This window comes from Variovorax sp. 278MFTsu5.1 (assembly GCF_048305045.1).
GTDB classification, from domain to species: domain Bacteria; phylum Pseudomonadota; class Gammaproteobacteria; order Burkholderiales; family Burkholderiaceae_C; genus Variovorax; species Variovorax guangxiensis.
On the sequence record NZ_CP157623.1, the window covers coordinates 279,737 to 335,002 of the forward strand.

The 55,266-nt window shown below is 65.4% G+C and carries 54 protein-coding genes and 2 pseudogenes (2 of these 56 only partly in view); 15 read left to right on the top strand and 41 right to left on the bottom strand.

Annotated elements, in window-relative coordinates:
* Positions 1–392, top strand: partial view of a transcriptional regulator CynR gene (cynR, locus tag ABL844_RS33460; protein ID WP_418132005.1) — the end only. It extends 490 nt beyond the left edge of the window; only the last 392 of its 882 coding nucleotides appear in the window; its start codon lies off the left edge, out of view; the stop codon is at positions 390–392.
* A gap of 152 nt (positions 393–544) precedes the next feature.
* On the opposite strand, the gene ABL844_RS33465 is transcribed toward cynR, so the two are convergent.
* Complete coding sequence (locus tag ABL844_RS33465; protein ID WP_418132006.1) at positions 545–1,132, bottom strand: TetR/AcrR family transcriptional regulator; 588 nt, start codon at positions 1,130–1,132, stop codon at positions 545–547.
* A gap of 117 nt (positions 1,133–1,249) precedes the next feature.
* Between ABL844_RS33465 and ABL844_RS33470 the strand changes: the two genes are divergently transcribed.
* The gene (locus ABL844_RS33470) at positions 1,250–1,717 is read left to right on the top strand and encodes a DUF1348 family protein (RefSeq protein WP_418125943.1); all 468 of its coding nucleotides are present in this window, start codon (positions 1,250–1,252) and stop codon (positions 1,715–1,717) included.
* A gap of 443 nt (positions 1,718–2,160) precedes the next feature.
* Here the strand turns inward: ABL844_RS33470 and ABL844_RS33475 are convergent, their stop codons facing one another.
* Both ABL844_RS33475 and ABL844_RS33480 read right to left on the bottom strand, forming a co-directional pair.
* The gene (locus ABL844_RS33475; protein WP_418132007.1) at positions 2,161–2,736 is read right to left on the bottom strand and encodes an OmpH family outer membrane protein; all 576 of its coding nucleotides are present in this window, start codon (positions 2,734–2,736) and stop codon (positions 2,161–2,163) included.
* A gap of 222 nt (positions 2,737–2,958) precedes the next feature.
* On the bottom strand, positions 2,959–3,339 hold the full coding sequence (locus ABL844_RS33480) for a winged helix-turn-helix transcriptional regulator (RefSeq protein WP_418126545.1): 381 nt from the start codon (positions 3,337–3,339) through the stop codon (positions 2,959–2,961).
* A gap of 325 nt (positions 3,340–3,664) precedes the next feature.
* Here ABL844_RS33480 and ABL844_RS33485 point away from each other — a divergent pair, with 325 nt between their 5' ends.
* The gene (locus ABL844_RS33485; RefSeq protein ID WP_418126547.1) at positions 3,665–4,489 is read left to right on the top strand and encodes an SDR family oxidoreductase; all 825 of its coding nucleotides are present in this window, start codon (positions 3,665–3,667) and stop codon (positions 4,487–4,489) included.
* Positions 4,490–4,934: 445 nt separating this feature from the next.
* Here ABL844_RS33485 and ABL844_RS33490 read toward each other — a convergent pair whose 3' ends face one another.
* The 14 genes from ABL844_RS33490 to ABL844_RS33555 form a co-directional block, all read right to left on the bottom strand.
* Positions 4,935–5,534, bottom strand: coding sequence for a TraX family protein (locus ABL844_RS33490; RefSeq protein WP_418132008.1), 600 nt, complete (start codon positions 5,532–5,534; stop codon positions 4,935–4,937).
* A gap of 142 nt (positions 5,535–5,676) precedes the next feature.
* Entirely contained in the window at positions 5,677–6,258 is a 582-nt protein-coding gene (locus ABL844_RS33495; protein WP_418132009.1) for a phospholipase D family protein, read from the bottom strand.
* Positions 6,245–7,357 (bottom strand): LPD7 domain-containing protein, encoded by a 1,113-nt coding sequence (locus ABL844_RS33500; RefSeq protein ID WP_418132010.1) that lies wholly within the window; start codon positions 7,355–7,357, stop codon positions 6,245–6,247. Before ABL844_RS33500 ends, ABL844_RS33495 begins: the two co-directional genes overlap by 14 nt.
* 47 nt (positions 7,358–7,404) lie before the next feature.
* Positions 7,405–9,309, bottom strand: a complete 1,905-nt coding sequence (locus ABL844_RS33505) for a type IV secretory system conjugative DNA transfer family protein (RefSeq protein ID WP_418132011.1) — start codon at positions 9,307–9,309, stop codon at positions 7,405–7,407.
* Positions 9,275–10,423: a P-type DNA transfer ATPase VirB11 gene (virB11, locus tag ABL844_RS33510; RefSeq protein WP_418132012.1), complete on the bottom strand. Its 1,149-nt coding sequence runs from the start codon at positions 10,421–10,423 to the stop codon at positions 9,275–9,277. Before virB11 ends, ABL844_RS33505 begins: the two co-directional genes overlap by 35 nt.
* Entirely contained in the window at positions 10,392–11,723 is a 1,332-nt protein-coding gene (gene virB10 / locus ABL844_RS33515) for a type IV secretion system protein VirB10 (protein WP_418132013.1), read from the bottom strand. The genes virB11 and virB10 overlap by 32 nt, the downstream gene beginning before the upstream one ends.
* Positions 11,720–12,550 carry a TrbG/VirB9 family P-type conjugative transfer protein gene (locus ABL844_RS33520; protein WP_418132014.1) on the bottom strand — a complete coding sequence of 277 codons (831 nt, stop codon included), beginning with the start codon at positions 12,548–12,550 and terminating at the stop codon, positions 11,720–11,722. The genes virB10 and ABL844_RS33520 overlap by 4 nt, the downstream gene beginning before the upstream one ends.
* On the bottom strand, positions 12,547–13,269 hold the full coding sequence (locus ABL844_RS33525; RefSeq protein WP_418125957.1) for a virB8 family protein: 723 nt from the start codon (positions 13,267–13,269) through the stop codon (positions 12,547–12,549). The genes ABL844_RS33520 and ABL844_RS33525 overlap by 4 nt, the downstream gene beginning before the upstream one ends.
* 153 nt (positions 13,270–13,422) lie before the next feature.
* On the bottom strand, positions 13,423–14,475 hold the full coding sequence (locus ABL844_RS33530) for a type IV secretion system protein (RefSeq protein WP_418132015.1): 1,053 nt from the start codon (positions 14,473–14,475) through the stop codon (positions 13,423–13,425).
* A gap of 271 nt (positions 14,476–14,746) precedes the next feature.
* The gene (gene virB5, locus ABL844_RS33535; RefSeq protein WP_418132016.1) at positions 14,747–15,484 is read right to left on the bottom strand and encodes a P-type DNA transfer protein VirB5; all 738 of its coding nucleotides are present in this window, start codon (positions 15,482–15,484) and stop codon (positions 14,747–14,749) included.
* The gene (locus tag ABL844_RS33540; RefSeq protein WP_418132017.1) at positions 15,477–17,984 is read right to left on the bottom strand and encodes a VirB4 family type IV secretion/conjugal transfer ATPase; all 2,508 of its coding nucleotides are present in this window, start codon (positions 17,982–17,984) and stop codon (positions 15,477–15,479) included. The genes virB5 and ABL844_RS33540 overlap by 8 nt, the downstream gene beginning before the upstream one ends.
* Positions 17,985–18,007: 23 nt before the next feature.
* A complete protein-coding gene (locus ABL844_RS33545; protein WP_418132018.1) occupies positions 18,008–18,373 on the bottom strand; it encodes a type IV secretion system protein VirB3 in 366 nt (121 codons plus the stop codon).
* Positions 18,374–18,384: 11 nt separating this feature from the next.
* A complete protein-coding gene (locus ABL844_RS33550; protein WP_418132019.1) occupies positions 18,385–18,762 on the bottom strand; it encodes a TrbC/VirB2 family protein in 378 nt (125 codons plus the stop codon).
* Entirely contained in the window at positions 18,759–19,304 is a 546-nt protein-coding gene (locus ABL844_RS33555; protein WP_418132020.1) for a hypothetical protein, read from the bottom strand. Before ABL844_RS33555 ends, ABL844_RS33550 begins: the two co-directional genes overlap by 4 nt.
* A 157-nt stretch (positions 19,305–19,461) precedes the next feature.
* Between ABL844_RS33555 and ABL844_RS33560 the strand changes: the two genes are divergently transcribed.
* Positions 19,462–20,262, top strand: a complete 801-nt coding sequence (locus ABL844_RS33560) for a ParA family protein (protein WP_418132021.1) — start codon at positions 19,462–19,464, stop codon at positions 20,260–20,262.
* Positions 20,252–21,166 carry a ParB/RepB/Spo0J family partition protein gene (locus ABL844_RS33565; RefSeq protein ID WP_418132022.1) on the top strand — a complete coding sequence of 305 codons (915 nt, stop codon included), beginning with the start codon at positions 20,252–20,254 and terminating at the stop codon, positions 21,164–21,166. Before ABL844_RS33560 ends, ABL844_RS33565 begins: the two co-directional genes overlap by 11 nt.
* Before the next feature lie 31 nt (positions 21,167–21,197).
* On the opposite strand, the gene ABL844_RS33570 is transcribed toward ABL844_RS33565, so the two are convergent.
* Entirely contained in the window at positions 21,198–22,190 is a 993-nt protein-coding gene (locus ABL844_RS33570) for a GlxA family transcriptional regulator (protein ID WP_418132023.1), read from the bottom strand.
* A 246-nt stretch (positions 22,191–22,436) separates the two neighbouring features.
* On the opposite strand from ABL844_RS33570, the gene ABL844_RS33575 reads away from it, so the two are divergent.
* Entirely contained in the window at positions 22,437–23,147 is a 711-nt protein-coding gene (locus ABL844_RS33575; RefSeq protein WP_184642318.1) for an autoinducer binding domain-containing protein, read from the top strand.
* 51 nt (positions 23,148–23,198) lie between these two features.
* Here ABL844_RS33575 and ABL844_RS33580 read toward each other — a convergent pair whose 3' ends face one another.
* Positions 23,199–23,783 (bottom strand): acyl-homoserine-lactone synthase, encoded by a 585-nt coding sequence (locus ABL844_RS33580; RefSeq protein ID WP_418132024.1) that lies wholly within the window; start codon positions 23,781–23,783, stop codon positions 23,199–23,201.
* 471 nt (positions 23,784–24,254) lie between these two features.
* Here ABL844_RS33580 and ABL844_RS33585 point away from each other — a divergent pair, with 471 nt between their 5' ends.
* Positions 24,255–24,827: a helix-turn-helix domain-containing protein gene (locus ABL844_RS33585; protein WP_418132301.1), complete on the top strand. Its 573-nt coding sequence runs from the start codon at positions 24,255–24,257 to the stop codon at positions 24,825–24,827.
* A 78-nt stretch (positions 24,828–24,905) separates the two neighbouring features.
* Here the strand turns inward: ABL844_RS33585 and ABL844_RS33590 are convergent, their stop codons facing one another.
* The 3 genes from ABL844_RS33590 to ABL844_RS33600 form a co-directional block, all read right to left on the bottom strand.
* A complete protein-coding gene (locus ABL844_RS33590) occupies positions 24,906–25,730 on the bottom strand; it encodes a DMT family transporter (RefSeq protein ID WP_418132025.1) in 825 nt (274 codons plus the stop codon).
* Positions 25,731–25,761: 31 nt separating this feature from the next.
* Entirely contained in the window at positions 25,762–27,903 is a 2,142-nt protein-coding gene (pabB, locus tag ABL844_RS33595; RefSeq protein WP_418132026.1) for an aminodeoxychorismate synthase component I, read from the bottom strand.
* 382 nt (positions 27,904–28,285) lie between these two features.
* Positions 28,286–29,995, bottom strand: a complete 1,710-nt coding sequence (locus tag ABL844_RS33600) for a tannase/feruloyl esterase family alpha/beta hydrolase (RefSeq protein ID WP_418132027.1) — start codon at positions 29,993–29,995, stop codon at positions 28,286–28,288.
* Positions 29,996–30,231: 236 nt separating this feature from the next.
* On the opposite strand from ABL844_RS33600, the gene ABL844_RS33605 reads away from it, so the two are divergent.
* A complete protein-coding gene (locus ABL844_RS33605) occupies positions 30,232–31,935 on the top strand; it encodes a phage integrase family protein (protein ID WP_418132028.1) in 1,704 nt (567 codons plus the stop codon).
* Positions 31,936–32,086: 151 nt separating this feature from the next.
* A pseudogene (locus tag ABL844_RS33610) lies at positions 32,087–32,522 on the top strand (helix-turn-helix domain-containing protein); the annotation flags it as partial.
* Here the strand turns inward: ABL844_RS33610 and ABL844_RS33615 are convergent.
* Positions 32,514–32,630: pseudogene (locus tag ABL844_RS33615) on the bottom strand (IS3 family transposase); the annotation flags it as partial. The pseudogenes ABL844_RS33610 and ABL844_RS33615 sit on opposite strands and share 9 nt — an antisense overlap.
* Before the next feature lie 74 nt (positions 32,631–32,704).
* Complete coding sequence (locus ABL844_RS33620) at positions 32,705–33,589, bottom strand: LysR substrate-binding domain-containing protein (RefSeq protein WP_418132029.1); 885 nt, start codon at positions 33,587–33,589, stop codon at positions 32,705–32,707.
* Between the two features lie 119 nt (positions 33,590–33,708).
* Here ABL844_RS33620 and ABL844_RS33625 point away from each other — a divergent pair, with 119 nt between their 5' ends.
* The 5 genes from ABL844_RS33625 to ABL844_RS33645 all read left to right on the top strand — a co-directional run bounded on the left by ABL844_RS33625 (position 33,709) and on the right by ABL844_RS33645 (position 38,123).
* Positions 33,709–34,677, top strand: coding sequence for a Bug family tripartite tricarboxylate transporter substrate binding protein (locus ABL844_RS33625; RefSeq protein ID WP_418125975.1), 969 nt, complete (start codon positions 33,709–33,711; stop codon positions 34,675–34,677).
* A gap of 22 nt (positions 34,678–34,699) precedes the next feature.
* A complete protein-coding gene (locus ABL844_RS33630) occupies positions 34,700–35,620 on the top strand; it encodes an SMP-30/gluconolactonase/LRE family protein (protein WP_418125976.1) in 921 nt (306 codons plus the stop codon).
* A gap of 71 nt (positions 35,621–35,691) precedes the next feature.
* Positions 35,692–36,117 (top strand): carboxymuconolactone decarboxylase family protein, encoded by a 426-nt coding sequence (locus ABL844_RS33635; protein ID WP_418125977.1) that lies wholly within the window; start codon positions 35,692–35,694, stop codon positions 36,115–36,117.
* 14 nt (positions 36,118–36,131) lie between these two features.
* Positions 36,132–37,121: a tripartite tricarboxylate transporter substrate binding protein gene (locus tag ABL844_RS33640; RefSeq protein ID WP_418125978.1), complete on the top strand. Its 990-nt coding sequence runs from the start codon at positions 36,132–36,134 to the stop codon at positions 37,119–37,121.
* A 57-nt stretch (positions 37,122–37,178) separates the two neighbouring features.
* Positions 37,179–38,123 carry a LysR family transcriptional regulator gene (locus ABL844_RS33645; RefSeq protein ID WP_418125979.1) on the top strand — a complete coding sequence of 315 codons (945 nt, stop codon included), beginning with the start codon at positions 37,179–37,181 and terminating at the stop codon, positions 38,121–38,123.
* Between the two features lie 16 nt (positions 38,124–38,139).
* Here the strand turns inward: ABL844_RS33645 and ABL844_RS33650 are convergent, their stop codons facing one another.
* The 15 genes from ABL844_RS33650 to ABL844_RS33720 all read right to left on the bottom strand — a co-directional run bounded on the left by ABL844_RS33650 (position 38,140) and on the right by ABL844_RS33720 (position 53,180).
* Positions 38,140–38,847 carry a substrate-binding domain-containing protein gene (locus ABL844_RS33650; protein WP_418132030.1) on the bottom strand — a complete coding sequence of 236 codons (708 nt, stop codon included), beginning with the start codon at positions 38,845–38,847 and terminating at the stop codon, positions 38,140–38,142.
* Positions 38,848–38,936: 89 nt separating this feature from the next.
* Positions 38,937–39,944 (bottom strand): Bug family tripartite tricarboxylate transporter substrate binding protein, encoded by a 1,008-nt coding sequence (locus ABL844_RS33655; protein WP_418132031.1) that lies wholly within the window; start codon positions 39,942–39,944, stop codon positions 38,937–38,939.
* Between the two features lie 156 nt (positions 39,945–40,100).
* Positions 40,101–40,829 (bottom strand): alpha/beta fold hydrolase, encoded by a 729-nt coding sequence (locus ABL844_RS33660; protein ID WP_418125982.1) that lies wholly within the window; start codon positions 40,827–40,829, stop codon positions 40,101–40,103.
* Positions 40,830–40,881: 52 nt separating this feature from the next.
* Positions 40,882–42,765, bottom strand: a complete 1,884-nt coding sequence (locus tag ABL844_RS33665; protein WP_418132032.1) for a glycoside hydrolase family 3 protein — start codon at positions 42,763–42,765, stop codon at positions 40,882–40,884.
* A gap of 79 nt (positions 42,766–42,844) precedes the next feature.
* Positions 42,845–43,888 (bottom strand): porin, encoded by a 1,044-nt coding sequence (locus ABL844_RS33670; protein WP_418132033.1) that lies wholly within the window; start codon positions 43,886–43,888, stop codon positions 42,845–42,847.
* A 180-nt stretch (positions 43,889–44,068) separates the two neighbouring features.
* The gene (locus ABL844_RS33675) at positions 44,069–45,163 is read right to left on the bottom strand and encodes an ABC transporter ATP-binding protein (protein WP_418132034.1); all 1,095 of its coding nucleotides are present in this window, start codon (positions 45,161–45,163) and stop codon (positions 44,069–44,071) included.
* A gap of 34 nt (positions 45,164–45,197) precedes the next feature.
* Positions 45,198–46,103 carry a carbohydrate ABC transporter permease gene (locus tag ABL844_RS33680; RefSeq protein WP_418132036.1) on the bottom strand — a complete coding sequence of 302 codons (906 nt, stop codon included), beginning with the start codon at positions 46,101–46,103 and terminating at the stop codon, positions 45,198–45,200.
* Between the two features lie 2 nt (positions 46,104–46,105).
* Positions 46,106–46,990, bottom strand: a complete 885-nt coding sequence (locus ABL844_RS33685) for a carbohydrate ABC transporter permease (RefSeq protein WP_418132302.1) — start codon at positions 46,988–46,990, stop codon at positions 46,106–46,108.
* A gap of 63 nt (positions 46,991–47,053) precedes the next feature.
* Complete coding sequence (locus tag ABL844_RS33690) at positions 47,054–48,289, bottom strand: ABC transporter substrate-binding protein (protein WP_418132037.1); 1,236 nt, start codon at positions 48,287–48,289, stop codon at positions 47,054–47,056.
* A 63-nt stretch (positions 48,290–48,352) separates the two neighbouring features.
* Positions 48,353–48,775, bottom strand: a complete 423-nt coding sequence (locus ABL844_RS33695; RefSeq protein WP_418132038.1) for a cupin domain-containing protein — start codon at positions 48,773–48,775, stop codon at positions 48,353–48,355.
* A 499-nt stretch (positions 48,776–49,274) separates the two neighbouring features.
* The gene (locus ABL844_RS33700) at positions 49,275–49,805 is read right to left on the bottom strand and encodes a hypothetical protein (RefSeq protein ID WP_418132039.1); all 531 of its coding nucleotides are present in this window, start codon (positions 49,803–49,805) and stop codon (positions 49,275–49,277) included.
* 136 nt (positions 49,806–49,941) lie between these two features.
* Positions 49,942–50,841, bottom strand: a complete 900-nt coding sequence (locus tag ABL844_RS33705) for an amidohydrolase family protein (protein ID WP_369659031.1) — start codon at positions 50,839–50,841, stop codon at positions 49,942–49,944.
* Positions 50,842–50,849: 8 nt separating this feature from the next.
* A complete protein-coding gene (locus ABL844_RS33710) occupies positions 50,850–51,389 on the bottom strand; it encodes a carboxymuconolactone decarboxylase family protein (RefSeq protein ID WP_184635819.1) in 540 nt (179 codons plus the stop codon).
* Positions 51,389–52,351 carry a Bug family tripartite tricarboxylate transporter substrate binding protein gene (locus tag ABL844_RS33715; RefSeq protein ID WP_126024499.1) on the bottom strand — a complete coding sequence of 321 codons (963 nt, stop codon included), beginning with the start codon at positions 52,349–52,351 and terminating at the stop codon, positions 51,389–51,391. Before ABL844_RS33715 ends, ABL844_RS33710 begins: the two co-directional genes overlap by 1 nt.
* 31 nt (positions 52,352–52,382) lie before the next feature.
* A complete protein-coding gene (locus ABL844_RS33720) occupies positions 52,383–53,180 on the bottom strand; it encodes an SDR family NAD(P)-dependent oxidoreductase (protein WP_418131049.1) in 798 nt (265 codons plus the stop codon).
* Between the two features lie 102 nt (positions 53,181–53,282).
* Here ABL844_RS33720 and ABL844_RS33725 point away from each other — a divergent pair, with 102 nt between their 5' ends.
* A complete protein-coding gene (locus ABL844_RS33725) occupies positions 53,283–54,203 on the top strand; it encodes a LysR substrate-binding domain-containing protein (RefSeq protein ID WP_418132040.1) in 921 nt (306 codons plus the stop codon).
* A 20-nt stretch (positions 54,204–54,223) separates the two neighbouring features.
* Here ABL844_RS33725 and ABL844_RS33730 read toward each other — a convergent pair whose 3' ends face one another.
* Together ABL844_RS33730 and ABL844_RS33735 are read right to left on the bottom strand one after the other, a co-directional pair.
* Complete coding sequence (locus tag ABL844_RS33730) at positions 54,224–55,033, bottom strand: SDR family NAD(P)-dependent oxidoreductase (protein WP_418132041.1); 810 nt, start codon at positions 55,031–55,033, stop codon at positions 54,224–54,226.
* A 12-nt stretch (positions 55,034–55,045) separates the two neighbouring features.
* A protein-coding gene (locus ABL844_RS33735; RefSeq protein ID WP_418132303.1) for a tripartite tricarboxylate transporter substrate binding protein crosses the window boundary here: on the bottom strand, positions 55,046–55,266 show its 3' end. The gene runs 772 nt beyond the window's last position; 221 of the gene's 993 nt are visible here — the last part of the coding sequence; its start codon lies off the right edge, out of view; the stop codon is at positions 55,046–55,048.

The window sequence follows — 55,266 nt, forward strand, 5'->3', positions numbered from 1 at the left end:
AGCGCCTGAGCGTTGTTGTTGGCCGCGGCCACCGCTTCGCCGCTCTGGGAGAGGCCGTCACGCCTCAGATGTTGTCGGTTGAACGGCTTGGGGTGCTGAGTCCTGATTTCGCAACGCGCGCCCACGTGGACGAGTATTTGAGGTCTCAGGCCATATCGCCATCCATCGCCATAGAGGCCAACACCATCAGCGCCCTGCTTGAGGTCGTCAGGCGTAGCCATGTGGTCACGATTCTTCCCGAAGCCATTGGCGAGCAGCATCCGGATCTTTGCAACATCGCGATCTCCCCGGCGCCCAACCCGCGCACAGCCGCCCTGTTACGTCGAAGGGATGCTTACCAGTCTGCAGCCGCCTTGGCGTTTGTACAGCTGTCCAGGATTGTTTGCGGGTGAGCAAGATTGATCTTGCTCCCACTCCTTGCGGGTCTTCTTGGACAGCGGCTCAAGGCCAAGCGTGATCTGTCCATGCCCAGCATCGTCCTCTTCGCTTACGCCTCTCGCCGCCGGACTGACGCGAGGCTTTGCAGACCTTTCCTCAACGGCACTCAGGCTTTGTTGGTCACCTTGTCAGCAATGAATTGGAGGGCTCGCAGAGCGGGTGCCGGATCACCGCTGTACTGGGCCTGCACGATGGCGCCATCCACGGCGCTGGCCAGGGCCTCGGCCGTCCGCTTTCGCTGACTCGACTGCGGCAGCAACGCTTCGATGACGTCGGTCATCTGCTGCTTGTGCTGGCGGGTGGCTTGGACGACAGCAGGCATCGTGGGTCCCATCTCGCTGACGCCATTGAGGAAGGCGCAACCTCGGAAATCGCCGAGCGCCCTGCCACGGAACCATTCCTTCATCACTGGCGGGAGCGCCTGAGCGCCTTTTGACGCGCCGCCGTGGCGCTCCAATGCCTCAGTGAACCACTTCATCCACCGTTCGTGGCGAAGGTTCAGGTACGTCAGGATGAGGTCGTTCTTGCTCGGAAAGTGCCTGTAGAAGGTCACCTTGGTCACGCCCGCCTCGGCGATGACGCGGTCGATCCCGGTGGCTCGAAGGCCTTCGGCGTAGAAGAGGTCGTGCGCGGTGCGCAGGATGCGTTCTCTAGCCGGTAGGTCACTGTTGCTGATGCTGACAACTTTATTCATGGGTCGACTATAGACAGACTTGTCTACTTGCGCCAGAATGCGCCCGTGTAGACAGAGTTGTCTACCTGCCGCAGGTCTGCGGCTCACGACAGACCCTTGATTGATAAAGGAATTGCCATGGAAACCCGTCCCCCCCTGCCCCCTTTCACCCTCGAAACTGCGATCCAGAAGGTTCGCCTAGCGGAAGACGGCTGGAACAGCCGTGATCCGGCCAAGATCGTGTTGGCCTACAGTCCTGACACTAACTGGCGCAACCGGGCCGAGTTCCCGCAGGGCCGTGCCGAGGCCAAGGCGCTGCTGGAGCGCAAGTGGGCACGAGAGCTTGACTACCGCCTGATCAAGGAGCTCTGGGCCTATACCGGCAACCGCATCGCGGTGCGCTTTGTTTATGAATGGCACGACGACGCCGGCAACTGGTTCCGCAGCCACGGCAACGAGAACTGGGAGTTCGACGAGAACGGCCTGATGACCGACCGCCATGCCAGCATCAACGACAAGCCCATCAAGGCCGAGGAACGCAAGTTCCACTGGCCGCTCGGCCGCCGTCCGGACGACCACCCGGGTCTGACCGAACTGGGTCTTTGACGGCGACGCACTGTGCCATCTTTTCGCAAGCTATGCGGAGCACACTTGCGAACGAGGTCGGCATTGGGGCCCATGGGCTAACGCCATCTGCGCGGCAGGCGCTGCACGTTGCGGGCATGTTGCCTGCACGTGCCGCTTTAGATCGGGCACGTGGCGCCGCGGGCTCACGCGCTTGAAGTGGGTCACCGCGTGCTTAGCTTCGTCATCGATGGCCTGACGTTCTACCACCGCGGGCAGCGGCAGCTCAAGACGAACGCTGCATCCAGCTTTGACCGCATTCGAGCGGGGCGCGATGACCACTAAGAAGCAGCCCGATGACCGATGGGGGCCCTAAGCAGCCACTCATCGAGCTGTCGGCACCAGCCCGCTGATAAAGAGCCTGTTATCAATCGTCAAGCTCACAAAGTTCTCTCAAAATGGGTGATGTTCGTCGTGAGTGCCTGTCACTGCGTCGCAGGGGCAGCAGTCGCGAGCGCTTTGATCACCTCGTTAGTGATGTCCACCGTTGGCGCAGCCATAACGGCATCCTGCAGTATCAGGTCGTACTTTTCCTGCTTGAAGATCTGCCGGATCGCACGGTGTGTCAGGTCCCATAGCTCGGACTTCTGCTCGTTGCGGCGCTGAGCCACCTCTTCATTGAATTCAAGGAGCTTTCGCCTGAGGTCGCGTTCCTGATCGAACAGTTCGCGCCGTCTGCGACCGATATCGTGTTCGGACAGCGTGGGTCCATCCTTATCCAGTTGGTCGGCCACGGCCTTGAGGTGAGCTTCCAACTCATCCAGTTGCTTCTGTCGAGGGCGGATTTCGGCAGCCAGCTTGTCCTGCATAGCCCTGGCGGGGAGCGACAGGAGCATCGCGCGCTCGAAGTCCACGTAGCCGATCTTAAGTTGCTGAGCCAGCGCGGATGAAGGAGCCAGAGAGAGCATGCACGCCGCCGCCGCACCGGTGGCAAAGACAACCGCTGCACGGCGGGCCACCGCGCAGGCAGCCACCGCAATGGTCTGAATAAGACTGTTCATTAGACTGCCCCTCCGACGTGGATGTGAAAGCACTGGATGTTATGCGGCGCCCCAATAAACAGCCGTTCCTACACGCAAGGCTCAGACGTTATTGGGCAGCTCTGCAGGTTTCAAAAGCCTCTGTGTCGATTCTCTGTGAAGACGGTCACCGACCGCCCGCTTTTGGCCGAATGCCGAGCTTGGAGTTCCAAACGGCTCCCGCTTCGGCGGCCGCTTGACATCCTATTCAACGCTGTACTGCTCCCGTAGTTCAGCCCATTTCAGCATGCTGTCCAATGCCGGGCACAGCTGTTGCCCCCAGGCCGTCATCCGATAGTCGACCCGGGGTGGCACTTGCGAGTGGACGGTGCGTTCAACGATGCCGTCCGCCTCAAGCTGTCGCAATTGCTGGGAGAGCATTTTCTGGGAGATACCGGTGATGCATTTCTCCAGGTCCGAGAACCGCAGCACCTTCCCACCAAAGAGGTGGAACAAGATGACGAGCTTCCAGCGCCCCTCCAGAAGGCTGAAGCAAGCCTCGACGTCGATGGCGGCAGTGAGCGGCGTGTAGGCCTTGCGCTCCGCGGCGGGCCGAGCACTAACTTTTTGGTGCGTACTTGTCATGAGGTGAGCGTAAGCCGAGCATCCGTGCATTGCAACTTGCTCACCGATTTCCATGAAAGTCCAAGCTCCTTCCGCTATCGCCCGCTACCTTGAATCTTGTGGAGTAGACGACGGGGTCTCGCTCAACGAATATTTCCACGCGGATGCCATTGTTCGAGACGAGGGCGAGACCCTCCGCGGCCTGGACGCAATCAAGGGCTGGAAGACGGCAGCTGAAGCCAGGTACCAGTATCGGCTGACGCCACTCGGCCTCTCGCGGGTAGGCGACACGTTCAAACTGCTGGCGCATCTCGAAGGCAACTTCCCCGGCAACCGAGTCGAATTGATGCACGTCTTTGGCCTCAAGGACGGCCTCATCGACTTTCTTGAAATCCGTACACCTGTCGACCTCGAGGGCCGCAGGGTGCTCGTTACGGGCGGTACCAAAGGAATTGGAGCCGCCGTGGTCGCGCAACTGAGCCAGGCTGGAGCCACGGTGTTGACCGCAGCCCGCTCCGCGCCTGCAAACCTTGGGAAAGCGGCCTTTGTGGGCGCAGACCTGTCCACTGCAACTGGCTGCGACGACGTTGTGCGCGCCGTCGAGGAACAGCTCGGCGGCGTGGACGTCGTGGTCCATGTGGCGGGCGGCTCTTCGGCACCGGCCGGCGGCTTTGCCGCGCTCGATGACGACGAATGGCAAAAGGCCCTCGCCATGAACCTCTATGCTGCCGTGCGCATTGACCGAGCCCTGCTGCCAGGCATGCTTGCCCGCGGTGTTGGCGTCATCGTTCATATCACCTCCATCCAGCGGCAGATGCCATTGCCGGAGGCGACCACCGCCTACGCGGCCGCGAAGGCCGGCCTGTCGACGTACAGCAAGAGCCTGTCCAAGGAGGTCAGTCCAAAGGGGGTGCGCGTGGTGCGCGTGGCACCCGGTTGGGTGGAGACCGAAGCTGCGGTGAGTCTTGTCGAGAGGATCGCCTCGGAGAACGGGACAGACTACGAGGGTGCACGCCGCTCCCTCATGAACTCCCTTGGCGGCATACCGCTTGGGCGTCCTGCCAAACCTCAGGAAGTCGCAGACCTGGTCGGATTCCTAGTGTCACAGCGTGCCGCCTCCATCACGGGGGTCGAGTACGTTATCGACGGGGGAACAGTCCCTGTTGTGTGAGGCATGGTGCAGCGCAGGGCCGGTCTACGCGGAGTGCGACCGGCAAGGGCCAGGAAGCCAAATGAAGCACTCGAGCTCGAATCAGAAGGTCGGGCCGAACGTCAACTTCTGCCCGGCTACGGTAGTTCGCGAGCATAACCCAAGGGCTACTCTCGCTGCGAAGCGGGCATCGCTCTCGTTGAGTGACCGATAGATAAACGCAACGCAGACGCGGCTGGAAAGATATCCGGTCGTAGCCTGCGCCCATTTCCCCGCCGCCGAATCGTGCGATGAACTTAAGAAGTTCTGTGGAAATGTGCGACTCGAGATTTGCATTTCACGGGGCCTTGGGCGGTCTGGCGTATCCCAAGGCGTACCTGGAGAAAAGGAATAGAGAGCGAAAGCGCTCGCTCGAGCGGGCCGCGCGAGCTTTTCGATCCAGACCCAGCCCCGTCCCCAGGAAATTTCACGCCCGTCGTTGCACGATCGCGATCAGCAGGAGGTGCAGTGGATAGAGAACATAGAAGATCCATCGGCTGCGTGGGACCGAAATGTCGATCTGACCCGCCCCCCAGATCAGAGGTAACGCGGCCAAGGCCGCGAAGTTGCCATTGATGATGACGAGCGAGGCCGTCGCCAGAATCCACAGCAGAAGCCGAAGACGTCCCGGGCTGCGCACGAAGGCCCAGGCGCCTAGACAGTAAAGCAGTGCTGGCCACCAGAACTCGACGATCGAGCCGCCGAAGAGAAAGACGATCGCTGCGGTGCATCGGCGGAGCCGTCCGCCACGTTCGAGCAGCCAGACGATCAGCACGGCCAGCAGGAGTGTGGCCAAGATATTCAAGGGCCACCAGCCCACCAGTTGAACGAAGGGCGGTGTGGCCAGCAACGCGAAGACCGCCAGTCGTTTCATGGTACGCACATGCACGCCGATCGCCAGAGAGGCGGGGTGCGCCAGATGGGCCATGAGCACGAAGCCGAAGAGCGGCATCGCCATGCGTCCGAGTGCATAGAGCGCCGGGATCGCTCCATGCAGCAGGTACTTGTTGATGTGGTCGCCTGTCATGAGCGCAAGGCCTATCCACTTGAGTGCTTCGAGAGAGCCGGCCGAGACCGACCAAGGGGATATTGCCGCCGGAAGGGTCGTTCGGGCGCGCGCTGCTGGGTTTCGTGCCATGGAGAGAGCGGGCTGGGGACGCTGGCACGTGTCAGTACCCAGGGCGCAGGTCGATGCCTTCGTCCCACAGCTTTTGCCATTCGGCGCCGTACTGTGCGGCGAGTGCCGGTGCGTTGCGCACCACCAGCACATTTTCGGCGTTGCGTTGTGCAGCCGAGGAGGTGTAGTTGAAGCTGCCGGTCTGCACGATGGTTCCATCCGCAACGATGAACTTGTTGTGCTGTTGCGCGTAGCGCGCATTCGTGCGGATCGGTACCCGTCCATTGGTCAGGAAGCGGGCAGCGGAGTAGGCCTTGGCAGCCTCGTCGGCATCGATCACCACGAACACCCGGACACCTCGGCGTTGTGCGTCGCGCAGGGCGATGGCCACGGGGCGGCTGGTGAAGCCGTAGGCCGCAACCAGGAGTGTCGAGCGGGCGTTTCGTATGGTGTCCAGCACGAGTGGCAAGGCCGAGCCGGGAGTGAAGGCTGCCGTGTAGGGCACGGTCTGCGTGAGGGGCGGGGCAGGTGTTGCGAGTTGCGCAAGCCCCGTTGAGGGCGCGACACAGGTGAAGCTTGCGACGATGGCCGCGAATTTCAGTGGCGCGCTCGCGCAGAGCCTAGACACGCTCATGGTTCGGCTCCCCGTGATCGCGCGTCGGATGCAGACGGACATGTTGCGCCGCATGACGAGGACGTCGCTTCGGAAGGTGAATGGAGCGACCCTGTGCCAATGCATCGGACAGCCGCTCGCGGATCAGCTGCATCAGTCGCTGCTGTCCAGCCTGATCTGTGGTCAGGCGGTCGGCGTACTGCTCGGCCAGCCTGAGGCATTGGGTCGCCGTGCGCAGTTCCGGTCGTTCGGGCGCCGCCGCGTCGGGCTGAAGCGCTCCGGTGCGCACTTGGTGGATGAACCGTTCCATCGCCTGGATGTGATCCGGCGTTTCAATACGCCACCGGATACGTTGCACGACGATCTTCTGCTCGCCGATCGTTTCGCCTTCCGTGTTGCGGGTCGCCACGCGAACGTTGACCGGATGGGTGCCTTGCTGCGTGAGCACAATCTGGTCGCCCATGTGCGGTTGCGAAACCGATTCAGCAAGGGCGCGTTCGAGGTCGGATCCCCAGATGGTGCGGTCGCCGTCCTCCGTACGAAGCTGCACGTAGAAGGACATCCGCTCGCTCGGATCGAACCGGTACGGCGCCGGCGCGGCTGCCAGCAGGATGCCCTGGATCTGTTGCCTTGAAGAGGCGCCATTTTCGTGCGTCGTCGCTGCCGGCGGGGTTGGCTTTCGTTCGGTCTCCTGCGGGGGCTGTGGGCTCTTCAGAGCACGTTGGACCTGAAGTACTTCGGCCGCGGTTGGCGTGTAGCCCTGGACCTCGATGCCGCGCAGGGTGGCTTCGCGCCACATGCCTTGCCGAAAGGACTCCGTGCCCTTGATCCTGAGCACCTGCCAGCCGCGCGCTTGGGCAATCGCCACGACCCCCTGCAGCACGGCGCGGTTCTCGGTCCGCACGCGGATGCGATCGCCGTCGTCGATGAAGGCCAGGGTGCGGTCGGGGAAGAAGTAGCGATCGCCGATATGCAGGTAGAGACGCTCGATGGCATCGGGCAGTCTGGGACGGCCGTGGCTCGCAGCAGGCTTGTCACCCTGGGCTTCACCGGCAAAGCCTTGTGAGACGGTGTCCTCGATGTCCGTCGGGGACTTTTCGGGGGAGGGATCTCTGGGCATAGAAGTTGTTCCCGGCGGGCGCAGCCATGCGAGCGTGAGGTTGTCCGTCAGTCCAGGATTCGCGCCATGAACTCGTCGGCGTGGCGCCGGAGTTCCCCGTCGCTGAGCTGCTCGGCGGGGATCACCACATCTCCGAAGTCGAAGGAGAAGTCGTCCAGATTCAGCTCGCCACCTGATGTGTGGCTGGTAAAGGGTTGGCCACGCCTGTCGGTTGTTCCCTGTTCGGCATCGGCCGTGGCTGTGCAGGAGGGTGTGGCGAGCTGGCCGTGTCGGCCCACGTCCAGCTTCGGGACCGATGGCGGTGGCAGTTCGCGCGCGGCAAAGAACCTGTCGCGGAAATAGAAGATGCGGCGCGCGAGCACCGGGCGCAGGCCTTCGTAGAACAGGATCATCCGATCCGGTCCCAGCTCCTTGACCTCCTGGGGCAGGAGCAGGCGACGTGCCTGTTCGCTGATGCTGACCGTCGACGCCCTGCCTGGACCGTGCGTGCCGCCCCACATCGGCCTGCTCACGGTCTTCTGGCGAACGGTACATGTCCCCAGTTCGCGCGAGATCGCTTCCGCATCCTCGTATTCCTTGGGCGGGAACACGATGCGCGCGGCCAGCATCTTGCGGATCGACTTCGCGCCCTCGCTGCCGTATTTCTCGATCAGCTGCGAGCCGGACTGCACGATGACGACGGTGCGCACGTTGTAGCCGGGCAGGAAAGCCGTGGATTCGGCGATGACGGGAATGCGACCGAGGGCGGGGAACTCATCGAGCATCAGCAAGAGCTGCAGACGAAGCTCTGGGTTGGCCTCGGGGAGTTCCCGTGTCTGCAAGCCGATGGCCTGCTGGAAGAAGAGATTGAGCAGAGGCTGCAGCCGGGCCATGTTGTCGGGATTGATCTGCACGTAGATCGAGATCGCTCGCTTGCGCAGATCCCGCAGATCGAAGTCGTTGGCCGAGGTCGCGGCATCGATCATCGGGTTGAGCCACAGGTCCAGACGGCTGGTGAAGGTCTTGCGGATGCTGGATGCTGTGGTCGGTGCCAGGTCGATGACGTCGTAGAGGCTTCGCACCGCCTCCTGCGACAAGGGGTAGCCGGCACGCTCGCATACCTCGATCACGCGCTTCCAGTGCTTCTGGAAGCCCTCGGCATCGCTGGCCATCCCTTGGCGCAGCACCTCGCCCAGGGTCCGAGTCGCGCCCTCGGTCTCGAAGAGATAGAGGGCGATGCCCAGGAACAAGGAGCGGGCCGACGAGGTCCAGAACGGATCGCCGGCCAACGGGTCGGGAAAAAGCATCGTCCCGATGCGCTGCAAGTCATCGATGCAGCGGTAGGGCGATTCGGACACATAGCCGAGTGGATTCCAGCGCGCCGAGCACTCGCGTTCCGACAGGGGGTCGAACAGATGCACCTGCTGGCCGTGCGCGGCTCGAAAACCCGCCGTGCGCATGAAATTCTCGCCCTTGATGTCGCTCACGATGGCGGAGCCTGGCCAGTTCAACAGGTTGGGAATGACGACGCCGACGCCTTTGCCGCTGCGCGGTGGCGCCTCGAGTTCGACGCCCTGCTGGCCGGGCAGGACCAGGTAGCGATGCCCCAGACGCCCGAGAATGATGCCGTTCTCCTTGAGAAGGCCCGCCTGTCCGATCTCGCGCCGGGTGGCGAAGCGCGCATTCCCGTGCAAGGGCCGGCGCTTGGGGCACATCGCCACGCCCACCAGGCCCAGCGCCAGTGCCTGAGAGCCAGCCAGCGCCATGATCAGCGTACGCCGCACATCGGGCCGCTCGCCGTGGGCTCTCCAGTAGCGGTGAAGCGTGAGCAACGAGGCTTCCTGTGTCGGCAGTCCCAAAGCCATCAGAAAGACATGGGCCGAGACATACAGGCCGACCGCTGCCGCAACCAGCAGCGCGACCGCAATCCTGAACGGACTAGGCCAACGCTCGGAGCTTGGTGCCAGGGTCATACCAGATCTCCCGCACGATGCGCCGCTGGCGGCCGTCCTGCCGGTCTCTCGCGCATTGCACGACGATGTCCACGCTCATCTGCGCCAGCTCTACACCTTCGCGGGTGCTCATGCCATGGCCCGCCTGGCTGCGCTTCATGAGCTGCGCCAGCGCCACGAAGGCCAGTTCGGCGCTGTCCGCGTGCACGCTGGTGATGGAACCCGGGTGGCCGGTGTTCACTGACACCAGGTAGTCGTAGACCTCCTCGCCCGTACGCAACTCGGACACGAACACCCGGTCGGGGCGCTGCCGCTTTGCGCTGGCCAGCAACTGGCCGGGCGTGACTTCGGCCTGCCCCTGGGCGCCCTGCGAATAGAAGAGCCTCACATGGTTCGGCTGGTTGCGCAGCGAAAGCTCCTTGACATCCTCGATGGTGATGAGGCGGTCCTCGGCAGGCACCTCGAGAATCAGAGCCTTGCTGACGGTCGTCTTGCCCGAGCCGGTTGCGCCGGACAGGAGGATGTTCTTGCGCAGCTGGACGGCGCGGCGCAGGAACGATGCGAACTGCATGCGCACGAGAAGGGCCGCCAGCTCCCTGTCTTCGACAGATCGGGCTGTGACGTCCGATTGCCTCTCCAGCGTCGCGGGAATGCAGCGTGTCGGCGCGAAGATCTGCATGCCCTCCAGGTCTTCGAGCGTCCAGAGGGCGTTGGACGGACGGCGCACAGTGATCGAAACGGTCCGCTCCAGCGTTGCGGGCGGCAGCACGACCTGGATTCGCTCACCACCTGGCAGGGTTGCAGACAACAGGGGCTCGTTCGCCGAGACACGCTGCCGGGTGAAGTTGGCCACAAGCTTGGCGATGGCCATGCACCAGTCGAAGCTGGCGAACGGCAGTGCCTCGCGGGTCCAGCCCGACTGTCGTTCCACGAAGGCCACACCGGGCTCGTTGATGCAGATCTCGGTGACTTGGGGATCGCCAAGGAGCCGGTCGAGCGGGCCCAGGAAGAGGGCGAGGGATGAGGGCGTCTCCGCGGATGCCGCGGTCGGCGCGGAATCACGCGTCGCGTGCCCGTTTTGTGCGGCGTCGCCGCACTCCCGGTCAAGGTGTGGTGGGGGCCGCTCGAAGCGCATAGACGCTCCTGAAGTCCACGTCGCGGGCGACCAGGATCTGGATCCGCTCGCCCTGGTTCTTGATAACCGTGGGCGGGATTGCGATGGTGTTGCGCAGCACCTCCGTGATGACGTCCCGGTTGCCCTGAGGCGCCAGCACCACGCCGCTGCCACTGCCGAGACGGGGACCGCGCTGCTGGTGGGCGGTGATGGCCTGCATCGTGCCGTCGATCACCGAGATCAGGATCGCAGCACCGAAACGATCCCAGAAATGGGTGTCGACGAATCCCGGGAGGCCGTTGCGTCCCAGCTCATCCGTGCCAGGTGAGGCCAACTGAACCACCACGCCAGCAGGCGTGCGGGCTTCGTTCCACACGACGAAGACGCGGCCCTGTCCCTGGCGCGGAACGCCACGCTGCTCGCCGACGTACTTCGTGCCGCGCTCCAGCAGGACGACCGTCCCGTCCGCACCGTAGATGTCGCTGCTGCCGATGCAGGTCGTCATGCCTTCGTAGGTCGAGTCGATGGCTGTTTCCAGGGTGCAATCGATGAAAGCCCCCCTGGGCAGCAGCATTCGCCGCGTGGGAAGCATCTGGGCTGCAACCGCCGGGGTGGAGGTGGAGCGAAGGCTGGTGGCGAGACCGCCGCTCCCGGGCGCTGCCGAGACGGCCTGGGACGCCTGCAACGCCCCGATCAACTGCGCCATCCCCGGAACGCCGCTGGACGCCATCGCCGGCTCTGCCGATGCCTGAGGTGGCAGGGCTGCTGCTTGCGATAGCGACTGGGCGCGTCGCAGCACAGGGAGGCTCAATTGGCGCTCCAGAGCGATCTGCTCGGGCGTCTTTGGTGGTGGTCCCGCGTTGGGAGGTGTTGCCGAGGGTGGTGCGGGCGGGTTGACGGCCACCGGTGCCGGGCCTGGCGGCGACGCGGGAAGGGCCAAGCGGCCCAGCGGCGGAACTTTCATCTCTCCGTCAGCGCGGGCCGCGCTCGCCTTTTGCGCGGTCTCTTCGGCATCCTTTGTTCTGGCGTACTGCGTGCTGTAGTACCAGAAAAGGAATCCAGCACCCAGAAGGATGATTGTGGCCAGCGCCAGGGATCCGCTGACCCGGGATTGGATGGAGCGCTCGCGATTGACCGAGGGGATGGTGCGCTCGCCTGGGATCGCCGCATTTCCTTCGGTTGAAGAAGAAGGCTCGCGCTGTGAACTCGAGGCACGTCGCGATGACAGGATCTCCCCGGTGTCCGGGTCGACATCAGGCACTGTGGATTCCTTCGAAGGCTCGATCCGGGCGTTGTGGGGGAAGCGTTCTGGATCGGTCATGGACCGTCTCCCGTGATGACACGCTGTACGCTGGGGGCGGTGGTGTGATTCGGCGCGCGTGCGCCACCGCCGGCGAAGGATCGATTGACGATGCAGCCGACCAGCATGCCCCGGCGCGCCACCAGGCGACGCGCGACGCGGTGGACGACGACCTCGTCTTCTTCGACATGGAAGTTCAGCAGCGATTCGGATCCGTCGTCGTTCTGAACGAAGAGCGCCGGGAATTCCGAGCGCGCCTGGAAGCGCAGCCGGGTGTGCACGCCGTCGTCATAGACGCTCACAGGCCTGAGCGAATCGCTGCCGCAAAACCAGTAGTCCGTGTTGCGCGGCCGGTCGGCCGCCTCCCGTTCCAAGCGGGTCTCGGCGCGGCGACGTTCCCGAGCCGCTGCCGCCGCGCGTGCGTCGTCTTCCGGATAGACGAAGCGCACCGAATAGATCATCCGCCTGGTGGCCGCGCCGGCGGGCGCCGTCGTGGAGACGGCGTAGTCGAAGTGGTAAACCCGACGGTTGGTCAGCACGGTGAAGTTGGTGGAGGCGTGCGACTCCTTGGGCTTGATGAAGAAGTGATTGCGCTCGGTGCCGACGTCGAAGGCGCCGTTGTCGCCCGAGCCCAGGTTCACGAACTCCTCGCCCTCAGCGAACTGCAGGTGGATCTGGTAGCCGACGTAGCCCTGCAGTGTGACGACATCGTTGGCGTTGTAGGCGACCACCCGCACCCGTGCGTCGACCTTCCCGGCCGGAGGTACGGTGGCAGCCGTGACGAAGGGCGCGGCGAACACCAGGCTCACCGCAAAGCCGATCGCGCGCTGTGCGCCTTGGGGCGTCATCGTCCATCCTGCCTGCCGGATGCCACGTCCGTTGCGGTGACCTCGGGCTCGCGTCGGTACTCCACGACACGGAAGCCCAAGGGATTGAGCGAGCGCGTCTTGTTGTCCTTCGACGGGCGTACATAGGCGAACTCGATCGTGGAAACCCAGTGACTGGACTGCTCTTCCCCCGTGCCGCCCGGCCGCATGAGGCGGGTGAAGCGTACCTGCGCCAGGCGGTCCTTGCCGCTGTCCAGCTTCAGGAAGGTGATCGAGCGAACTTGCGTGCGAATGGAGGTCCCATCCTTGTAGACGTTCAGTGGTGAGACCGGGTTGTCGACGGCCCACAGGTTCGCCCATTCCTGGTTCAGTCGCGGCGAGTTCTGGGAGGCGACCAGTTCGTAGTCCGCCTCCGCGGTGCCGGAGAAGTAGCGCTCGCGCGCGAGCACATAGTTCTGCAGGAGGTTGCGGGTCACCAACGGCTCGATGTCGGCTGTTCCTTCGTAGGTCGGAACGATGTCGACGATCCCGCTGCTGCTGTCGACTCGGATCAGAACGGGGACGGGTTGCTTCAGGGGCGTGAGGCCCCCGACGGCAACGACCGCGAGGACTGCGATGACAGCCGCCACGGCGGCAACGATCCAGGCGACTCTGATAGAGCGCTCTGCTCGACGCGCGCGATCCAGTTCCCAGCTCTGGGCCTCGAGCAGGTAGGTCCGCGGCGCGGTGTCATGGGACATTGGCGGCTCCCGAGCGAAGCGCACCGACGGGCGCGTTGATCGGCGTGAGCGGGCCTTCGCATTGCGGCGGCCGTGGTGGGTGGGTGCCACATGCCGTCAGGAGTACGGTCAACAGGACAAATGCGAAGGAGGGCTTCATTGCGTGCTCCACGGCTAGCGACCGCGAAGTGAGCCCGGCATGACTCGCTCCCTGGGAACAACAGTTCCGCCGCGGCGCGATGCTCCGATCTGACCGACGGAAGCGATGCCAGCGCCGGCGCGATTCCCCGCCAGGCGGCGCAGTGAATCCCATCGTCCGCCTGGTTCTCGCCGCAGGCCGTCGAGTACGCCACGGCCGAATTCGTTGCTGGTTCGCTTCGTGGTGCCGAGCCCCCATTGAAGCGCGCCGCTGATGACCCCGTAGGTACTCAGCGCGACACCGCTCGCAAGCCCGGCCGCGATCGGCATGACTTGGCGCATCACCAGGAAGACCAACGCTGAGGCGATGCAGACTCGCGCACTGGCTGCGATGGTGATTCCGGCACCTGCTGCCGCGGCACTGGCCGCGTAGGCTTTCACAATGTTGAGAAGCAACGCGGCGGCAAGTACAGTGAGCACGCCGACGAGCGCGTAGTTCGCCAACTGAGCGGTCCAGGATTCGAAGAATCGCCGGGTGGCGTCAAAGAAGAGCAGGACAATGAAGATCGGACCCAGGGCGAGCAGGACCGCAACGGCCACCTTCGAGAGACCGAGCATGAATGCCGTGACGACCACAGTCAGGCCGACCAGCAGATAGACCAGGAAGCCTGCGATGTAGAACGCGAAGTCGCGATCAAACACGCTCCCTTTATTGAGAAGCTGCTCGGCAACTGACGCTCCGTCAAGCCAGACCTGATCAATCACATTCACGACGGTTGGCGCCCCAACGGCAGATGCCGCCAGCTGCTCGGGCGCGCGATAGAACGTATCCGTGATGACCTGGTTGTAGGTCCACAAACGAAGGCCTACGCCCAGAACGATTGCGATGGTGAGGATGCGTTTGACGCCCTCCCAGATGGGCTCTTGGATTCGCCCGGCGAGGCTGAGGCAGCCCCAGATCATCACGTAGATGGTCGCAAGCGTCACGGCCGCAGGCTCGATGGCGGACGCGACCCGCGTCGAGTGCAAACCAACGTAGTTAGCAAGCTGGCCGTCGAGCCACGAGAAGAATTGCGCAAAGAAGCCCATGATCAATCTCACTACTGAGCAACAGCCTCTGGTACGAGGACCGGCTTCAGCTCGCGCGTGTTGCTGATTCCTTCTGACTTTCGTCTGATCAGGTCGCCATCAAACGGTTTCGATGATGGCGCTCGGAAAATGGCTGGCCCTGCGTGTGCTGGCGGTGCCGTCTCCGGAGACCGGTGTCGAACGAATTGATACGCCCCGATTCCTGCCGTTGTAGCCACGATGATCGCAACGAGGAGTGAGTTTGGTTTCCGCATGGATCGGCCCTGCAGTACTAGTAGGTGACGGTGGAAAGAGACCTCGTGGAGCCGATGTCCGAGGCGGACTGCTCCCGGATGCGCTGTTTGCGCATGAGCTCTTCCGATTGAGCGACCTGATAGAGGCTCTGCAGCTTCGTCTGCTCATTGGTGAGCATGCTTTGTTCGGCCTGGATCCGCGCCTGAAGATCCTGGATGGCCTTGGGGTCCTGCGCGGTGGCGATGCGGTTGATCAGTTGCTGCAATGCCGAGAAGCGCTGGCTGGTGTTTTGATACGCGCTTTGGGTCATCCCGTTGAGCAGGGCTGCGGACTGTCGACCTTGCTCGACGATTTGGCGCAGTTCGGGGCTGAGCGCGTTCATCTGCGTTCCGGAGAGGACGCTGTTCGCTCTCATGATCGACTGCACGTGGTTCGCCAGCCCGGCATAGCCGGTCGTCGAGCCGTTGAGTGTGCTCATCAGCTCGCCGTAGCTGGGCGGCAGGTAGTTGCGCGCGAGCTCCGGGATCGGCAGCAACTGCTCCATGCCTCGTGTGCCCGTCATGGCGCCGTAGGTCTGGGCCAGTTGATCCTTTGAAGCCTTCAGCTGGTCGTACTGTTTCTGCATGGAGGAGATCTGCTGCTGCCAGTACATGATCTGCTGCATCAGGTTGGCGACGGCCGTGACGTCGATCACCGGGATGCCGGCTTTCGCCCCCGGAGATGCCATGAATGCTGTTGCGGCAAAAAGAAGAGCAAGGAGAAGACGCCTACGCATGGGAGACCTCCCGGGGCGGGGTTGAACTTGCAGGGTTGCCGGCCAGGGCCGCGCGGAAAGGAGGTAGCCATTGATCGGAATGGGGGCCGTGCCTTTCGATGAGCTCGCGCATGAGACGGACGTTGCCGGTGCGTCCGGAGATGACGTGTAAGGCTTCGTCGAAGCCTCGCAGATCGAGCTGTGCGACCACGCTCGCATGGTTCTGCTTGATCAGGAATTGGCGTGAGCCGGGCTCGAGCTCCTGCTTGATGAGCGCGAACTCGCGGTCCGTCAGGTTGAAACCACGGGTGTATTCGTCGTAGTCGGCATCCGGGTTGGGAAACAGGATCTTGGTCGGCGTCTGCTCGACAATGGTCCGGGCGATGCTGGACCCGAGTACGTGGCTGGTGCTCTGGGTGAAGGTGGCGATGTTCGCGTTCTTCTTGCGCCAGGTCTCCAGCCCGTTCTTGGCGAACTGCGCGAAGGCCGGGTCGCCGAGGAGCTTGGCGAACTCGTCCATCCAGCACACCAGGGGACGACCGTCCACCATTTGATGGACCAGATGGAAGAGGTACATGGTCAGTGGTGCCCGGACTGTCTCGTTGTCGAGGAAATCGGTCACGTCGAAGCCGATCAGGGCGTGACGAGCCAGCAGGGACGCCACCTCGTCGCGGTCGTTGTCGAAGACCCAGGCGTAGTCCCCGCGCTCCGAGGCACACCACTTGCGAAGGCGCGCGTGCACGCCTTCCGGGTCCGTGATGTCGAGGAAGGCCGCGAGCCGGGACAGCCGTCTGAAGGGCCTGGCAAGCTCGAGAGTCCCGCGCAGGGCCTGCTCGAGGTCATCCTCCTGGCGCACCGTCAGGAGATCGTGCGGCGAGCGCATGACAAGGCGCCTGAGCCAGTGCCGCATGAACTCGAGGTTGTCGGGGACGGTGTCGTCCAGCTGAAGCGGATTGCAGCCGGTGGGCGCACCGTTCTTCAGCGGCAGATACTGGCCGCCGAGCGCCCGCACGAGGATATGCAGTCCCTCGTCCTTGTCGAAGATGATCTGGGTGGCATCGAGGCGGTTGCAGATGGCGACCATGCAAAAGCCCAGCAGGGTGGTTCGGCCGGAGCCGATCGGCCCCAGGGCCGTGATGTGCCCGACGTCCCGCCGGCTGCCGCCTTCCGGACTGCGCGGATCGCTGGTGTGCAGCGAAAAATAGTAGGGAGAGCCGGCCCTGGTCATGAACACGGTCAGCGCGTCGCCCCAGTAGTTGCCTGTCGCGCGGCCGGTGGGGAAATTGTGGAAGGGCGACATGGCCGCGAAGTTGCGGCTGGTGATGGGAGCCTTGCGGCTGCGGTAGGTGAAATTTCCCGGCAACTGGGCCCAGAAGGCCGCCTCCAGCGCCAGGTCCTCCCTGGCCACCACCATGCCGGTGTCGCCGAGCAGGTAACGGGCCCGCGCCACGCTGTCGTTGAGCTGCTTCAGCCTGTGGGTCGGTGCTGATTCGCCGAGCATGTCGTCGCTGTTGGACAGCACATGGAGGCTGAAATGGTGGTCGCCCACCACGAACCGGTTGCTCATCAGATCGTCGAGTGCATCCTCGAGTTCTTCGGCCTGCGAGACCGCCAAATCCCCCGCGGCCGCCATGCGGTGGTGCTGCCGGCTCATCATGTCGGTGGCGGTGCCCTTGGCGAGGAAGGTGAAACTCTGGGTCAGGACGAACGGGAAAGGGGCTGTCAGCAGGGCGCTCAACATCCCGGGCGCGGTGGGCGTCGGATATTCCTTGATTCCCAGGAAAGCGCCGGTGCGGGTGCGCGTGTCCATGCGGTACTCCATGGCCTCGTTGCCGAAGAAGGGGCGGGTGGTGGCCAGGACTTCATTCAGTGCGGCGCGAGGCAAGGGCATGCGCTGCCACTCCCCGTTGACCAACAGGCCGTGGAACTCAAGCAGTGAGGAAAAAAACGCGTCTTTCTCCGGCAACCGGTAGATGCCCAGTACCTCGGGGTCATAGCGCTCCAGGGCTGCAAGCAGTTCCTGGCGCAGCTTGCCGCAGGCATCGAGAGCATCGTCGAGTTCCATTCGTGCGCCTGCCGGATCCGTGCGCCTGAGAACGCGCAGCGCAGCGTTGCCGATGTGCGTGGGTTGCGGCCGGAAGACCAGCGACAGGTACAGCTCGTTGACCATGAGCCGCTCGCGGGCCATCTTCTGGCGGTAGCGCTGTTCCACCTCGCGGGCGAAACCGGGCACCGTCCGGCCCTGCGGGCAGGTCGTCTCGCGGCGCCGGATCACGTGGGTCCACAGCGCCAGGTTGGGTGAGGCGATGTTGCGCAGCAGGACGTTGAGCCGTTCGTGCCAGTTGTTGATGTCCTCGTCGTCCGCGCTCTCGAAGGAGGCGCCGGCCAGCCGCAAGGTCTGGACGTAGTCGCCCGCACTTGTCCGGGCCACATGCTCCTCCACATGGACCACGAGCGGGATCATGGCTGCCGCTCGGACCTCGCGGCGCAGGGTCTTCTCGGATCGGGAGAGCAGTGGCATGGCGTACACCCTGGACTGGACGCCTAGACGACGACGTCGGCACAGCTTGAGCGCCGGCGGCCGCGGTGGTCCGGAAGATCCACGCCCAGCGGGCTGTAGGAGCTGGCACGCCAGAACCGCAGGTTGCCAACCAGCATCGCCGGCAGGCGCGTGCGCCCCCACAGGTGCAGCAGATCGAAGAACCTGGGCTCGTACAGGCACACCAGGTAGAGCATCCCGTGGATCGGCACGAAGGCCAGGAGCCAGGCAAGATTCGTTGTCACGATGAAGGATTCGGTCGTGACGAGGATGTTGAACATCATGGCCGCGTAGGTCACACCACAGACCATCGGGGGCCGGGTCATCCCCACGAACAGCGGGTCGGCGACGATGCCTTGGCTGCGGCTCATGGTCGATCTCCTCAGACCCCGAACAGGCCCCGGATCCAGGACACGATCTGCGGCCCCCCGAAAACCAGCACGGTGCCGATCACCACGGCGACCATCCACCACCAGCTCAGGCGTCCGAACCAGGCCATCGCCCCGGAAACCATCACGGCGACCGCTGCCAGCGGCGTCAGGATCGCCACCAGTTGCTGCTGCGTGGCGTTCGCGCCGGTGGCGAAGGGACTGCCTCCGAAGGCGATCGCAGGGAGACTCGCTGCGAGCACCGCAACCACGAGCAGCGCGGCGCGGCCCGGACGGCGATCCCTTGCATGCACGGGGCTTGGGTGTTCCGGCGCGGCGGTGCTCCCGGACCAGGTGAGGGGTTTCGCCCTGTGGATCAGGTAGGCGGTCATGGTGTTGTTCCGGCGGATGGGAGGGAAAGAACAGGGACGACTCGGGCGTCCTGTTCCGGCGCGGCGGCCTCAGCGGGCATCACAGGGCGCTTGCTGCCTTGGCCGTTGCCGTAGACATCCCACCAGGGGCGTGGTGCTTCGGTCCAGCCCGCGATCGCGCGATGCCTGCCTGGGGCGACGATGGGGTTCGTCGGGAACGCACGCCCGGCATCGCGGAGTGCCGAGGCTGTCTCTCGCTGGAGGGCCGCGATGTCACCGAGCAGACGGGCATGCTGTTCGTCGGCCTCGCGGACGGCCTGCATGTCGGACAAGGCCAGGCGCTCTGCCCTGCGGCGGGCGAGGCTTTCAAGCTGCTCCTCTGATTTCTTCAGCTCCTGGCGAAGAATGTCGATGCGTTCCTGGTCGCGAGTTTCCTGTCCGGCCGCAGCGATCACTTGCGCCGAGGCGGGGCGGGACTGCGCGGACAGGTCGCTTGCGAAGGCAACCTGTCCCGCGAAGGCGCTCAGCAAGAGGCAGGCGGCTCGTCCGCCTTCCAGTGTCATGCCTATGCGGTGAGCATTCGTTGCGTGCATGGCCGCACTGTCTACCCGTGACTGCGCGCGTGTCGACTGACTCTTTTATCAGTGGCGGTGCAGCGATTCCGGGCGCTAGATTCGCGCGATCGACCCCAGCGCGGGCACGAGTCGCGAGGAACAAGGCATGGGCCATGTGGTCGTCTTCGGCAATCAGAAGGGCGGCGTCGGCAAGTCGACACTGGCCGTTCTGTACGCATACTGGTTGGCCGAGATCCGTCGTCAATCCGTGTGCCTGATCGATCTCGATGCGCAGGCCAACAGCTCGAAGTCACTGCGCCGGTTCGCAACCGGCACCGGGGCGATCGCTTTGTTCGGGGAGGCAGAGACCTCGGTCGAGATGCCCAGCGGGCAAGCCATCGCGACGGTGGCAGGCGGCAAGCAACTGGCCGATGTCGAACTCGCGAAGCCGGAGGTGGTGATTCCCGCATTCCGCAGGCAAGTGATCTGCTTGGCGCGGGACTTCGACACGGTCGTGATCGACACACCGCCGGCGCTCGGTTTGCGCATGAGCGCGGCACTGATCGCAGCGACAGCCGCAGTCTGTCCGATCGAGCTGGAGGAATACAGCATCGACGGCGTCACTGACATGCTCAAGACGATCTTCGGCGTCAGGCAGCGCTACAACCCGCGGCTGCGGCTGGCTGGCATCGTGCTGAACCGCTTCAACCCGCATTCGCTGCGGCAGAAATCTGCGATGCAGGAGCTGGCCTTGAACTTCCGCGAGTTCGTCATTCCTGCTCGCATCTCGATCCGGTCGGCGATTCCGGAATCGCTGGCCGAGGGGCTCCCGGTGTGGCGGTTGCCGAAGAGCGCGGCCCGCGCGGCGAGCACCGAGGTGATGCAGGCGTTCGAGTTGCTGCAGCAGCGCGTCGAGGGGGATGGCGAAGTCGTGAGGGCGGGGACGGGAGGTGAATGTGGGCAGTAGCCTGGATCTGAGTGCGCTGTGCAAGTTCAGGGCGACCGACCTGCTGGCGCAGGCGGCTGCCGTCCACACCGCGGCGGGCGCGCCGCTGCAGGTGATGCTGGACAGCATCGAGTTCGATCCTGCCCAACCGCGTCGTGCCGTGCGGGATGAGGGGCTTGCGGAGCTTGCCGAGTCGATTCGACTGCACGGCGTGCTGGAGCCGGTATCTCTTCGATCGCAGCCGGGGCAGGCGAGCTGCTACATCGTCAATCGAGGGGAGCGCAGGGTGCGTGCCGCACGCCGGGCCGGCCTGAGCGTCATTCCAGCTTTCTTGGACGAGCGCGTCGATCCATTCGCCCAGGCATCCGAGAACCTGCATCGCGAGGACATGTCGCCGTTCGATCTGTCCATCTTCATCATGGAGCGGGAGAGGGAAGGGCATTCGCGCGCAGAGATCGCACGCCGGCTGGGCAAGCCGCGCTCTTTCATCACCGAGGTTGCAAAGCTCTGCGAGGCACCGCAGGACCTGCGCCGAGCGGTGCAGGAGGGACGCATCGGCGGAGATGTGCGGTTGCTGTATCGGCTGGTAGGGGTCGCGCGCGACCGGCCTGAGGCGGTTCAGACACTTCTGGCGGAAGGTGAGCCCATCAGCCGGGCCGTCCTTGAAGCGATGGCTGCTGGGCTTCCGCCTCCAGCGCCAAGAAGATCCCCTGGGCCGACGACAGCGTCGGTGGACATGCGCGCGGCAACCAAGGTGGTCAGCGGTGGACACACGGTCCTGGTGGTGGAGCACGACGGGCGACGCGGAGCCCTGCGCCTCAAGGCCCAGGATGGCAACGTTGGCGAGGTTCGCTTCGGTGATGGCCAGCACAGCCTGCTTCCCCTGGCGGATCTGCGGCCGGTGTGTTGGGCAACGGAGGAATAGCGACGCGGCCGTCCTGTCTCGCTGCTGCCGGCTACGAGGACAGCGGGGCGCTCGTTGTTGTCGAAACGGCGTGAAGGCGCCGGTATTCACGGGGCGTCATTTTCAGGCCGCGCACAAAGGCTCTGCGCATCACTTCCTGGGACCCATAGCCGCATTGCGCGGCGATGGCCTTCAGAGGGCGTGTGCTCGTTTCGATCAGTCGGCAGGCCGAATCGAGACGGATCTGCTGGACGCCGCATCCCGGCGTGAGCCCAGTCGCGCGCACATAAAAGCGCGCGAATGAGCGCGTGGACATGTGGATCTGCTTGGCCAGCCGCTGAATGCTGAGGTCCTCGCGCAGATGCATCGCGATCCACTGATGCAGTGCGATGAGCCGGGCGTCGTCCGAGGGTTGCTCGATCAATGGACTGCGATAGCGCTTCGCGCCGTAGCGTTGGCTGCGCGGATAGGGCAGGTTCGAAGCGAGCGTGTTCGCGAAGGCTTCTCCGCAGTCTTCTGCGAGCCATGACAGGGCCAGGTCCAGCCCCTGACCCGGCTCGATGCTCGGCCACCCGTGTGTGGCGATGCGCTCGGCGAAAGAAGCCGCCCTTTCGCGCACCTGCAATGAAGCCCGCACCACAGGGGCTCTTTGCCGCGGCGCAACGCCAATATCCGGCCCGGGTGGCGATGGGGATCCGGTTTCCAGGACGGCACAACGCACCAGGTGCCCTCGGCTGCTCATGAGCCAGGCATTCAGGCCCAACGCATTCGCTGCCTCGCTGGTAGCCGGCAAGAGCTCCAGTCTGCGGGTCACGACGAGCGTGTTCGCGCGACCCACGAGCTGGGGCGGCAAGGCATTCGTGGACAGCGGCACGCCACTGGAGCTGAGGACGGGACCTCCCGAGACGGAGGCCAGATGCACCTCATAGGCGCTTTCGCGGTCTTCACGTTCGTGCGCGGCATTGGCCGCTTCGAAGACCGCCAGCATGCTGCTGACGTCGACGAGAGGGAATCCAGGCAGCAGCAGGAGCCATACCTTGTGCATTGCGTGAGACCATTGTTTTCATGTTGGGAACAGAGTCGCAGTTCGAACCATCTTCCTGAACCCACGCTGAACCTCATCGCTTGGTGAAGTCAGAGTCCGCCAGATTGGCAGAAATGGTGGTCATTTGCCGCCTCAGGAGCTCGCGGCGCTTCTAGACTGTCTGCCCGTCACCCTCATGGCCCGTGGGAGAGCACCCATGCGCCAATGGCCGAACTGGGGGTGACGGCGAGGTGGGAAGAGCATCTGATGAACGACTGGACACAAGAGGTACTTGGTCATTTGCTTGAAGCAAGCGAGCCGTCCCAAGTGCTCGAGCAGGTCAGCGCGGCGGCAAGACACCTCGGCTTCGAGCAATGTGCCTACGGATTGCGCACCTTCCTGCCATTCACCCGACCCAAGACCCGGATGCTCAGCACCTACGACGCGCGCTGGAACCACCGGTATCTGGAAGCGGGCTATCTGCAGATCGATCCCACGATCGCCCATGGGGTGCGCAGCGCGGCACCCGTGATCTGGAGCGATCAGGTTTTCCGCAGAACGCCGCAGATGTGGGACGAGGCCCGCTCCTTCGGTCTTTGCATCGGTTGGGCACAGTCCGTCTTTGAACCCGACGCGCGCATCGGCATGCTGTCGCTGGCGCGTTCGAGCGAGCCGCTCACGGCCGCCGAGATGCGTGCCAAGGACCCCTGGCTTCAATGGCTGGTGAACACCGCTCACCATGCGCTCATGGATCATCTGGGTGGCAGTCCCCTCGCTGGAATCGAGCCGCTCACAAGGCGGCAGCTGGAGGTGTTGCGCTGGACGGCCGACGGCAAGACGAGCGCGGAGATCGCCGTCATCCTGGGCATGTCGAAGTCGACGGTCAACTATCACCTGCGCAACGCCATCGCCAGGCTGCACGCCAACAACAAGAACTCGGCCGTGGCGCTCTCCGCGCGCCTCGGGCTCTTGAACTGAGCGAAGGTCATTGACCGGGACGTGGGATGGCGCCTCTGGTATGGGGGCTGCCTAGCTCGAGGAAATCCGGTGCGGGCGCCACGCGCCATCCACGTCGATGAAGCAGGCGAACAGGTACTGGCCCTCCACCAGCATCGGCGGCGCCATCCGGTGCACGTACAGGCCAGCCCGGCGAAGGATGCGCTCGATGCCCATGGGCGAGACACTGACCAGTCGCTGTCCGCCCTCGCCGGCAACCACCTGCATCGCCACGCCCAGCATGTCCAGCGCAAGCGAAGGCTCGCCGGGAACCTCGTTGCCTCCGAAATGTGTGCCGTCGACCACTGCGAATCGCGACAGCTCCCATATCTGGGGCGAGCAGGGTGCCGGGATGTCGCCAAGCAACTGGGGGAACACGGTGGCCAGCAGGTAGGGCCGATGCGTGGGAAGCAGGCGGCTGGTCCCGACGATCTCACCCTTCGGATTGCGCGCGATCAGGTAGATGGTGTCCTTCCGATCGAACTCGTCCAGTTCGAACCGCGCACGCGTATGCAGCTGCCAGCCCAGCTTCTCGACGAAGACCTGGTGTCGGTAGCGCGCCATGTCGAACAAAAGCCCGGCGGAGAATGAATCGACGGTTCCTGCGATGAACTCCATGGCATGTTTCCTCTCGACGAACGAGGCCGGATTACAGCTTGATGAAAAGCGCGAGGACACTGACAGAGTTGACAGGGGCGGCGACGGGTATTCGCCCCTTCGAGGTGTCCGAGCATCTTGCACACGATGCAAGCCAATCGGACGGATCGCAGGCAGCAGCTGGGCTGGCCATCTCAAGAGCTGTTGGCGAAATGACGCCGTGCGCAATGGTTGATCTAGGGAGCGGTCCCGGGAAGACTCTTTCCTTTCTCTCGAGCTTGGCCGTGCCTCCTTTCAGCTTCTGTCTCGTCAGTCATCGGCGACGCCCTGGTCGCGTGGCAGATTCCGCCGCGCGCACGGCGGTGGCGGCACCGCGCGGCTCGGCAAGGGGCTGAGCACGTGGCGCACAAGCAGATCGCATCCCCGTTTCCTTCGGTCCGACGGCTCAGGCTCCCCGCATCGGTCACAGCGCCGCGCGCGCCAGCGACGCCGGTGCGAAGTCTCTGCGCTTCGCGCATCGGAGCACAGATCAAGGCGCTTCGCATCGCGTCCGGTGTGTCGGGCGGGCAACTCGCGCAGCACACCGGCCTCTCGGCCTCCATGCTGTCGCGCGTCGAACGTGGCCTGGTCTCCCCCTCGGTGGAGACACTGGAGCGCATCGCCAGCGGACTGGGGGTGGCTGTCTCCCGCTTTTTTTCCGAGAGTTCCGGCAGGGCCGACTTCAGCCACGTGCCGGCCGGCCAGGGCTTGCGCGTGGACTGCGCCGGCGCGATGGAAGGCTACGGCTACGAGCTGCTCGGGCGGCTGCAGTCCCGAGAGCTAGCCGTCGAGCCCTATCTGATGCACCTGGCGCAAGGCGCACGGCCCGATACATCGTCGCAGCACCCAGGGCTCACGTTCCTCTACGTGCTCTCGGGGCGGTTGAGCTATCGCTATGGCACGAAGGTGGTGGAGGTCGGACCGGGGGATTCGCTGCTTTTCGAGGCTGGTGCACCGCACGGGGTTGACGGCTTCGCCGAGGGTCCGGTCGTCTGCCTGAGCGCTGTCTTCTCGTTGCGCGATTGAGCGCAGCGGACTGGCCGGCCACTGGCGTCGACCGCGCGCGCGTGGTGGCCTCCATGCGGCGCCCGGTTGATCATGTGCTCATGATCGACGCGTCGACCGGATGGTGAAGGCCCCTGCCGCGATGATCAGGATGAGCCCGAGTGCTGCAGAGGGGGCCGGCACGTCTGCCCAGATCACGTAGCCCAGCAGCAAGGCCCAGACGATGAAGCTGTAGCGAAAGGGCGTCACAACGGACAGATCGACATCGCGGCAGGCGGCGACCAATGCGTAGCTGCCGAGCGTTGCGCAGCTGGCGGCGGCGGCCAGGGCGGTGATCTCATGCCGTGCAAGCGCCTTCCAGTGCTCGGTGAGGCCCAGGAACATACCGGCCAGGCACGCGGCGAGCGTTGCCGCGGCGGTGATGACCACCGAGGGGATCGCACCCGGGATTCGACGCGTCACCAGGTCGCGCGCGGCCAGCGAGGCGGCACACAGCACGGCGCACGCGTGGCCGCTGCCTGCGACATCGGGCCTCGCGGACGGCTGGATCACCAGCAGGACCCCCACGAAGCCAACGGCGGCTGCCACAAGCCGGTTGCTCTGCCACGGCTCCCAATGCAAAGCCATGGCAGTGACCGCAATCATGAGCGGCGCAGTCATCATGAGCGTGCTGACCGTGGCAAGAGGCGCCAGCGACAGGGCAAGCACGGAGGTGAGCGCGGTCGTGATCTCGAGCCCGCAGCGCGCCCCGACGAGTGGGCACAACGCTGTCCGCCAACGGGTGCGCGCTCCCCAAGCAAGGGCCACGGCGAAGAGGCTGGCGAAGAAGCCGCGCACGGCGAGGACCTGGCCAGGAGGCAGCTGCTGCGCAGACAGTTTGACGAAAACGTCGTTGAGCACATAGCAGCCCATTGCCACCAGCATGAGGGCGATCCCTCGGCGGTTGGCAGGTGCGCTAGCCATTGCAGGCAGAGGACGGGGGCGACGGCGGGTCTTGCATGGGCGCCGTCTGTGCCGTCGTTCCCGGCCTCGGCCCGAGCGGTGCCCCGCAGCGCTTGAGCACGTCCCAGAGGGACTGTGCCTTCAGGACGATCTCCTCGACCTCGGCATCCGGGTCGGACATCGCAACGATGGCACCCCCGGCGCCGATGGAAATCCGGCCGTTGGCAGCCACGAGGGTGCGGATCACGATGTTGAGCTGGGCTGCGCCGTTGAGCGACAGATAGCCGATGCTGCCCGAGTAGATGCCGCGCGCCGCGCCCTCGAGTTCATCCAGGATCTTCATCGTGCGCACCTTGGGGGCACCGGTCATCGAACCTCCCGGGAAGGTTGCGCGCACGCAGTCCACGGCCCCGAGGTCCGGACGCAGCCGGCCGCGGATGGTGCTGACCAGTTGGTGCACCGTTGCGTAGGTTTCCACCGCGAACAGGCTGGGCACGTGGACGCTGTCGATCTCGCACACCCGGTTGAGGTCGTTTCGCAGCAGGTCGACGATCATGAGGTTCTCCGCGCGCGTCTTTTCGTCGGCGGCCATCGCCTCGGCGATCTCCAGGTCTTCGTCCGATGTGGCACCGCGTGCTGCGGTGCCCTTGATGGGCTTGGATTCCACGGACCGATCGGCCGATACATGCAGGAAGAGCTCGGGGGAGGCGCACAGCACGGCATGCCCTCCCATGCGCAGGTAGGCTGCATAAGGGGCGGGGTTGTGCTTGCGCAGAGCCCGGTAGACATGGAAGAGATCGATGCGCCCCTCGCCGACCAGTTGGTTCGTGAGGCAGACCTCGTAGGTCTCGCCCTGCAGGATCTCGTGCTGGCAACGAAGAATGAGATCGCGGTAGGCGCTCAGGTCCATGCGCCATTGCAGCGATTGCAGATCGCGGGCCGCATCCGCGCTTGCGCCGCCGGTCGGGGGTTGAGGGTTCTCGATGCATTCGCGCATGGCTTGCATCCAACGCCGGTTCTTGTCGCCCAGGACCGGGTCGTCCAGACAGGCGATCCAGACCTGCTGCTCGGCATGGTCGAAGGCAAGGAAGCGGTCGGCAAGGATCCACATCGCGTCCGGCGTGTCGGCGTCGTGCATCAGCGCGCCATCCAGCTCCCGCTTGAGCTCGTAGCCGAAATACCCCACGAAGCCGCCGGCGAATTCGAAAGGCAGGCGCGGCCCGGCGGGTTGCTGGCCGGGAATGTGGTCGCGCAGGTAGTCGAAGATGCTTTCTGCGCGTACCTGGCCGATGTCGCCGCGGCGTACCAGCAGCTCGCGCGGCGCCGTGCGGTAGGTCAGTTCCAGGGCGCGAGGACCACTCGCATCACCCATGAAGGAAAAACGTGCCCTCCCGACTTCGGCAAGGCTGCTGTCCAACCAGAAAGCGCTGTCGCTGCGGGCGAATGCGGCCGCGAAGACGGTTTCGGCATCGACTGCAGTGTCCAGGCATTCTGCGTGGAGTGTGAGCGCCTGTGGCCCCTCGAGCCGCAGCGACGGTCCGAGGCGATCCTGGGCCTCGCGCCACGACGCTTGCGCATGCCATTCCTGCGTCAATTCCCTGAAATTGCGCAGCAGCCTTGCGCCGAACTCCGTGCAGATCGACTCCGGGTGGAACTGCACGCCCCACCAGGGGCGCGAGACATGGCGCAGCGCCATCAGGGTTCCGTCAGACGTCCAGGCGAGCGGCTCCAGGGAGGCTGGCAGTTGCGTGACCGCGAGCGAGTGGTAGCGCACGGCCTCGAAGCGGTCGGGGATGCCGAGAAAGAGGTCGCGCTGGGTGTGCGAGATGCGGTCCAGGCGCCCGTGCATGGGCCGTACGGCCAGATCGACGAGAGCTCCGCAATGGTGGGCGATGGCCTGGTGGCCCAGGCAGACGCCGAGGACGGGCTTGCGGGAGCGCCGCAGCGCATCCGCCGAAATGCCCAGATCTGCGGGGCGCTGCGGACGCCCGGGGCCTGGCGAGATCACGATGTTGTCGAACGGCATGCGCTCGATCTCGTCCCAACTCATTTCATCGTTACGGACGACGACGGGCGGCTCGGCGTTGCAGGCGGCCAGGTACTGATACAGGTTGTAGGTGAACGAGTCGTGGTTGTCGATCAAGAGGGTGCGCATGGGGGCTCCTGGATGCGTGGCCGCACTTGCATCGTTGACGAACCGGAGGTGGATAGACACTGCGCAATGTGTCAGTTGCCCCAGAGAAGACAATGTGCGAAGCACGCGCGCAGGAAAGGCGTGGCCGCGACAGCGCAGAATCACGAATCTCGCGGCGGCGATGCCCGGCGGCACACGAGGGGCGGTCCATTCGCCGGGCGTTCCGGGAAGCGCGCCCGCCATCGTGCTCACCTTGCCGGTGAGCCTGATCGCGTCCATGGCCGCCGACCAGCTTCGAGAGCCAGTCCAGTCCCTTCGACAGGGCCGGCGGACTGCCCACCTCGCGAAGCGCGGCGAATGCAGCCGTCTGGGTTCCTATAAGTTCGAACCTCCTTGCTGCTGTTCAGGGATGCCGGCACTCGTAGCTGGACGCCTGTGCACGGTCACCGCCGATGTAGTGCGGGTAGCCGGGATAGCGGCACATGGGGCGCGAGGCTTGCATCGCAAACGGCGGAAGGGGCGCCTTCACGACCTGCACCAGCGCATTCGGGGGTGCGTCGCCGGCGCTCACCCACCGGTCCAACGGACCCAGCAGGTCCACCATCGTCGGTACAGCCGGTCCACCCGCGACCGCGCGCGAGTTGCCGGAATGCGTCGACCCGGGCGAGACGTAAAGCCGCACCGACCGTTCAGTTGCCGCGGCGCCCATGCGCGCCACGAGGGCATCGTGATACTGGATGCCCATGAGCGCACTCTGCGCGCGATCCCCCGCATTCTCTCGAAGGATCAGCTTGCCGCCGCGAGCGAAGAAAGCCGAGAGGTCCGGGTTCGTGGAGTCCATCAGCGCCGAGGTCGCCTGCACCCGCTCGCGGAAGTCCTCGGGGCGGTAGTGGCGCACGTCGTAGTTCTTGTCGCGCGCGATCCCATAACGGATCCAACTGCTCCCATAGATCCACTGCGTGGAGTTGCGTGCGGCGTCCGGAGGCACCGCGGGGGCCGCGGAGCCGGTCACCCAGCGCACCATGCTGACGGCGGAGGGGCCATCGAGGCTGTCCTCGTGGCCGTAGAGCCATTGGGGATAGGTCGTGAGGCCGTTGGCGATGGTGAAGGGAAATACGTAGGGGGAGTGGACGGCTCGCATCAGGCGCAGCTCGGCGTCGGACAGGCAGTGCGTGCCCGCATCGTTGCCGTCAGGGCAGCGCAGGGGCTGCAAGTCCACCCGGGCTTGGCAGCCCATGTAGTTGTTCACGACGCCGTCCGCCAGCCCGTCCAGCGCATCGCAAGCCTCGGAGGTGGCCTTGGCGATGAGCGCCACCTTCCCGGCCTGCAGCCAGTCCTTCTGTTGCGGGACCTGGTTTCGAACGAAGGCGTGGAAGAGGCCGGTCCAGTTGATCACGGGAACGACGCTGACGATGCCGTCGTAGTCGGCCGGAAACCGCTGTGCCATGGTCAGCCCTTCACGCCCCCCTTCGGAGCCACCGAAGTAGTATATGCGCTGCGGTGCACGCGCGTAGTACGCGCCCATGACGTCCACGGCCACATCCTTCACCTTCTTGTACGAGGCGAAGGCGAAGTTCTCAAGCATCTCGTCGTTCATTGCAAAGGCGCCGGGCTCGCCGGCCGGGAATACCGAGGACTGGTGGCCGGAGTCTTGGCCGAAGGTCGCATAGCCTCGCGCGATCGGGAGAGCGTCGTCCGGCGCCGCGTCTCGCAGAGGCGTCAAGCCCGTGATCAGCACGCCATTGAAGCCTCCGCCCCCGTACTGAACGGCCTTGCCGTTCCAAGCTGTCGGCAGGTTCAATTGGAAGTTGATCGCCTGGGCCGCAGGGTCGCGCGACGCAATCGTGCCACTGACCTTGCAGAACTGCGGAAGCGCAGGCGTGAACGCGCCGCCGCCAACGGTCGCGGCCGAGGCCTGCACAAGAACAGCCGATGTGATCAAGGCCTTGCCGCTGGGCAAAGCCATCGCGCCCGGTGCGATGGCATGGCGGGCAAGGTCGGCGCAGGAGCCTGCGAGCTGCTCGGCGGTCGGGGCCGAGCCACACGCCGACAGGGTCAATGCAAGCAGCGCGAAGCCGGCACGCAAGAGTGCCCAGATATTGAGCTGATTCATGGTGTCTCCAGATTCCTTGAATTCAACCAGCTGTCGTGGTCACAGCACCAATGTACACAGACATGCGGTGGTCCACATTGACCAGGCGTGTTCGCAAGGCCGCCGTGTGGGCGGCCCGGAACGCCATTTGAACGCGGCACCGGGCCTGCCAGGCATGGCTCGACGCGTTCGAATCAACGCTATGCAGATAAGTATTCTTATCACGATAGCCACATCTATTGGCTAAACTGGCGAGGATGAAAACGACCACAGCGTGTGGAAGCGGCGCAGAAAGCGGTGAGTTCCCGACCCGGTCGCAGTTGGCTGCGCTGCGTGCGTGGTATGCCGGCCTGTCGGCTCGGGTCGCGGTGGCCCAATACCTCGGGCAGAGCAGGGCGACGGGCCAGTCGTCCCGCGCCATCCTGGGAGGAATCCGGCGCCAACTGGCGCGGTACGCGCGGCGGCGGCACCGGGACGATCTGGCCTCGCTGATCACTCATCCCGCAGCGGAGCGGGAGGGGCGTGCGCGGGCAGTGCAAGACGCGATCGAAAAGCTGCAGCAGTTGGGCGTGCCCGTGCCCGTGGTGACCGATGCTGTCGATCGCTGGCTCCCGGTGCGCGCAGCGCGTGCTCTGCAAGGTTGCGGCATTCGGACGCTGGCAGATCTGACGGTCCGGGTGCCGCGCCGGCGCAGGTGGTGGGCCGCCGTGCCCGGACTGGGGGCTCGCAGCGCACGCCAGATCGAGGAGTTCTTTGCTGCGAACCCTGTCCTGACCGAGCGGGCGAGGGCGTTGGTGGTCATGCCCAGGACCGAGATTTCGCCTTGGGAGCACTTGGTCGTGCCGCAGGAGGTCGATGGCTCCAGAGGTACCTTCAGGGCCCCACAGGCCACTTGCACACTGTCGGCGCAAGACGACTACCAGGCAGTCCAGGCCTGGCTTTCGCTGCAGGAATCCGCAGCCACTCAGCGAGCCTATCGAAAGGAGGCCGAGCGGCTCATGCTGTGGGCCATCCTCGAGCGTGGCAAGGCGCTGTCGTCATTGACGACGGAAGATGCCATCGCATACCGTGCCTTCTTGCGTCGACCATCTCCGCAGGATCGATGGGTCGGTCCGGCACGGCCACGCACTTCCTCCGAGTGGAGGCCCTTCCAGGGCGCGCTGGCGCCGCGTTCGATCGCATATGCACTGTCCGTGATCGGGGCGTTGTACCGCTGGCTGATCGAGCAGCGCTACGCGCTGGCCAATCCCTTCGCCGGCGTGAAGGTCAAGGGTGCGGGGCGCAGCGGTGCATTCGATGGATCCCGAGTGTTCACAGAACACGACTGGACACTGATCCGTACCACGGCCGACGGCATCGAATGGATCGGTGGTTGGAGCAGGGAGGGGGCCCAGCGACTGCGCTTCGTGCTGGATTTCTGGTACGCGACAGGCCTTCGACCCAGTGAAATGGCTGACGCTCGACTGGGTAACATCGAGCATGATGCTCAGGGCGATGTCTGGCTGAGAGTTGTAGGCAAAGGCCTCAAGTACGGCAGAGTCGCCTTGCCGCTGCTGGCCCGTGGTGCGCTTGACCAGTACTTGGCGCAGCGGGGTTTGCCAGTGTCCCTGGCGCACTGGAACCCCAAGACCGCCCTGATACCTGGCTTGGCCGAGGACGAAACCGGTATCAGTGCATCGCGCCTGTGGTCCGTGATGCGCCGGTTTTTCCTTCACGCCGCACACGCGCTGGAAAAGGTGAATGCGTCCACTGCAGACAAGCTCAGACGCGCAACCCCACACTGGATGCGGCATACCCATGCAACCCATGCCTTGGCACGTGGCGCCGAACTGGTGACCGTGCGAGACAACTTGCGGCACGCCTCGGTAGCGACCACCTCGGTGTACCTGCATACGGACGAGGTCAAGAGGGCGCGGCAAATGGGAGAGGCTTTTCCGGCTCGTTCCTCCAGCGCGGCGTAGGTTACTGCTCGTTTAAGGAGGTTAACCAGTTGCTTTATTTAACATAACATAAATTATATAAATTCCATGTGTGGGAGCAAAGTTGTAATGTCGCATTCCAGCAAAGTTCAAATGTCGCAAAGTCGGCTGCCCCGAGCTCGGAGGCATGGCCATGGCGACGCCTGCTGCGACGATCACTATGACGATGCGCGAAGTCGATCGCCTCAAAACCATCCAGGCGGTGGTCGGCCGGATGCTGCGGGTTGCCAAGCGGCGCAGCGGCTGGGGCTGAGCCGACGTCAGCTCGAGCGGCTGGTCCAGCGCTACAAGGACGAAGGCGCTTCCGGGCTGGTCTCGCGAAAGCGAGGCCGCCCCAGCAACCGTCAACTGGCACCTGGCCTGGCCCAAAGCGCGACTACGCTGATCAAGAGCGCTACGCTGACTTCGGGCCCACGCTGGCATGCGAGGAGCTGCGCGAGTGCCACGGCCTGCCGCTGGCCAAGGAGACCATCAGGTTGCTGATGATGGCCGCAGGTCTCTGGACTCCCCGCAAACAGCGGGCTACGACGATCCACCAGCCGCGCAACCGGCGTTCGTGTTACCCCGAAGGCGGTGTTCAGCGCGTGAATGTCCAGGTGGGCTTCGGCCAGCAGGTTCTTGAGCTTGTTGTTCTCCGCCTCCAGTTCACGCAGGCGCCTCGCATCGCTAATCAGCATTTGGCCAAGCCGTAACTCACCGCCGAGTGGCCGGTCGCTTAGTAAGTCCAAACCCGTTAGCGAGCTCGGGCCTGCTACTTCATCGACTGTGCCACGCGGCGGACGATGGCCGCGAACGCGGCGGTCGTCGGCGTCCGCACTTGGCCTTCGGGCCATAGCAGACCCGGCGTGCGTTGCAGCGATGGGCCCTCCAGCGGGATTGCGACCAAGCCGAGGTGATCTGCCAGAGCACTGCGCGAGACGATGGTCGCCATCGGCGCCTCCTGCACCAGCGCGAGCATCCCAGCAATGGACGACGTCTCCACCACGACGTGCGGCTGCGCACCGGCCGCACGAAGTGCCTCGTCGATCTGCATGCGGGTCGTGTACTTGCGCGCCGGCAAGGCCATGTCGCGTCCATGCAGTTCGATCATGCGAAGACGCCGGCGCCTGGCGAAAGGATGCTTCTGGTTGACTGCGACCACCAACTCTTCCGAATAGAGCGGCTCGAACAAGAGGCCTTCGAGTTCGAAGGGCCTGTACGCGAGGATCAGGTCCAGGCGGCCTGCGAGCATGTCGGCGATCAGGTCGTCCGCGGTGTTCTCCTCGACCATTAGGCGCATCGATGGATGGGCGCGGGAGAACTGTGCGAGGCACTTCGGCACGAGTCCCATGTTCAGCGTCATGGTCGTGCCCAGCGAGAGCGTTCCCTCGAACGCCTTCTCGGGCGCACCGATCAGCGCGATGCCGACATCGATCTCGGCGAGCGCCTTCGCCGCCTGCGGCAGGAAGAGTTCGCCCGCGGCCGTGAGCGTGACACGACGCGCGCTGCGATCGAACAGCTGTTGGCCCAGCTCGCTCTCCAGTTGGCTGATCTGGTGCGACAGCGTCGACTGGGTGACGTGGAGTTGCACGGCAGCCTGCGTGAAACTGAGGCGTTCCGCCAGTGCAAGGAAGTAGCGTAGGTGTCGGAGTTCCATGCATTTCAACCTGCCGGTCGCACGAATCGATGCCATCGATGATAGCGACCGAAATTTGTCATTTGTCTTGCAGCCCGGTGCTCGCCTATCTTCGGCGCTCCAGACAACGAGACAAGCCCATGCGACGCATATCCACCGCACTCCTGGCGGCCCTGACACTCTGCACGGCCATCGCCCATGCCCAAACGGAAAGCTGGCCGAGCCGCACCGTCAAGCTGGTCGTTCCCTACCCGCCCGGCGGCACCACCGACTACGCGGCGCGCCAGATCGCACAGGCCCTCACGGTGCAGACGGGCAAGACCTTCTACGTCGAGAACAAGGCCGGAGCCAGCGGCACGATCGGCTCGGACCTGGTGGCCAAGTCGGCGCCCGACGGCAATACCTTCCTCATCAACGACACCACCTACGCCATGCTTCCGCATCTGTTCAGGAAGCTGCCGTGGGACCACGCGAACGGCCTGGTACCTGTCACGAACATCGTCGATACGCCGCTGGTCGTGCTGGTCGGCGCGGGCTCGCCGTACAAGACCATCAAGGACCTCATCGACGCTGCACGCCGCAACCCCGGCCAGCTGACCTTCGGCTCCGGCGGGATGGGAAGCTCCACACACCTCGGCGGAGAACTGCTCAAGCAGAACGCGCAGCTCGCGCTGACGCACGTCCCTTACAAGGGCGCGGGCGAAGCGCTGCTCGGCGTGGTGTCCGGCCAGGTCGATGTGCTGGTGACCGCATCGCCGACCGCGATCGCCCAGGTCAAGGGCGCGAAGGTGCGGGCGCTGCTGGTGACGGCGCCGCAGAGAATCGCCGCGCTTCCAGATACGCCCACCAGCGCCGAAGCGGGCCTGAAGGACTTCACCGCAACCAACTGGTTCGGCGTCGCCGCCCCGAAGGGAACGCCCCAGCCAGTCATCGAGAAGATGCAGGCCGAGGTCAAGCGTGCGCTGGAGTCACCCGAATTGCGCGCGCGCTTCGGCGAGCAAGGCGCGACGGTCGGCGGCATGGCGCCGGCCGCCTTCCAGGATTTCGTGCGCAGCCAGACGCAGGCCTGGGGTCGCGTCGTCAAGGCCGCGGGCGTCCAACCGGAATAGCGCGGCATCAGGAACCAGGCGCATGTGGAACCTCAGCTTCACGCCTCCGGAAATCATCGAAGCCAAGGTGCTCACGACGATGCCGGCAGACCTTCGCCGCACCGGGCCCAACGCCTGGGCCGAAGCGAACAAGCCGGGACAGCCGGTCGACAGCTTCCTCGAAGGGCCGGTATTCGATGCACTGGGCAACCTGTACCTGACGGACATTCCCTCCGGCAGGATCCTGTGCATCACGCCGCAGCTCGAATGGCGCGTGGTGGCGGAGTACGACGGCTGGCCCAACGGCATGGCGATGCATGCGGACGGGAGCCTCTGGATCGCTGACTACAGGGGCGGCATCCTCAGGCTCGACCCCGCCAGAGGTGGCGTCGAACCCGTGCTGGCCCATCGCAACAGCGAATCCTTCAAGGGGGTGAACGACCTCGTCTTCGATGCGAAGGGCAGCCTGTACTTCACGGACCAAGGCCAGACGGGCCTGCACGATCCCACGGGCCGGGTCTACCGCCTGGGCCAGGACGGCCGGCTCGACCTCCTGCTCGCGAACGTGCCCAGCCCGAACGGCATTGCGCTCGATCCCTCAGGCCATGTGTTGTTCGTCGCGGTCACGCGCGGCAACCAGGTCTGGCGCGCACCGGTCATGCGCGACGGCAGCCTCACGAAGGTGGCCGCTTTCCAGAGCTTCTTCGGCACCAGCGGGCCCGACGGCCTCGCCGCCACCGCGCAAGGCGGGCTCGTGGTGGCGCACGCGAGCCTCGGCGCCGCGTTCGTGCTGAATGCGGCCGGCGAAGTCACCCACCTCGTTCGCAGCCCGGGCGGCAAGACCGTCACCAACCTGGCCTTCCGGCCCGGGAGCAACACGCTGGTGATGACGGAATCGTCCACCGGCGCGATCCTGGAAGCGCAACTGCCCGCCGCAGTCCCGGGCCAAGCCTCTTTCACGTGACCGCATCGGCCGCGGTAATGCGCGGCCCTCGTGCGCGGGGACTCTTCGATTCACCTCTTCAGGAACATTACATGACGAACAACGAGCTTTACGAAAAGGGAACGAAGCGCAGACGCCTCGTCCTGGGCGACGCGCACGTGGATCGAGCCAGCGCGGCAACGACCGACGTGACGCGCGACTTCCAGGATCTGATCGTGCGCTACGGCTGGGGCGAGATCTGGACGAGGCCCGACCTGGGCCTTCGGGAGCGCCGCATCCTCGTCATGGGCACGATGATCGCGCTCGGACGCTGGGACGAACTGCGGCTGCATCTGCGCGCGGCGCTGCAGAGCCAGATGTCGCTGTGCGACATCAAGGAGGTGCTGCTGCAGCAGGCAATCTATTGCGGCATTCCGGCGGCTAACACGGCCTATCACCATCTGTCGGCAGTCCTGGCCGAACTCGCCACCGAAGGCACTGAGATCAATCGCGCGCCAACGGCTGCGGCCGAAGCCTGAAGAAGATTCAAGCCATGAGTTTCCATCGCACCTTCACACGCCGTGTTCTGGCCTCGCTGGCCCTCGCAACGGTAGGCGCCGCGCTCCTCCCGCTCGCGGCCGCCGCCGAACAATGGCCCGCAAAGCCGATCCGCCTGATCGTTCCCTACTCCGCTGGGGGTGGCGCCGACAACGCAGCCCGGATTCTTGCCCAGCGCCTCGGTACCGCGCTGCGCACGCAGGTCGTCATCGATAACCGGCCGGGTGCCAGCGGCATCATCGGCGCGCAGGCAGTCGCGAAGGCCGACCCCGACGGCTATACCGTGCTGTACGACGCGTCGACGTTCGCGGTGAATCCGCTGCTGCGCAAGATGCCTTTCGATGCGGCGACGGACCTGGTGCCGGTGTCGCTGGCGCTGACCGTTCCAAACGTCCTCGTGGTGCCGCCGAATTCGCCCGACGCCGACTTCAAGGCCTTCGTGGCACGCGCACGAATCCAACCCGGCAAGATATCGTTCGCGTCTTACGGCGCTGGCAGCCCCGCCCACCTCGCGGGTGAGTTGCTCAACCGCGAGGCGCGCACCGGCATGCTGCATGTGCCCTACAAGGGAGGCGCCCCTGCACTGGCCGACGTCATGGGCGGTCACGTGGATGCCTACTTCGCCAACGCCGGCTCGGCCTTGGGCTATCTGCAGTCGGGGCAGCTGCGCGCCTTGGCGGTCACCTCCGCCCGGCGCATGGCCGCGCTGCCGCAGGTGCCCACCGTCGCGGAAAACGGCTTGCCGAACTTCGAAGTGCTCGAGTGGAATGGCTTTTTCGTTCCCAAGGGCACACCGCGGCCGATCGTCGAACGCCTCTCCGCCGAAGTCCAGGCCGCCGTACGAGACCCTCAGACGCGCGCACGGCTGGTCGCGCTGGGCGCTGACCCGGTGGGTGGGTCACCAACCGAATTCGCCACCTTCATCGCCGGCGAGTCCCGGCGCTGGGCGCAGCTGATCAAGGCCAACAAGATCGCCGCCGAGTGACCCGCGCGCGTCGCGGCCACCTTTGCGAGTCATCCCCGAGCCTGTATGGTTGACGTCATGGATCTGCGCCAGCTTCGCTATTTCGTCACCGTCGCCGAGGAGCTGAACTTCAGCCGGGCGGCGGTGCGCCTGCACATGAGCCAGCCGCCCTTGTCCCATCAGATCAAGGCGCTGGAAGAAGAGCTCGGCGTGCTCCTGCTTTTTCGCAACCGCCGCGAAGTGCGGCTCACCGACGCCGGGCGCGCGTTTCTGCGCGACGCGCGCCAACTCCTCGACCAGGCGCAAGCGGCAACCCAGAGGGCCAAGCTCGCGGCGCAGGGCGACGGGGGGACGCTGCGCGTGGGGATGGCCACCTCGGCCATCGATCATGTCATGCCGGACTTCATCCACAGGCTACGGACCTGCCTGCCAGCAGTCCAGCTACTGGTGACCGACATGGGCTCGCAGGAACAGGTGCGCGCCGTCGCCGCCGACAAGCTGGACTTGGGCTTTGTGCACGCACGCACGAGCACGCTCGGCCTGGCACGCCAGCTTCTCTACACCGAGGGGTTCTCGCTCGTGATGCCGTTGGCCCACCCGCTGGCCGCGCGCGATACGCTGACGCTCAGGGATTTCGCCGAGGAGCCGATGATCAGCTTCTCCCGTGAGCACAGATCCGCCTTATTCGACTCGCTTGTCGCCGCCTGCATGCAGGCCGGGTTCAGCCCTCGCCTGCTTCACGTGGCGCGCCACCCGATGAGCATGTTCCAGATGGTTCGTCACGGCCTCGGAGTGGCCCTCGTGCCCGCCTCTTATGCCGAGGTCGGCGGCAGAGACCTGCGAGTGGTGGCGCTTCCACCGTCGGCGGGCACACTGCAGATCGATGTCGTCTGGCGCGAGGACAACGAGAGCGAACTCCTGGAGTGCGTTCGCAACGAAGTGCTGGCGAACTGGAGCGTCGGCGAACCTACGGTGCGGGCCGCAGATGCCAGTCCGACAACCCGGACTCCGTCCGCTCTTTGAGCCAACCGTTGGAGCTTCACCCAAGACACGAGTCCAGACCCGCGTCCGCCAAGGGACCGGCAGCTTCGGCCGAACAAAGGAACTGCATGAAGCAGCGCGCAGCCTCGGGCTCGGCTGCGCCCGCCGACCTACCCGCGGCGATCACGGTGACGTGCTGTAGGTCGTCGGGTAGCGGACCAGCAAAGCACACACCCGGCTGGCCAAGGATCTCACTGATCTGCTGAAAGCCTAGCTCCGCGTCGCCCCGCGCCACCGCTGCGGCGACAGGCTCATCACGCACCTGAACCGCGCGCACCTGCGCCGGCTCGATACCGAGCTTGCCGAACAGCACCTGCGAGACGTAGACACCGCTCCCGGCCTGCGAATAGGCGACACCGCGCGCCTGCACGATCGCAAGACGTAGCGCCTGCGCGCTGCCAATATCGACACGGGGATGATCTTGCGACACGCAAGCGCCGATGCGCGAGCGCATCACCTCCGTGCAAGACCCCTCATCCACCCGGCCGGCCTGCACCTGCAGCGCCAGCAGCGCCGCAGGCAGCAGCACGACGTCCGCAGCTTCGCCTCGCTCCAGCCGCTGCACCAGCGCCTGGGGCGAGGAGCCACCCGCCGGCCCCCAGAGCCACTGCACGCGGACACGAGCCACTTGCTCGAACAACGCGCCTACCGCAGTTAGTGGGATCTGAAAGGCCTGCGGGGCAAGCACGCGGATGGTGACATTCATGGGAGCTCCCTGGTTCGTCCGCTTGTGCGCGGGTGACTCGTGATCCAGCAGGCGGCCTGGAGCGACGCCTTCGCGCAATCCCGGGGCATTCATTCCAGCGTGATGCCTGTTTCGTGAGTGATCGCTGCCCATTCGCGACGCTGCTCGGCGAGCACAGCCGCGAAGTCGATGCCGGCGGGGGCGGGGTCCATGCCGACTGTGCGTATGGATTCGGCCATCTGCGGGCTGGCGATCGCCTGCGCCAGCGCAGCGCGCAATGTCTTCAATACAGGCGCGGGCGTTCGCGCAGGCGCCATGAGCCCGTACCAGTTGAGCGATGGCACCCCCTGGACACCGCTTTCCTCGAGCGTGGGCACCTCCGGAAACTCGGCCAGTCTTGTCTTACCGGTCACAGCAAGCGCGCGAAGCATGTTCTTGCGAACCAGCGGCGAAAGTGCGGCCCTGTTGGTCACGACCATCGAGAGATGCCCGCCAAGCGAATCCTGGATCGCCGGGCTGGCGCCCTTGTAGGGCACGAAAGTGATGTCGGCACCAGTGCGCCGCTTGAACATCTCGATAGCGAAGTGCGGTCCGATGCCAGGGGCGGATCCCGCGCTGAGCTTGCCGGGGTTGCGCCTGCTGTAGCGGATCAGGTCCTGGACGCTGCCGGCGGGCACGCCCGGGTGGATGGCCATGATCATCGGATCGCTGGCGAGCGCGCCGACCGGCTCGAAATCGGCCACCGGGTCGTAGTTCAGTTTCGGGTAGACCGCCGGCACCACCACGTTGAGGTTGGTGCCGCCCATCATCAGCGCGTAGCCGTCCGCCTGTGAGGAAGCCACGGTTTTGGAGCCGATACGGCCACCCGCTCCGCCGATGTTGGTCACGACCACGGGCCGCCCGAGGCTCGTTGAGAGCGCGGGCGCGATCAAACGCGCAGCCACGTCGTTCGGGCCTCCTGGCGCGAAGGGCACGATCAGCTTGATCGAATGCGAGGGATAGGCCGGCGCTGCGTGTACGCCTCGCGGCCACAGCAATGGAATTGCTGTGGCCGCGAACAGGGTCCTGAGCGCCGTTCTGCGGTCGCAAGGCGACATGAGCGCAGGAGCCGGTTTCATGTTGTCGTGATCCTTCGGGCGTCCGTGCCGTATTCGGCCCATGGATAAATCTAGGCAGGTTGCCGGGACGCGTCCAATACCTTGGACGAAACACTGTCATCGCGATTGCGAATAAGGCAGCGGCGGGTGCGGGCTACACGGCGGGCCTAGCAGTGCTCATCGGGGCTCGAGCAGCCCAAGCAGCAAATCGGCGAGAGCTTCAGGCGCGTCGACCATCGGGTCGTGGCCGCAGTCGGCCATCACGGCGGTCTGCCAGCCTGCATCAGCGCGGCAGCGCTCAAGGGCGGCATCGAACAGGGGCTGCGGAAACAGCGGAGTGCGCACGTAGAGCTTGCGCGCGACGCGTTCCCGTGCGCCCGTCAGTTCGACCGGCTGCATCGACACGCCGATCGGCTGCGGCGTGATCTTCGAATCGAGCCAGCGCGCGTCCTCGACTCTCTGGATCTTCAGTGCGGTGCTCGTCGGCCCCGGACGGGAGAGTTCACCACGCGCCTGAGCCTCAAGCACCGCAGCCCTCTGAGCGTCGTTGAGCAGATCGAAGCCGCGCTGGCCGTTCTCGGGAAGGAAGGCGTCGACGAAGGCAATGGCCGAGAGACGATCCTCCAGCGACTCGGCCGCCGCCGAGGCCACCCAGCCCGCATACGAATGCCCGACCAACACCGCACCGCGCAGGTCCTCCCAGCGGAAAAGATTGACGATGTCGCGGACATGGGTCTGCAGCGTGATGTCGGCGCTCATCAGATGGGAGCGGTCGGCCAGCCCAGTGAGCGATGGCGCATAGACACGATGACCACGCCGCGTGAGCAATGCAGCGAGCTTCTGCCAGGCCCAGCCGCCATGGCCGGAGCCCGCGACGAGGACGAAGGGTTGAGGGGATGTATTCAAAGCGATTTCTCCTGTAAATAGACGCCGGCACGACATGCGCCGGACGAAGGAATCAGAACGACAGGCTCTCTCCGCGCCGCAGGGCCAGCCCAGCCGGAGACGGCGTCGACTGCAGCCAGGGCAGGTCGAACGGCAGGCGGCCGGCGGGCATGTACTGACCTGACAGCACTTCGAAAAGTGCCTGCTCCTGCAGGCCGAAATGCAGGACGATGCCAGCGACCAGCGGTTCAAGCGCGCCAAGGTCCGCAGGGCGGTCCATGTAGACGCTGGCTACCGTGGGCACCTGCGCCGCAATCACACGCACCCGCTCCAGATCGGCATCGCCGGCCAGCCAGCCCGTACGCCCCTCGCGGTAGCGGCTACCGAAGAAATGCTGCGGATGCAACAGTTCGTGGGGCGTGCGCAGGCCGACGATGGCGAGTTCGGCGTCGCCCGGACGCCCCACCACCGTGAAGCCAGCAGCCCAGGCCGCCTGGGAATCGATGCCTTCGAGGAACAGCTTCCTCCCACGAGCGAGCGGGAGCACGGAACCGGCGTTTCTGGCGACGACCAGCGACCTGCGCTGCGCATCGAGCGCCATTGCCTTCAGTCCCGCTCGGCCGACGACGCAGGCCGCCGCGTCCTCATCGACGTAGGGGTTCTCGAAAAGCCCCAGGCTGAATTTCTGCACCAGGATGCGCAGGACGGCCCGATCGATCAGCGATTGGGGCAGCAGGCCGTCGCGCACCGCAGAGATGATCCAGCGTGGATCGTCCGCGCCGCCGAACTGATCGACACCGGCCTGGATCGCCTTGGCGAAGCGCCCGGGCCTGCCCAGGTGCTCCACCCCCCAGGGCATGGCGATGTCGGCGGCGCCGGGGCGCTCGCCTTCCTCGACACCCTCGATACAAGCACGCGAGCAGTCGTCGGTGACATGCCAGTCGGAAATCACGACGCCGTCAAAGCCGAAGCGCCCTCGCAGCACGCCGGTGACCATCTGACGGTTGAAGCTCATGCCGACCTGTTCGATGTCGCCCGCGACATCCGGCATCCGAAGCCCGGGGAGCGGCATGCCGTAGGAAGGCATCACTCCCCCGACACCAGCCTCGAAGGCACCGGTGAAGGCGCGGATATGGTCCTCGATGCCCTCGCTGCGCAGATCCAGCAGCCGACCGTAGTGGTTATGCGCGTCGAAGCCCTCGGGGCCCGTCGCGCCGTAGCCCACCCAGTGCTTGACCACGGAGACGACGCTTTGCGGACCGATCCCGTCCATGCCGCCTTGCATCCCTACCACGTAGGCCTGCACGAGCGATCGCACGTCTTCAGGCGAACTGCCGAAGCAGCCGCTGCAGCGGTGCCAACGCGGCTGCAACGCGAGGTCCGCCATCGGCGACAAGGCCATGCGTATGCCGACCGCGCGGTACTCCTCGCGCACGCCGTCGGCGAATGCGCGTACCAGTTCTGCGTCGCCGGCCGCGCCGAAGCCCGGCGCATCGGGCCATTGGGTGAATCCACCGGCTGCGACGCTCACGCCCTGCGAATGGCTGAAATGGCTGCGCGGATCGGAGGAAAGAATCACCGGGATGCCGAGCCGCTCCTCCTCCGCCAGGGCTTGCAGCGCGTTGGCCTGCCGAGCGAGATCCGCGGGCGGCGCCTGCAGGCGATTGAGGAAAGCGCCCACATGCCGTTGCAGGACCAGCTCGCGCATCGAGGCGAAGTCCCAGGCCGAGCCGGCACCGGGAATCGCCGCTGCCTGCGTCGTCGGCGGGTTCGCATGGAGCATCGCGCCGACCTTCTCCTGGAGGGTCATCCGGCCGAGAAGATCGGCGGCTCTTTCCCGCGGCGTTAGCCGCCAATCCTCGTAGGGATCGAGCCGGCCATTGCCGTTGTGATCCTTGAAGAGAAGTCCGTCGACCCGAAGCTGCCCGATGCTGCGCGCGCAAAGTTCAGGCTGCATGGCGCGCCGGCTCCTTCCTCATCGAATCACCCGGACGAACGCATGAAGGGACAGAGAACGCATCGGCTGCACGCACACCTCAGAACCTGTGGCTGATGCCGAATTCCGTGCCGCGCGACCTCTTGCCCGGCGAGGCGGCGGGCGGCGTGCCGACCGCGAAGTTGGCGTCGCCCTTGTTCGAGATGGCCGCATACGTCGCATAGAGCGTCGTCCGCTTGGACAGGTCGTATGCGTAGCCGATCGCCACCTGGGCGGCGTCGTTGCGGTCCAGCAATGCCTTGCCGAGGACGCCCGAGGCGTCGGCCCTGGTGTAGTTGAGCTTGATCTTGTGCAGCCCGGCCACCGTGACCACCGTGCCGACCTGCGTCACCAGCCGCGAGGCGCCGAGGTAGGCATTGCGTACCACCGAGCCGTAGAACTTCGCCGGCCCCCACTCATAGCTGCCGGCCACGGAACTGCGCCTGAGCGTGTTGCCGCCGATGCCATCGAACAGGCCATAGGCCGCGGTCATGTGCACCGGCCCCTGCGCGTAGCCGATGCGACCACCGCGGTACTTCTTGGATGGCGCGCCCTCGCCCATCGCGACCGCGAGCTGCCCGTAGAAGCCGCCGAGCGTGTTCGGCGTGAGGTACTCGACCATGTTGTCGGCGCGCGCCCAGACACCGGTCGCGTCGATGCCGCTGCCGAAGACGCCGGCCGCCGTCGAATAGAACTTGCCCTGGTCGGCCAGACCGCTGACGCCGAAGGTGTCGAACTCGCCGAAGCCCGTGTACGACGGCGTGAGGTCGTGGCCCAGCCGCACCTCGCCAAACGGTCCCGAGAGACTCACTGTCGACCGTCGATTGAAGAAGCGCGCGGCATTGGTCGTGCCGTCGTCGAAGTTCACGGTGCTCTCCAGCCATGCGCTGGCCGCGTAGCCGCCGCCCAGGTCTTCCACGACGCGAAAACCCAGGCGGCTTGCCGCCGCACCGCCGCTGGACAGGCTGGTGACCGTGGCCGGGCCGTTGGTGACGCGGCGCACACTCAAGTCCGCGACGCCGAACACGGTGGCGGTGGACTGCGCGCTGGCGCAGTTGGCCGTTGCCGCGAGGGCCACACACATGGCGATTCGGTGGGGGTTCATGGATGACTCCTGGTCTAGTGGTTTGAATTTGGATCCGGATTTGCGAGACTTCGGAAAACCACAGGCGCATTCACGATGCCGTTGCGGTCGATGAGTGCTCGTTGCAAGATTTCGAGGCGTACCGATCCAAGCGGCGCGCTGCGAGCCGCTGAATCGACTTCAGGTGGATGGAAGAGGGACCTAGATCTCGATGCGCTTCTCGGTCGACGGATCGAATAGCGAGGCGCTCGCCATATCCGGCCGCACACGAACCTGCTCGCCTGCATGGCGCATCGGCTTAGGCGGCAATCGGATGCCGATGCGCTGACCGTTCATGTCGGCGAAGCCGAAGGTGTCGGCACCGGTCGGTTCCACCAGTTGGAGAGTGACGGCTAGCGCGCCGGACTCTCCCTCTTCGGCGAGCCGCCAATGCTCAGGCCGCAGTCCCAGCACCGCGTCGCGCTCCCCTGTGGCCGCATATCCGGCCGGAGCCGCAGGCAGACGTACGGCCGAGTCGCCGCTACGCAGCTCCGCCATCCAATGCCCCGATTCGGCGCGCAGCCTGACCGGCAGCAAGTTCATCGTCGGCGAGCCCATGAACGCGGCCACGTACAGGTTCGCGGGCCGCTCGTAGATGTCCTGTGGCGTGCCCAGTTGCTGCACGCGGCCGTCCTTCATCACCGCGATGCGGTCGCCGAGGGTCATCGCCTCGACCTGGTCGTGGGTCACGTAGACGATGGTGCTCCTCAGCCTCTGGTGCAGCGCCTTGATCTCGGCGCGCATCTCGACGCGCAGCTTGGCGTCCAGGTTGGACAGCGGCTCGTCGAAGAGAAACACCTTGGGATTGCGCGCCAGGGCCCGCCCCATCGCCACGCGCTGGCGCTGGCCGCCGGAGAGCTGCGCGGGCCGGCGATCGAGCAGGTGACCGATCTGAAGGGTCCTTGCCACGCGCTCGACCACGGCCTCCCGCTCGGCTTTGGGCACCTTGCGCATCTCCATCGCGAAGGCAATGTTCTCGCCGACGGTCATGCTCGGGTACAGCGCATAGCTCTGGAACACCATGGCAATGTCGCGGTCCTTCGGCCCCACGTCGTTGACGACGCGGCTATCGATCGCGATCTCGCCCTCGCTGATGCTGTCCAGCCCGGCGATCATCGACAGCAGCGTGCTCTTGCCGCAGCCGGACGGTCCCACCAGGATCAGGAACTCGCCGTCGGCGACTTCGATGTCGATGCCGTGCAGCACGGTCACCGAACCGTAGCGTCTGCGCACGTTGCGAATGCTTACGCTGGCCATGGGTGTGGCTCCTTCTTTTTCAGGTTTAGATCGATCAGCCCTTGACCGCGCCGGCGGTCAGCCCGCGCACGAAGTACTTGCCGGCCAGCATGTACAGCACCAGGGTCGGGGCGCCGGCGATGAGGGCGGCGGCCATGTAGGCGTTGTAGCGGGGCACGTCTTCCTGGACATTGGTCAGGTTGTTGAGCCCCACGGTCACGAGCTGCTGGTCGCTCGGCGCGAGCACCAGCGCGAAGATGAAGTCGTTCCAGATCGCGGTGAACTGCATGATGCCCACGACGACCAGGATGGGCTTCGCCGTGGGCAGGACCACGCGCCAGAAGATCGTCCACAGGCCCGCGCCGTCGATGCGCGCGGCCTTGATCAGCTCCCCGGGGAAGCCCACGAAGTAGTTGCGGAAGTAAAGCGCCACCGGCACGCTGTAGATCGTGTGCACCACGACGAGGCCGAGCGGCGACTGCGACAAATGCAGCTTCGCGAACACCATCGACAGCGGAAAGACGAACAACGCCGCCGGCATGAACACGCCGAACATCAGCAGGAAGAGCGCGCCGTCGACGCCACGGAAGCGCCACTTGGCCAGCACGTAGCCGTTGAAGCAGCCCCACAGCGTGGAGATCACCGTGGAGGGCACCACCACGATCAGCGAGTCGAAGAAATAGCGCGACAGCCCGGTGCACTTCTCGGCGCCGGTGCAGGCCGTGGCCCAAGCCTCGATCCACGGCTCGATGGTCCAGCGCTGCGGCAGCCCCAGCACATTGCCGGCCTGCAGCTCGGCCAGCGGCTTGAGCGAGTTGACGACGGCGAACCACGCTGGCAACGCATAGAAAGCCACCGCGAGAAGCAGCCCCAGGTAGACCAGCACGCGGCCCGTGCCGAGCCGCTCGCCCGGCATGCGCTCGCGCCGCGCAGGACGGCGCAGGAATGAAGGAATAGCCATGGTCAGTCTCCGCGATGCTTCTTCAGCTCGCTCAGGATGTAGGGCACGGCCACCATCGCGCACGTGAACAGCAGCACCATGGCCGAGGCGGATCCCAGGCCCATCTGGTCGCGCCGGAAGAAGCGGTCGAATACGTAGAAGGCCGGCAGCACGCTGCTCTGGCCGGGCCCGCCCTGGGTCAGCACGACCACCAAGTCGAAGGTGCGAAGCGCCGCGGGCAGCAGGATCAGCGCGGCACTGAACACCGTGGGCCGCAGGGCCGGCAGCACCACGCGCCAGTAGATGCGCGGCAGGCTGGCGCCGTCGATCATGGCGGCCTTGAAGACCGACTCGTCGATGCTGCGCAGGCCGGCAATGAACATCGACATCACGAAGCCGGTGCTGTGCCACACGGCGACGACCACCAGCGCGAAGATCGAGTACTTCGGCTGGACGATCCAATCGAACAGGGCGTTCTCGAAGCCCATGCCGTGCAGCCACTTCTCGATGCCGGTGTCGGGCGACAGCAGCCAGCGCCAGATCGTGCCGGCGACGATCCAACTCAGCGCCAGCGGGTACAGGATGACGGTGCGGATGCCGTTCTCCAGCCGCACCTTCTGGTCGAGCAGGATCGCGAGGAAGCAGCCCAGCACCAATGGCAGGCCCACGACCAGGGGCAGGTAGAGGGCCAGATTCCACAGGGCCCGCCACCAGTTGTCGTCGGAGAACAGTCGCCGGTACTGGTCCAGGCCCACCCAGTTCCAGCTGATCGCGCCAGCAGAATCGGTGAACGAGACCGCCGCGACCCAGGCAGTCAGGCCGTAGAAGAAGAGCAGGCTCACGGCCAGGGCGGGCGAGATGGCCAGCTGCGGCAGCCATCGTTCGAACCGGTCGGAGAAGCCGCGCACTTCAGGATGGGCGGATGCGCCCGACGGAGATGTTGCTGTCACGATGCGTTCCCGGACCCGGCCTCAGTTCGACTTAGCGGCCGAAGCCATCTTTGCTGCGGCCTGCTGGGCCGTCATGTCCGGGTCGTTCCAGAAGCCGAGTACCACATCGCGCCAGGCGCCCAGGCGCGCTGGGGTTTGCATCAGGTTGGGGGATGCAGCGACAGTTCCGTCCTTGGCGCCAGCAACGAAATCGGCATAGCTCTGGCGGGCGCATTCGTCGAAGCCCGACACGTCAGCATCCGTGCGGGCCGGCACCGAGCCCTTCGCCTGGCTGAACGCAACCTGCGCGTCGCGGTCCATGAACACCTCGGCGAGGTCCATCTGCGCCTTCGAGGTCTTCTGCTGCTTGAAGAACAGGAACGCGTCCGAGGTGAACAGGTGGCTGCGGCCGCTGCCAGGCACGGCCGCGCAAAGATAGTCCACGCCGGGTTTCTTGCCAGCAATGTTGAATTCGCCCTTGGCGAAATCACCCATGACCTGCGCCAGCGCGCGCCCCTGGATGACCATCTGCGTGGCTTCGTTCCATTTGCGCGTCGGCGCGCTGCGGTCCACGTATCCGCGCAGCCTGCGCATCACTTCGAAGGCCTTCACCACGGCCGGGCCCTTGAGCTGCGCGTCGTCCAGGTCGTAGAAGGCCCGGCGGAACTCGTCGGGCTTCATCGTCGTGAAGGCCACCTGCATAAAGGTGAAGTTCACCCAGATGTCATCGCCCATTGCCAGCGGCACCATGCCCGCGGCCTTGGCCTTGTCGGCCAGTGCGAAGAACTCGTCCCAGGTCTTCGGCGCGGACGTGGCGCCGAGCTTCTTCAGGGCCTCGGCGTTGATCCACATGACGTTCTGGCGATGCACATTCACTGGCACCGCGACATAGCTCTTGCCGCCCTGGCGCGCGAAGCGACGCAGGGGTTCGGGCAGCACCTCGTCCCACTTTCCCTTGGCGGCCACTTCGTCGAGGTTGGCGAGGTTGTCGCGGTTAGCGGCATAGCTGCGCACGTCGGCGTTGATCTGCGCAGCATCCGGCGGCGTTCCCTTGCCCACGCGCGCCTTCAACAGGATGCGCTGGTTGTCGCCGCCGCCAACGGCCAGGTCTTTCCAGACCAGTCCGCGCTTGCTCGCAGCCTCCTTGAACTTGCCGACGGCTGCCGTCTCGCTGGAGCTGGTCCACCAGTGAATGACCTCGACGGTCTCCGCGGCGTGGACGAAGGAAGGAACGAGGGTCGCGGCGGCACAAGCGAGGCTGAACGTCAGGCGGAACATCTGGACTCCGAGGCAATGAAATGCGGAAATGCGGAACGGGGAATGCGGGATGCGGAGGCGAAGTCAGAACAGATCGACCTCGAGGAACACGACCGGCACGCTGCCGCGGTTGAGCAGCGCGTGGGGCCGGCGATGGGTCGAATACGCCTGCCCGGCCTCGACGACGACCGGTTCGTCCTGGCCCTCGAGGTACTCGGTCATGCACCCGTGCAGCACATAGGCCACCGCCGGGCGGTCCGCGTGCGAATGCATCGGCAGGAAGCCTCCGGGCGCAATGGTGACCTCGCGCATGCGCAGCAGGAGCTCCCTGGAAGCGCCGAAGCCGCCCGGCAGCTCGACCTTGGCGATGACGGTTCCCGAGATGCCGACGCGCTCGCTGGGCAGCGGCTGCAGCGCGGGCGCCCGCTCCTGCGCATCGCCGGAACTCGATGCCGGAACCACTGCAGGCCGCAGCGCTGCAAGGAGCTTCGAAACCCAACGCTTCATGAATACATCTCCAGGTAGATGCCCACCTGATTGCGGCAGACTGGTCGAGTGGCAATGGACTTTAGGAATCCACGGGGATGCGGTCCAATACCGTATTCATCAAACTGTCATCTCGCTTGCGAATAAGGAGCTTCCATATCAGAGGGCTAGCGCCTCGTGCGAGGAAAGATCGGTTCCGCTGCCCTTCGGAGCCCAGTAGTCAATCAGGCTCTCGAGTGCGATCGAGCCTCCTGCATCGCAGGTGGGATGCGCACTGCGTCAAGGTGCCCGGTGCGGACTAGCAATGAGAGAAGCACGACATGCCGCCTCAGGATGCTGCGGCATGGAGACAAGAAACGCGAAGGCGCGAATGCACGAAGCTTGGACCGCGTTCGCCATCGCATCGGCGATCGGTCCACTCGGCGATCTCCACCGGCCTCGAACAACGAGCTTGTTACTCCTATTGATTGGCAACTGGCGGCATGTCGCAGTGCTTCATGCCGGCAGGCCGGTCGACTGCCTATGACACAGAGGCGTCGACCAGAGCGAACATGGTCCGCACGGGCTTCATGAAATGGGGCCGCACGCGAGCGCTCCAGCTCGTCTCGCGGACCGCCAGCCATTCGGCGGAGGCCGTGGTCCGGTCCGAGACGAGGTCATAGCACGCCAGCGACTCCTGCTCGTCGTCGTTGTTCCAGAAGCGCTGGGCGCGTATGCAGCCCGGCACCGCGGCCAGCGCGGGCAGGTGCTCCTGGTCGTACCAGCGTTGCAGCTCAATGCCCCAGCCGGGTTCGGGTTTCATCTCGACGACGTAGTGAGAGCGCGCCGGCGAGTCCGCGCTGGCACCGGCGATGTCGTGCATCAGCGTCAGGCGGGAGGCCGCCACCCGTGTGCCGGGCCAGACTTTGCCCGCCTCCGTGGCGAGCTCGATCAGGCAGTGCCTCGACAGCGCCGTGCGGTGGGGCAATCCCAGGTAGACGTACGAGAGCTGCAGCGCCTGCGAATGAACATGCCGGACGATGCGGCCACCGATTTCCTTCCAGCAAGGCAAGGTCGCCACTCCCTCGCCGAACCCAGCCGGAGCCGAGAGCGGGCCATGGCATCGCAGGAGTACGACGTCGGTTGGAATCCGGCCAGTTGTTGACATGTGCACCTCGGATGGAACCGCGTGGCGTCGGAGCTGCGGCTCAGGTTGGAAACCGGTACAGGGCCTGCGGGTTGTGCACGAGCAACTGCTCCAGGTGCCTCGCATCCGGCGCGATACGGCCCAGTGCATCCACGAGCACGCCGTCGTCGGGAATGTGGGTGTGGTTGGGATGCGGCCAGTCTGTGCCCCACACGCAGCGCTCGGGAAAGCGCTCCACCAGGATGCGGGCCAGCGCCTCGCCATGGGCATAGCGCTCGGCCGGCGGTGCATGCGCGTCGACGCGATCGATGCCGCTGACCTTCACGTGGAAACGCGGGTTCTCCAGCAGTTTCAGCAGCGCCTGGAAGTCGGAAGCATCCGGCCCGCGCGTGGCATCCACGCGCCCCATGTGGTCGATCACCACCTGAACCTGGCTGCGCTGCAGCGGCGCGGAGAGTTCGTGGACCAGCTCGCTCTCGAAGTGCACCTGCAAATGCATGCCGACCGCCGCCAGGCGCGGCGTCAGCGCGAGCACCGCCTCGACGCCCGCGGTGGTCGCGATGTGCCGCATGAAGTTGAAGCGCACGCCGCGCATGCCCGCTTGCGCCAGGCGCTGGAGTTCGGCATCGGGCACGTCGGCCTCGACCAGGGCGATGCCGAGATAGCGGCCCTGCCCCGCCGCGATGGCGTCCTCGACCACGCGGTTGTCGGTGCCGTGCGTGATCGACTGCACGATCACGCAGCGCTCGATGCCCAGGGCGCGATGCAGCGCGAACAGCGTCTCCTTGGGCGCTTCCAGCGGCGTGGCCGGGCGGCCTGGCGCATAAGGAAAGCGCGCGGTCGGCCCGAAGACGTGCACATGGCTGTCGCAGGCCCCGGGTGGCAGGCGCAGGCTCGGTTGCGAGGGTCGCTCCAGATAGGTCCTCGCGGGAACGCCGGCCTCGGTGGTTGCATCTGTCATGGCGGTGTCTAGTGCGAAATGTTCAGCGCCACGAGGAATCGCGACACCATGTTGTAGGCCGCCACGGTGGCGACCACTTCGACCACGGCCGAAGGCTCGAAGCGCGCGTTCAGGCGGTCCATCAGCTCGGTGGGCACCTTGACATCGCGCGTCATCCGATCGGTCAGCGCCAGCAGCAGAAGCTCATCCTGCGTGAAGACCCCTTCAAAGGCGCCTGCGGGATCGGGCGCGCGCAGCGCATCGATCTTCTCCTGCGCGAATCCGGCCTTCAACGCATGCGGCACATGCGCCTCGAACTCGAAGGCCGCCTCGTTGAGCACGGCGACGCGCAGGATGATCATCTCGCGCAGGTCGGCCGGCACCGATGTGCGGTTGCGCACGGCCGTCAGCATCGACTCCCAGCCACTGGCGATGCTCGGGCTGTTGAGCAGCACCTGGTAGAGCAGCGAGATCCGGCCGCGCTCCGAGAGGATGCGGGCCTCGATGCCGGCGAGCTCGGGAACCGTGCCCGGCACCACCAGCGGAACGCGGATGTGGCTCGTGCTCATCATTCGGCCTTGATGTTGCGTGACTTGATCAATGCGGCCCACTTGGCCGTGTCGGCCTTCAGCAGCGCTGCAAGCTCCTGCGGCGTGGATGTCTTCGGCTCGGCGCCACCACGCAGCAGCCGGGCGCTGACATCGGGGTTGGCGATCGCGCTGCGCACGGCCTTGTTCAGCTCCTGCACCACCGCCGGAGACGTCTTCGCCGAGACGAACAGCGCATACCAGTTGTTCGTGTCCACGGCCTTGATGCCCTGCTCGTCGAAGGTCTTGACCTGCGGCAGCGACGGATGGCGCTTGCCCGCCGCGATGCCGATCGCCTTGAGCCGGCCGCCCTGCACGTGCGGCATGATCGCCGCGACGTCGGCGAACACGCCCTTGACCTGACCGCCCATCAGGTCCGTGAAAGCCGGTGCCATGCCTTTGTACGGCACATGCAGGAAGCGTGCGCCGGTGGCTTCCTCGAGCTGAATCAGGGCCAGATGGGGAATGCTGCCGGACCCCGAAGAGGCCATCGGCGTGGACTCCTTGCTGGCCTTGGCCGTCTTCACGAACTCCGCGGCATCCGCTGCAGGGTCCTTCGCGCCGACCACGAGCACTTCCACGTTGTTCGCCACGAGCGAGACCGGCGCGAAGTCGCGCTGGGTGTCATAGGGCGACTTCTCGACCAGCGACGGGTTGATGGCGGCCGCGCCCACGCTGGTGATCCAGATCGTGCTGCCGTCCGCTTCGGAGCGCAGGGTTTCCAATGCACCGAGCGCGCCGTTGGCGCCGGGCTTGTTGTCGACGATGACCGGGCGCTTGAGCTCGCGCCCGAGCTGCTCGGCCAGCGTGCGCGCCACGAAGTCGACCGGGCCGCCCGGGCTGAACGAGGTGACGATGCGGACCGGCTTCCCGCCGGCCTGCGCGAATGCGGCAGATGCCAGCGAAAGCATCGCGGCCGCGGCCAGGACTTGTCTTCTCTTCATTGCTTGTCTCCTTGCTTGCCTTGCGGGCCGCTCAGTCGCAGCGCGCCGTCATGCCGCCGTCCACGACCAGTTCGGTGCCGGTCACGAAGCGGGCTTCGTCGCTCGCGAGGTAGAGCGCCGCGCTCGCCGTGTCGCGGCCGTCGCCCATGAAGCCCAGCGGGATGCGCTTGACGCGCGACGCCAGCAGCGCTTCGATGTCGCCACCGGTGCGCTGCCTGGCCAGGCGTGCCTCGACCATCGGGGTGTGCAGCTGTCCCGGCACCACCGTGTTGACGCGCACCCCGTCGGCCGCATGCTGGACCGCCACCACGCGCGACAGATGGATCACGCCGGCCTTGCTGGCCGCATAGGCCACCTGCGCGCTGCCGGTCCAGCGCAGGCCCGAGGTCGAGGCCACGTTGACGATGGCGCCGCGCTTGCGCTCGATCATGTGCGGCAGCACGTGCTTGCAGGTGAGGAACACGCTCTTGAGGTTGACGTCGACCTGCGTGTCCCAGGCCTCTTCGCTGAGCTGCACCGGGCCGCCCGCGGCCGAGCCGCCGACGTTGTTGATCAGGATGTCGGGCGCGCCATAGGTCTCGATGCAGGCCTCGACCATCGCTTGCACGCTCGCGGAGCTGGTCACGTCGCAGATGCAGGTGGTGATGGATGCCGCGGCGCTGCCAGCGAGCGACAGGGTCTCGGCCAGGCGCTCGGCGTCGCGGTCGACCGCGAGCACCCTGGCGCCCTCCTCCGCGAGCCGCACGGCCATCGCGCGACCGTTGCCCCAGCCTGCGCCCACGCAGCCCGCGCCGGTCACGATCGCGACCTTCGATTCGAATCTCTTCATCGTTGCTCCTCGAGCCCGGCTTCCCCGGGAAAACCTTGAGTCTGGGCCGAATACAAGCAAAGTTAAATCGAATGAGGCCTATATCAGATATGTCTTTGCGCTATGGATCTCAAACAGCTCGAGTACTTCGTCGTCGTGGTCGAGAAAGGCAGCTTCAGCCGGGCCGCGGCCGCGCTGAATCTCGCGCAGCCGAGCATCAGCCGACAGGTCGCATTGCTTGAACAGGAGCTCGGCCAGCGCCTGCTGGAACGCACCGGCCGCGGCGTCACGCCGACGCAGGCGGGCCATGCGCTGCAAGCCCATGCCCGCGTCATGCTCAACGCGGCCGCGCAGGCCCTGTTCGAGATCAAGGAGATGAGCGACGAGCCCGCCGGCAAGGTGGTTGTAGGGCTGCCGAACCGGGTAGCCAGCGGCCTGTGCGTGCCGCTCGTGCGGGAGTTCCGCGAACGGCTGCCCAATGCGATGCTGTCGGTGGTGGAAGGGCTGAGCCTCTCGCTGCGCGAGGGCCTGCTGGCCGGTCGCATCGACGTCGGCGTCCTCTTCGACCCTCCGCCCACGCCGCTGCTGAGCTACGAGCCCTTGATGCGCGAGCGGCTGCTGCTCGTCACGCCCGAAGGCTATCGGCTGCCCGAGCGCGTCTCGCTGGCATCACTTGCAGATTTCCCGCTGATCCTGCCCGCCGTACCGAACCCCATCCGAAGCCTGGTCGATGCTGTGATGCTGCCGCGCAAGATCAACCTGAACATCGTGGCCGAAGTGGGTGCCGTGCACACGGCGCTGACGGTGGTCGAGGAGGGAATGGCCTGCTCCATCCTCCCCGAGAGTGCTCTCAATCTCAGCGCGCGCCGCGCAAAGGTGCGGGCAGCCCCTGTCGGGCCGCCGGCCATGTGGAACAGCCTGGTACTGGCGATGCCGACCGCGCGGCCCGCCAGCCGACTCATCCAGGAGACTGCAAAGCTGCTGCGCTCGCTGGACTTTCGCGTCTACCGTCCGCTGGCGGCGACGCCGGCAGTCGATGCCTGACTCTTGAAGGCCGGGCTCGTTCAGCCGCGCTTGCAGAGCAGGCCGCCATCGACGGGCATTAGCACACCCGTCACGTAGCGAGCCTCGTCGGAGGCGAGAAACACAGCCGCGTGGGCCACATCCCAGCCCGTACCCATGCGGCGCATGGGCACCAATGCTTCACGTTCGGCGCGCACTACCTCCTTGGAGACACCTCGCTCCTGCGCACGCCGTTCAATGGCCATCGGTGTGTCGATCAGGCCCGGAAGGATCGCATTCGCGCGGACCCCGTGCGCGGCATTCTCCATCGCAATGTGCTGCGTCAGCGCGTTGACAGCGGCTTTGCTGGTCTTGTACGTCACAGTGGGACGCGCTGCCAGCGAAGCGGTGGATGACACATTGACGATGCTCCCCCCACCCTGCTTCACCATGTGCGGAAGCACGTGCTTGCAGGTCATGAACATGCCCTTGAGATTCATGGCCATGAGTTCGTCCCACATGCCGGCATCCATCTCGCAGGTGCGGCGGTCACCTCGCGAACGGCCCACATTGTTGTGCAGCACGTCGATCCTTCCGTACCGTTTGATGCAGGCGGAGGCAATTGCCAGGCAATCCTCCTCACGGGTGATGTCGGCGCGTAGCACGCTGGCCGGACGCCCATGGATCGCGACCGCCGCGCGCGTCGCCTCGGCCCAGGCTTCCTCGATGTCCACCAGCAGCAAGGAAGCTCCTTCCTGCGCGAACAGCTCGGCGACCGCGCGACCATTGCCGACCGTGTCGCCCGGCGACTGCCCCGCGCCCACGATGATGGCCACCTTGCCTTCCAGTCTCCCTCTGTGTCGTTCCTGCATGTTTTCCACCTTTCAATCGATAGTGACCCTGCCCTCAACCACGACCTTGCGCCAGCGAGCCTCCTCGGCCCGCATGAAGCGGGTCATCTCTTCGGGCGTGTTGACCGCGACGGCCAGTCCTTCATGTGCGAGGCGTTCCTTGTAGGAGGCGGTTTCGGCGGCCTTGCGCAATGCTGCGTTGATCTTGGCGACAACCGCGGGAGGTGTGCCTGCAGGAGCGAACATCGCATACC

Bases quoted from the DNA above. Each gene is read 5' to 3' on its own strand.
- ABL844_RS33465 (WP_418132006.1), bottom strand. From the start codon at position 1,132: ATGAATAAAGTTGTCAGCATCAGCAACAGTGACCTACCGGCTAGAGAA.
- ABL844_RS33470 (WP_418125943.1), top strand. From the start codon at position 1,250: ATGGAAACCCGTCCCCCCCTGCCCCCTTTCACCCTCGAAACTGCGATC.
- ABL844_RS33475 (WP_418132007.1), bottom strand. From the start codon at position 2,736: ATGAACAGTCTTATTCAGACCATTGCGGTGGCTGCCTGCGCGGTGGCC.
- ABL844_RS33480 (WP_418126545.1), bottom strand. From the start codon at position 3,339: ATGACAAGTACGCACCAAAAAGTTAGTGCTCGGCCCGCCGCGGAGCGC.
- ABL844_RS33485 (WP_418126547.1), top strand. From the start codon at position 3,665: ATGCACGTCTTTGGCCTCAAGGACGGCCTCATCGACTTTCTTGAAATC.
- ABL844_RS33490 (WP_418132008.1), bottom strand. From the start codon at position 5,534: ATGACAGGCGACCACATCAACAAGTACCTGCTGCATGGAGCGATCCCG.
- ABL844_RS33495 (WP_418132009.1), bottom strand. From the start codon at position 6,258: ATGAGCGTGTCTAGGCTCTGCGCGAGCGCGCCACTGAAATTCGCGGCC.
- ABL844_RS33500 (WP_418132010.1), bottom strand. From the start codon at position 7,357: ATGCCCAGAGATCCCTCCCCCGAAAAGTCCCCGACGGACATCGAGGAC.
- ABL844_RS33505 (WP_418132011.1), bottom strand. From the start codon at position 9,309: ATGACCCTGGCACCAAGCTCCGAGCGTTGGCCTAGTCCGTTCAGGATT.
- virB11 (WP_418132012.1), bottom strand. From the start codon at position 10,423: ATGCGCTTCGAGCGGCCCCCACCACACCTTGACCGGGAGTGCGGCGAC.
- virB10 (WP_418132013.1), bottom strand. From the start codon at position 11,723: ATGACCGATCCAGAACGCTTCCCCCACAACGCCCGGATCGAGCCTTCG.
- ABL844_RS33520 (WP_418132014.1), bottom strand. From the start codon at position 12,550: ATGACGCCCCAAGGCGCACAGCGCGCGATCGGCTTTGCGGTGAGCCTG.
- ABL844_RS33525 (WP_418125957.1), bottom strand. From the start codon at position 13,269: ATGTCCCATGACACCGCGCCGCGGACCTACCTGCTCGAGGCCCAGAGC.
- ABL844_RS33530 (WP_418132015.1), bottom strand. From the start codon at position 14,475: ATGGGCTTCTTTGCGCAATTCTTCTCGTGGCTCGACGGCCAGCTTGCT.
- virB5 (WP_418132016.1), bottom strand. From the start codon at position 15,484: ATGCGTAGGCGTCTTCTCCTTGCTCTTCTTTTTGCCGCAACAGCATTC.
- ABL844_RS33540 (WP_418132017.1), bottom strand. From the start codon at position 17,984: ATGCCACTGCTCTCCCGATCCGAGAAGACCCTGCGCCGCGAGGTCCGA.
- ABL844_RS33545 (WP_418132018.1), bottom strand. From the start codon at position 18,373: ATGAGCCGCAGCCAAGGCATCGTCGCCGACCCGCTGTTCGTGGGGATG.
- ABL844_RS33550 (WP_418132019.1), bottom strand. From the start codon at position 18,762: ATGACCGCCTACCTGATCCACAGGGCGAAACCCCTCACCTGGTCCGGG.
- ABL844_RS33555 (WP_418132020.1), bottom strand. From the start codon at position 19,304: ATGACACTGGAAGGCGGACGAGCCGCCTGCCTCTTGCTGAGCGCCTTC.
- ABL844_RS33560 (WP_418132021.1), top strand. From the start codon at position 19,462: ATGGGCCATGTGGTCGTCTTCGGCAATCAGAAGGGCGGCGTCGGCAAG.
- ABL844_RS33570 (WP_418132023.1), bottom strand. From the start codon at position 22,190: ATGCACAAGGTATGGCTCCTGCTGCTGCCTGGATTCCCTCTCGTCGAC.
- ABL844_RS33575 (WP_184642318.1), top strand. From the start codon at position 22,437: ATGAACGACTGGACACAAGAGGTACTTGGTCATTTGCTTGAAGCAAGC.
- ABL844_RS33580 (WP_418132024.1), bottom strand. From the start codon at position 23,783: ATGGAGTTCATCGCAGGAACCGTCGATTCATTCTCCGCCGGGCTTTTG.
- ABL844_RS33590 (WP_418132025.1), bottom strand. From the start codon at position 25,730: ATGCTGGTGGCAATGGGCTGCTATGTGCTCAACGACGTTTTCGTCAAA.
- pabB (WP_418132026.1), bottom strand. From the start codon at position 27,903: ATGCGCACCCTCTTGATCGACAACCACGACTCGTTCACCTACAACCTG.
- ABL844_RS33600 (WP_418132027.1), bottom strand. From the start codon at position 29,995: ATGAATCAGCTCAATATCTGGGCACTCTTGCGTGCCGGCTTCGCGCTG.
- ABL844_RS33605 (WP_418132028.1), top strand. From the start codon at position 30,232: ATGAAAACGACCACAGCGTGTGGAAGCGGCGCAGAAAGCGGTGAGTTC.
- ABL844_RS33620 (WP_418132029.1), bottom strand. From the start codon at position 33,589: ATGGAACTCCGACACCTACGCTACTTCCTTGCACTGGCGGAACGCCTC.
- ABL844_RS33625 (WP_418125975.1), top strand. From the start codon at position 33,709: ATGCGACGCATATCCACCGCACTCCTGGCGGCCCTGACACTCTGCACG.
- ABL844_RS33630 (WP_418125976.1), top strand. From the start codon at position 34,700: ATGTGGAACCTCAGCTTCACGCCTCCGGAAATCATCGAAGCCAAGGTG.
- ABL844_RS33635 (WP_418125977.1), top strand. From the start codon at position 35,692: ATGACGAACAACGAGCTTTACGAAAAGGGAACGAAGCGCAGACGCCTC.
- ABL844_RS33640 (WP_418125978.1), top strand. From the start codon at position 36,132: ATGAGTTTCCATCGCACCTTCACACGCCGTGTTCTGGCCTCGCTGGCC.
- ABL844_RS33645 (WP_418125979.1), top strand. From the start codon at position 37,179: ATGGATCTGCGCCAGCTTCGCTATTTCGTCACCGTCGCCGAGGAGCTG.
- ABL844_RS33650 (WP_418132030.1), bottom strand. From the start codon at position 38,847: ATGAATGTCACCATCCGCGTGCTTGCCCCGCAGGCCTTTCAGATCCCA.
- ABL844_RS33655 (WP_418132031.1), bottom strand. From the start codon at position 39,944: ATGAAACCGGCTCCTGCGCTCATGTCGCCTTGCGACCGCAGAACGGCG.
- ABL844_RS33665 (WP_418132032.1), bottom strand. From the start codon at position 42,765: ATGCAGCCTGAACTTTGCGCGCGCAGCATCGGGCAGCTTCGGGTCGAC.
- ABL844_RS33670 (WP_418132033.1), bottom strand. From the start codon at position 43,888: ATGAACCCCCACCGAATCGCCATGTGTGTGGCCCTCGCGGCAACGGCC.
- ABL844_RS33675 (WP_418132034.1), bottom strand. From the start codon at position 45,163: ATGGCCAGCGTAAGCATTCGCAACGTGCGCAGACGCTACGGTTCGGTG.
- ABL844_RS33680 (WP_418132036.1), bottom strand. From the start codon at position 46,103: ATGGCTATTCCTTCATTCCTGCGCCGTCCTGCGCGGCGCGAGCGCATG.
- ABL844_RS33690 (WP_418132037.1), bottom strand. From the start codon at position 48,289: ATGTTCCGCCTGACGTTCAGCCTCGCTTGTGCCGCCGCGACCCTCGTT.
- ABL844_RS33695 (WP_418132038.1), bottom strand. From the start codon at position 48,775: ATGAAGCGTTGGGTTTCGAAGCTCCTTGCAGCGCTGCGGCCTGCAGTG.
- ABL844_RS33705 (WP_369659031.1), bottom strand. From the start codon at position 50,841: ATGACAGATGCAACCACCGAGGCCGGCGTTCCCGCGAGGACCTATCTG.
- ABL844_RS33710 (WP_184635819.1), bottom strand. From the start codon at position 51,389: ATGAGCACGAGCCACATCCGCGTTCCGCTGGTGGTGCCGGGCACGGTT.
- ABL844_RS33715 (WP_126024499.1), bottom strand. From the start codon at position 52,351: ATGAAGAGAAGACAAGTCCTGGCCGCGGCCGCGATGCTTTCGCTGGCA.
- ABL844_RS33720 (WP_418131049.1), bottom strand. From the start codon at position 53,180: ATGAAGAGATTCGAATCGAAGGTCGCGATCGTGACCGGCGCGGGCTGC.
- ABL844_RS33725 (WP_418132040.1), top strand. From the start codon at position 53,283: ATGGATCTCAAACAGCTCGAGTACTTCGTCGTCGTGGTCGAGAAAGGC.
- ABL844_RS33730 (WP_418132041.1), bottom strand. From the start codon at position 55,033: ATGCAGGAACGACACAGAGGGAGACTGGAAGGCAAGGTGGCCATCATC.